General features: G+C 35.5%; 47 protein-coding genes and 2 tRNA genes (1 of these 49 cut by a window edge). 13 read left to right on the top strand and 36 right to left on the bottom strand.

Translation table 11 applies throughout. From position 1 onward, the window contains the following. The 22 genes from HND50_15300 to HND50_15195 form a co-directional block, all read right to left on the bottom strand. Positions 1–140: hypothetical protein (locus tag HND50_15300; GenBank protein ID NOG46606.1), on the bottom strand; the 140-nt coding region annotated here is incomplete at its 3' end. A gap of 132 nt (positions 141–272) precedes the next feature. After that, complete coding sequence (locus tag HND50_15295; GenBank protein ID NOG46605.1) at positions 273–1,631, bottom strand: sigma-54-dependent Fis family transcriptional regulator; 1,359 nt, start codon at positions 1,629–1,631, stop codon at positions 273–275. 112 nt (positions 1,632–1,743) lie between these two features. After that, positions 1,744–2,526 (bottom strand): DUF72 domain-containing protein, encoded by a 783-nt coding sequence (locus HND50_15290; GenBank protein NOG46604.1) that lies wholly within the window; start codon positions 2,524–2,526, stop codon positions 1,744–1,746. Positions 2,527–2,608: 82 nt separating this feature from the next. Further along, a complete protein-coding gene (locus HND50_15285) occupies positions 2,609–4,813 on the bottom strand; it encodes a transglycosylase SLT domain-containing protein (protein NOG46603.1) in 2,205 nt (734 codons plus the stop codon). Between the two features lie 233 nt (positions 4,814–5,046). After that, entirely contained in the window at positions 5,047–6,186 is a 1,140-nt protein-coding gene (locus HND50_15280; protein ID NOG46602.1) for a PLP-dependent transferase, read from the bottom strand. Between the two features lie 15 nt (positions 6,187–6,201). Beyond that, on the bottom strand, positions 6,202–6,693 hold the full coding sequence (locus HND50_15275) for a hypothetical protein (protein ID NOG46601.1): 492 nt from the start codon (positions 6,691–6,693) through the stop codon (positions 6,202–6,204). A gap of 2 nt (positions 6,694–6,695) precedes the next feature. Beyond that, positions 6,696–7,817, bottom strand: coding sequence for a DUF4388 domain-containing protein (locus HND50_15270; protein NOG46600.1), 1,122 nt, complete (start codon positions 7,815–7,817; stop codon positions 6,696–6,698). Then, positions 7,814–9,373, bottom strand: a complete 1,560-nt coding sequence (locus HND50_15265; GenBank protein NOG46599.1) for a DUF4388 domain-containing protein — start codon at positions 9,371–9,373, stop codon at positions 7,814–7,816. Before HND50_15265 ends, HND50_15270 begins: the two co-directional genes overlap by 4 nt. 81 nt (positions 9,374–9,454) lie before the next feature. Beyond that, the gene (locus HND50_15260) at positions 9,455–9,985 is read right to left on the bottom strand and encodes an RNA methyltransferase (protein NOG46598.1); all 531 of its coding nucleotides are present in this window, start codon (positions 9,983–9,985) and stop codon (positions 9,455–9,457) included. Between the two features lie 149 nt (positions 9,986–10,134). Continuing rightward, the gene (gene rlmD, locus HND50_15255; GenBank protein ID NOG46597.1) at positions 10,135–11,541 is read right to left on the bottom strand and encodes a 23S rRNA (uracil(1939)-C(5))-methyltransferase RlmD; all 1,407 of its coding nucleotides are present in this window, start codon (positions 11,539–11,541) and stop codon (positions 10,135–10,137) included. A gap of 33 nt (positions 11,542–11,574) precedes the next feature. Beyond that, entirely contained in the window at positions 11,575–12,684 is a 1,110-nt protein-coding gene (locus HND50_15250; GenBank protein ID NOG46596.1) for a hypothetical protein, read from the bottom strand. A 283-nt stretch (positions 12,685–12,967) separates the two neighbouring features. Beyond that, positions 12,968–14,479, bottom strand: a complete 1,512-nt coding sequence (locus HND50_15245) for a hypothetical protein (protein NOG46595.1) — start codon at positions 14,477–14,479, stop codon at positions 12,968–12,970. 37 nt (positions 14,480–14,516) lie between these two features. After that, a complete protein-coding gene (locus HND50_15240; protein ID NOG46594.1) occupies positions 14,517–16,037 on the bottom strand; it encodes a hypothetical protein in 1,521 nt (506 codons plus the stop codon). 110 nt (positions 16,038–16,147) lie between these two features. Then, positions 16,148–17,110 (bottom strand): hypothetical protein, encoded by a 963-nt coding sequence (locus HND50_15235; protein NOG46593.1) that lies wholly within the window; start codon positions 17,108–17,110, stop codon positions 16,148–16,150. 391 nt (positions 17,111–17,501) lie between these two features. Beyond that, positions 17,502–18,494 (bottom strand): bifunctional oligoribonuclease/PAP phosphatase NrnA, encoded by a 993-nt coding sequence (locus tag HND50_15230; protein NOG46592.1) that lies wholly within the window; start codon positions 18,492–18,494, stop codon positions 17,502–17,504. Positions 18,495–18,510: 16 nt separating this feature from the next. Beyond that, positions 18,511–19,065, bottom strand: a complete 555-nt coding sequence (locus HND50_15225) for a phosphatase PAP2 family protein (GenBank protein NOG46591.1) — start codon at positions 19,063–19,065, stop codon at positions 18,511–18,513. A gap of 75 nt (positions 19,066–19,140) precedes the next feature. Further along, a tRNA-Leu gene (locus HND50_15220) sits at positions 19,141–19,224 on the bottom strand. A gap of 8 nt (positions 19,225–19,232) precedes the next feature. Next, on the bottom strand, positions 19,233–19,604 hold the full coding sequence (gene secG / locus HND50_15215; protein NOG46590.1) for a preprotein translocase subunit SecG: 372 nt from the start codon (positions 19,602–19,604) through the stop codon (positions 19,233–19,235). A 181-nt stretch (positions 19,605–19,785) separates the two neighbouring features. Then, the gene (locus HND50_15210; protein ID NOG46589.1) at positions 19,786–20,550 is read right to left on the bottom strand and encodes a triose-phosphate isomerase; all 765 of its coding nucleotides are present in this window, start codon (positions 20,548–20,550) and stop codon (positions 19,786–19,788) included. A gap of 119 nt (positions 20,551–20,669) precedes the next feature. Further along, positions 20,670–21,866, bottom strand: coding sequence for a phosphoglycerate kinase (locus HND50_15205; GenBank protein ID NOG46588.1), 1,197 nt, complete (start codon positions 21,864–21,866; stop codon positions 20,670–20,672). A 97-nt stretch (positions 21,867–21,963) separates the two neighbouring features. Further along, positions 21,964–22,965: a type I glyceraldehyde-3-phosphate dehydrogenase gene (gene gap, locus HND50_15200; GenBank protein ID NOG46587.1), complete on the bottom strand. Its 1,002-nt coding sequence runs from the start codon at positions 22,963–22,965 to the stop codon at positions 21,964–21,966. A 218-nt stretch (positions 22,966–23,183) separates the two neighbouring features. After that, the gene (locus HND50_15195) at positions 23,184–26,429 is read right to left on the bottom strand and encodes a protease (GenBank protein NOG46586.1); all 3,246 of its coding nucleotides are present in this window, start codon (positions 26,427–26,429) and stop codon (positions 23,184–23,186) included. A 282-nt stretch (positions 26,430–26,711) separates the two neighbouring features. Here HND50_15195 and HND50_15190 point away from each other — a divergent pair, with 282 nt between their 5' ends. From HND50_15190 to HND50_15170, 5 genes are read left to right on the top strand one after another with little or no spacing between them, the layout of a single operon-like run. Then, positions 26,712–28,022 (top strand): 5'-deoxyadenosine deaminase, encoded by a 1,311-nt coding sequence (locus tag HND50_15190; GenBank protein NOG46585.1) that lies wholly within the window; start codon positions 26,712–26,714, stop codon positions 28,020–28,022. A 13-nt stretch (positions 28,023–28,035) separates the two neighbouring features. Continuing rightward, on the top strand, positions 28,036–28,959 hold the full coding sequence (locus tag HND50_15185; protein ID NOG46584.1) for a hypothetical protein: 924 nt from the start codon (positions 28,036–28,038) through the stop codon (positions 28,957–28,959). Beyond that, positions 28,956–29,528 (top strand): DUF84 family protein, encoded by a 573-nt coding sequence (locus tag HND50_15180; protein ID NOG46583.1) that lies wholly within the window; start codon positions 28,956–28,958, stop codon positions 29,526–29,528. The genes HND50_15185 and HND50_15180 overlap by 4 nt, the downstream gene beginning before the upstream one ends. 22 nt (positions 29,529–29,550) lie before the next feature. After that, positions 29,551–30,579, top strand: a complete 1,029-nt coding sequence (gene add, locus HND50_15175; protein NOG46582.1) for an adenosine deaminase — start codon at positions 29,551–29,553, stop codon at positions 30,577–30,579. Between the two features lie 50 nt (positions 30,580–30,629). Beyond that, complete coding sequence (locus HND50_15170; protein NOG46581.1) at positions 30,630–31,409, top strand: DUF1211 domain-containing protein; 780 nt, start codon at positions 30,630–30,632, stop codon at positions 31,407–31,409. Here the strand turns inward: HND50_15170 and HND50_15165 are convergent. Genes HND50_15165 through HND50_15145 form a run of 5 tightly spaced genes read right to left on the bottom strand, consistent with a single transcriptional unit; the run spans position 31,402 to position 35,413 of the window. Then, positions 31,402–31,638, bottom strand: a complete 237-nt coding sequence (locus tag HND50_15165; GenBank protein NOG46580.1) for a hypothetical protein — start codon at positions 31,636–31,638, stop codon at positions 31,402–31,404. The two genes, HND50_15170 and HND50_15165, sit on opposite strands and share 8 nt — an antisense overlap. 1 nt (position 31,639) lies before the next feature. Beyond that, entirely contained in the window at positions 31,640–33,247 is a 1,608-nt protein-coding gene (gene bshC, locus HND50_15160; GenBank protein ID NOG46579.1) for a bacillithiol biosynthesis cysteine-adding enzyme BshC, read from the bottom strand. A 21-nt stretch (positions 33,248–33,268) separates the two neighbouring features. Next, positions 33,269–33,703, bottom strand: coding sequence for a hypothetical protein (locus tag HND50_15155; GenBank protein NOG46578.1), 435 nt, complete (start codon positions 33,701–33,703; stop codon positions 33,269–33,271). A gap of 2 nt (positions 33,704–33,705) precedes the next feature. Continuing rightward, positions 33,706–34,455: a class I SAM-dependent methyltransferase gene (locus HND50_15150; protein ID NOG46577.1), complete on the bottom strand. Its 750-nt coding sequence runs from the start codon at positions 34,453–34,455 to the stop codon at positions 33,706–33,708. Continuing rightward, on the bottom strand, positions 34,433–35,413 hold the full coding sequence (locus HND50_15145) for an NAD-dependent epimerase/dehydratase family protein (GenBank protein NOG46576.1): 981 nt from the start codon (positions 35,411–35,413) through the stop codon (positions 34,433–34,435). Before HND50_15145 ends, HND50_15150 begins: the two co-directional genes overlap by 23 nt. A gap of 387 nt (positions 35,414–35,800) precedes the next feature. On the opposite strand from HND50_15145, the gene HND50_15140 reads away from it, so the two are divergent. The 5 genes from HND50_15140 to HND50_15120 all read left to right on the top strand — a co-directional run bounded on the left by HND50_15140 (position 35,801) and on the right by HND50_15120 (position 40,580). Further along, a complete protein-coding gene (locus tag HND50_15140) occupies positions 35,801–36,436 on the top strand; it encodes a phosphatase PAP2 family protein (GenBank protein ID NOG46575.1) in 636 nt (211 codons plus the stop codon). A 2-nt stretch (positions 36,437–36,438) separates the two neighbouring features. Continuing rightward, positions 36,439–37,149 (top strand): CPBP family intramembrane metalloprotease, encoded by a 711-nt coding sequence (locus HND50_15135; protein ID NOG46574.1) that lies wholly within the window; start codon positions 36,439–36,441, stop codon positions 37,147–37,149. A gap of 12 nt (positions 37,150–37,161) precedes the next feature. Further along, complete coding sequence (locus HND50_15130; protein NOG46573.1) at positions 37,162–38,154, top strand: NAD-dependent epimerase/dehydratase family protein; 993 nt, start codon at positions 37,162–37,164, stop codon at positions 38,152–38,154. A gap of 72 nt (positions 38,155–38,226) precedes the next feature. Further along, positions 38,227–39,393 carry an aminotransferase class I/II-fold pyridoxal phosphate-dependent enzyme gene (locus HND50_15125; GenBank protein ID NOG46572.1) on the top strand — a complete coding sequence of 389 codons (1,167 nt, stop codon included), beginning with the start codon at positions 38,227–38,229 and terminating at the stop codon, positions 39,391–39,393. 59 nt (positions 39,394–39,452) lie between these two features. Then, positions 39,453–40,580, top strand: a complete 1,128-nt coding sequence (locus tag HND50_15120) for a hypothetical protein (protein ID NOG46571.1) — start codon at positions 39,453–39,455, stop codon at positions 40,578–40,580. A 32-nt stretch (positions 40,581–40,612) separates the two neighbouring features. Here HND50_15120 and HND50_15115 read toward each other — a convergent pair whose 3' ends face one another. From HND50_15115 to HND50_15080, 8 genes are all read right to left on the bottom strand, one after another. Further along, on the bottom strand, positions 40,613–41,434 hold the full coding sequence (locus tag HND50_15115) for a rhomboid family intramembrane serine protease (protein NOG46570.1): 822 nt from the start codon (positions 41,432–41,434) through the stop codon (positions 40,613–40,615). 14 nt (positions 41,435–41,448) lie between these two features. Beyond that, entirely contained in the window at positions 41,449–42,879 is a 1,431-nt protein-coding gene (locus tag HND50_15110) for a proline--tRNA ligase (protein NOG46569.1), read from the bottom strand. Between the two features lie 120 nt (positions 42,880–42,999). Next, positions 43,000–43,073 (bottom strand) — tRNA-Arg (locus HND50_15105). A 55-nt stretch (positions 43,074–43,128) separates the two neighbouring features. Then, the gene (locus HND50_15100; GenBank protein ID NOG46568.1) at positions 43,129–43,554 is read right to left on the bottom strand and encodes a PIN domain-containing protein; all 426 of its coding nucleotides are present in this window, start codon (positions 43,552–43,554) and stop codon (positions 43,129–43,131) included. Next, positions 43,544–43,765, bottom strand: coding sequence for a hypothetical protein (locus tag HND50_15095; GenBank protein NOG46567.1), 222 nt, complete (start codon positions 43,763–43,765; stop codon positions 43,544–43,546). The genes HND50_15100 and HND50_15095 overlap by 11 nt, the downstream gene beginning before the upstream one ends. Positions 43,766–43,837: 72 nt before the next feature. Further along, the gene (locus HND50_15090) at positions 43,838–45,613 is read right to left on the bottom strand and encodes a BamA/TamA family outer membrane protein (protein NOG46566.1); all 1,776 of its coding nucleotides are present in this window, start codon (positions 45,611–45,613) and stop codon (positions 43,838–43,840) included. 19 nt (positions 45,614–45,632) lie between these two features. Beyond that, positions 45,633–46,388: a monofunctional biosynthetic peptidoglycan transglycosylase gene (gene mtgA / locus HND50_15085; GenBank protein NOG46565.1), complete on the bottom strand. Its 756-nt coding sequence runs from the start codon at positions 46,386–46,388 to the stop codon at positions 45,633–45,635. A gap of 1 nt (position 46,389) precedes the next feature. Beyond that, positions 46,390–47,382 carry a D-cysteine desulfhydrase family protein gene (locus HND50_15080; protein ID NOG46564.1) on the bottom strand — a complete coding sequence of 331 codons (993 nt, stop codon included), beginning with the start codon at positions 47,380–47,382 and terminating at the stop codon, positions 46,390–46,392. A 92-nt stretch (positions 47,383–47,474) separates the two neighbouring features. Here HND50_15080 and HND50_15075 point away from each other — a divergent pair, with 92 nt between their 5' ends. Continuing rightward, positions 47,475–50,000: a hypothetical protein gene (locus HND50_15075; protein NOG46563.1), complete on the top strand. Its 2,526-nt coding sequence runs from the start codon at positions 47,475–47,477 to the stop codon at positions 49,998–50,000. A 10-nt stretch (positions 50,001–50,010) separates the two neighbouring features. Here HND50_15075 and HND50_15070 read toward each other — a convergent pair whose 3' ends face one another. Next, positions 50,011–50,469, bottom strand: coding sequence for a hypothetical protein (locus HND50_15070; protein NOG46562.1), 459 nt, complete (start codon positions 50,467–50,469; stop codon positions 50,011–50,013). A gap of 153 nt (positions 50,470–50,622) precedes the next feature. Here HND50_15070 and HND50_15065 point away from each other — a divergent pair, with 153 nt between their 5' ends. Next, the gene (locus HND50_15065; protein NOG46561.1) at positions 50,623–52,140 is read left to right on the top strand and encodes a diguanylate cyclase; all 1,518 of its coding nucleotides are present in this window, start codon (positions 50,623–50,625) and stop codon (positions 52,138–52,140) included. After that, on the top strand, positions 52,137–53,029 hold the 5' portion of the coding sequence (gene bshA / locus HND50_15060) for an N-acetyl-alpha-D-glucosaminyl L-malate synthase BshA (protein NOG46560.1). The gene runs 229 nt beyond the window's last position; only the first 893 of its 1,122 coding nucleotides appear in the window; it begins with the start codon at positions 52,137–52,139; its stop codon lies beyond the right edge, outside the window. The genes HND50_15065 and bshA overlap by 4 nt, the downstream gene beginning before the upstream one ends.

Genomic DNA, 53,029 nt, shown 5'->3' with positions numbered 1-53,029 from the left:
TGTTCTAAGAAATAGTTTTTAATCTGGTTAAAGTAAGCTTCAGCCAGTATCGGTGTAAGGTTGAAATCATGAGAAATATTATTAACAATAGCGTTTTTAACAGACTTGGAATGAAGCCTTTTGGTAAGGTTTTGATCCATAATGATACCTCCTTAGATTTTGGTTTAAAATACACAAAATTCATTAAGGTATCATTTGATACTAACTATAAATAGTTTTTGGGGGAAATGATTAAGGAAGGTGAAAAAAAAGGGGCTTAATAAGCCCCTTTTTTAATTTATATTATATTTTTTCAGTTTTGACATAAACGTACTGCGATTTACCTGAAGCATTTTTGCGGTTTGAACTTTGTTATTGCTGTTCTCAGATAAAGCCTTCAGAATTAGTTTCTTTTCATAATCCTCAACAGCTTTAACGAGTCCGTTTACTGTATCATCCCCGTTGGAATAATCTGCAGTGGGCAAGATTGGAGGCAGATCTGCAGCAACAATAACCCCTGTTGAATTTTTGTTAAGCACTACCAGACGTTCAATTAAATTTTCTAATTCACGAATATTTCCCGGATAATCATAATTCTTTAAAATAAGCATCGCTTTGGGGTCAATATCGCGAATATTTTTACCATATATTTTATTAAACTTCTCAATAAAGTGATGTACCAGATATTGAATATCATCATTTCTTTCACGTAATGGTGGTACCAGGATTGGAATAACATTTAAACGATAATATAAATCATTCCTAAAAGTACCTTTTTCCATTGCTTCTTCAAGATTTTTATTTGTTGCGGCTAAAATACGTACATCAACTTTTATAGTCTCTGTACCACCAACCCGTTCAAATTCACCTTCCTGAAGTACACGCAACAATTTCAACTGCATATTCAAAGATATATCACCAATTTCATCTAAAAAGAGAGTACCGCCATGAGCGAGTTCAAATCTGCCTACCTTATCTTTAATTGCGCCGGTAAATGCGCCGCGTACATGGCCAAAAAGTTCACTTTCCAAAAGGCTTTCTGCAAGGACGCCACAATTCACTTTAACAAAAGGTCTCTTCATTCGGGAACTGTTGTAATGAATGGCATTGGCAATTAATTCTTTACCTGTTCCACTTTCTCCTCTTACTAATACTGTTGTATTTGTAGAAGCAACATCCTGAACCAGTTCAAACAATTGTTTAATTTTGTCTGCTTTGCCAATGATATTTGTGAAATCATACTTTTGTTGAAGCTTATTAAGTAAAAATTCATTTTCTTTTATTAATGAACTCAGTTGAGAGATTCGTTCTACTTTTGTGTGTAGCTCATCAAATCGGAGAGGTTTGGTAATATAATCTTTGGCTCCCATTTTCATGGCTTCTACAGCATTATCAATTGTACCATAAGCTGTAACCATTATTACCGGAATATGAGAATAATCCTTTGATATATTCTTTAGCAGCTCCATTCCATCCATACCTGGCATATTTATATCGGAAAGGATAATATCAGGTTCTTGAGTTTTAATCTTTCTAAGTGCTTCGATTCCATTAGCAGCTTTTTCCACATCATAGCCTTTACTGCTAAACACTTCGGTCATCATTTCGAGCGTTTCATGTTCATCTTCGACAACCATTATTTTGGTTTTCATCCGGCCTCCAAAAACCCTGAAATTGAATTTAAATAAAAATGAGATTTACGAGTTAGGTAAATATATGGCTTAAATTTAATTGACATAGTGGGTTAAGGCAAATCAAAGATAGCTATTTATGAATATATTGTTTAACCAATTTCTGTAAAGACTGGGCATTTGCCGGCGCATTTCCTTTGGGGTGATTATTGAAAAATATATAAGATTTATATGATTTTTTTAATATCTCACTTATCCGGATAAGCCATTCCTTTAACTGGTCTTGATTATAATTATACTCATATCGTTCACTTCCTTTACCATCCCACCATTTTTTTTCATTTCTTCCATGAAATCTTACATAACCTAAATCTGAGGTAAGCCAATCCTGTTGGGGAAGCAAACCTTTTAGATTAGGTTCATCTACATTTACATAACCAATGTTGTTTGTAAATAAAAACTCTTTTACTGCCGATTTATTCCAGCTGGCATTTCGAAACTCCACAAATAAGGGAATATTTTTAATAAAATCTTTTGTTTTTCTTAGGTACTTTCTATTTATCTCTGAATTTGGAAAAGAGTATGGAAACTGTGCTAATAACCCGGCAAGTTTTTTTTGCTCCGATAACGGTCTTAATGCCTCCACCAACAAATTTATTGATGCTTCATTTTCTTTACGCCGGTGTGTCGTTTCCTGGTGAACTTTTACTATAAATTCAAACTGGTCTTCTGTTTTAGCTGCCATTTTTTCAAAAGACGCTGCTGAAGGTATTGTATAATAAGTAACGTTAATTTCTACTACTTTGAATATTCCACTATAAAAAGAAAGCATCTCATTCTTTTTAATATTTTCCGGATAGAAATTTCCTTTCCAGTCATCGTAACTAAAACCGGAAGTACCAAACAGATAGTTCATTTTAGATATATTTTTTGTTGATGAATTTAAAGATAGGAAAGAATTTTATAAAAATATGTGAAGCAGGTTACATCTTGTAATTTTATTGTAATCCTAAAAGCAGATCACTGTTTTCTAGCTGAAAATTATTTTGAAGCAGTTTATAGGCCCAATAATTTTTCATAACTTTTCGTACATAATCTCTTGTCTGGCTGTATTCAACATTTTCTATAAATACATCTATCTGATCTGACCCCGGAAGCTTTTTCCAGCGTTTAACCCGGTGAGGCCCGGCGTTATAAGCAGCCAAAACCCATTCTTTTTTTCCTTTAAACCGTTTCGACAATTGTTTTAGATAATGCGTCCCAAGTTTAATATTCAGTTCAGGATCAAAAAGCTGGTTAATTTCCTTTAAGTCTACATTTTTAAGGTTGGCCATTTCCCTTGCCGTAGCCGGAATAAGTTGCATTAAACCATACGCATTAGCCCAGGAATGAGCATTAAAATCAAAAATACTTTCCTGCTTCATCAAGGCTAAAATCAATTCCGGTTCAATTTTGGAATTACGTGCATACTTGTGGACATATGAATCATAATAATATGGAAATCGTTCTTTTAAAATAAATGCTTTGTCAATAAAAGGTTTGTCCGAGAAGAATTTCCAGTTGATATAATCATAGGCTTTAAAAGCCTTGCTGTATGCTTTCAATTTTTTGTAAATCTCAGCCAGTGCAATCCACTCATCCTGAGATTTAGCTGAAAGCTTGATATCTTCAAGGGCTGCAAATGCATACTTTTCACCTAACACATCTTTTACTTCAAAAGCTTCTTCAAAATTTTTTATTAAACCGGTAGCAGCATAGTATGAAAGATTTTGTGAGCTATCTTCAAATTTTGACAAAATGCCTATTGTGCTGTCAAAATCTGACTTATGCATCAGATAGCTCTTCATTGTATAATAATCATCCCATAAATTCTCAGCCAATTCTTTTCTTAAACTCCGGGCAGCTAGCGAATCATTTTGCATATCCCGGCAAAGTGCGACCCAAAATTTAGCCCGATTTTTATCGACATCCGGCCATCTTTTATAGCGGATAGAATTAAAAATTGACTCTGCCTTATGCACATTTCCCAAACGAAAAGAAGTAAATCCTTCCCGGAAGTACGCCTCTCGTGCCAGTTTATTGCCAGGCCATTTTTTCCTGACAAGTTTATATAATTCCATCGCTCTTGGCAGGTTCTTCATTTCCTCGCTAATCCATGCAGCTTTCCAGGCAGCTTCAGGAGCAATTCTTCTCCTTGGAAACCGAGACGCATAATCCAAATAGGCTGTAATTGCTTTTTGTTTTTGACCTTTATATAAATGTATCCGCGCAATGTAAAGACGAATTCTTGGCTCAAGACTTTTATTATTCAAGTGTTCAAGCAAATTATTAAAACCATAAAGCGCAGTACTGTATTGTTTTTTTGCAAAATAAAGTTTAATTAAATTGAAGCGTGCCTTTTCCTTGAGATCTTTGTCATTCTCACCTTTTATGTATTCTTCAAGTAAACTTTTTAATGGTGAATAATTTTTATTTTTATAATAAACATCCGCAATTTTAAAAAAGTGCTCTTCAGAAAACTTTTCTTCTTCCTGACGGAGCCACTGCACAAACCTGAACGTTTCCGAGCTTGAAGGATATTTTCTCAAAACCTGAATAAATTCATCTTTTGCAATCGAACGTTTTTTTGAATGATACAAACATAATGATGCCTGGATTGCGCTATAGGCTATTTTATTTTTATCAACCTTCCGCTTTTTAAACAATTGATAGTATTTTCTGGCCTTGGTAAAGCGCTTGTTTTCAAAAAGGTAATCAGCCAGCGGTAAAAGAAGAGAATCTGAAAGGGCTGATTTTTTATATGTTTTGATGTACTTCTCTGCTTGAGCGGAAGCTTCCAGTCTGTTTAAATGCCAGAGATTTTTTATTTTAAAAAAGGATCTATATTGAGGTAAATAGTTTTTTGACTTTTGGTAGAGAAAATCAAAATTTTCGTTACTTTTTGCCCAATCACCATTTCTATATTGAGCATATGCAAATTTGAAGCGAGAGGAGTTCGATAAGTTTTTTGCAGATTCATCATTAAGTTCACTGAAATATTTCGTTGCTAATGAATAATCCTTTACATCATAAGCACTATCAGCATCTGCAACAACTTTTAACATTCGAGGCAAAATATACGATGAAAAGCCAGTATCATCTGCCGGATACCAACTTATCGAGAATAGAATTATTGTTATAAAGTATAAATATAACTTTTTCATAATGCCTAAACTGTTAAATATTACATTAAGATTCTCGGTTCCTTTTTCATCACATAAAATAATAATGAAATACTAAAGGGAAATCATACAACCTGGATCACATTTTGATCAAAAGTCTATTTTAATTTATGTTTTCTTAATCTAACTCTATAAAAAAATTAAAGTTGAGTGGATTTTATTTCGGGGGATTATTACAGAAATTGATCACTCCAAAATAGAATAACCAATTGTTTTTATATATTTCCCAGTGCCTGCCTTACATCTTCTATCAGATCTTCCTCGTCTTCAACACCAACAGACAAACGGATTAATCCGTCAGTTATACCAAGTTTTACACGTTCATTCTGAGGAACGGATGCATGAGTCATAATTGCAGGATGATCCACCAGGCTTTCTACACCACCAAGGCTTTCAGCCAGGGCAAATATTTTTAGTGACTCAGCAAATTTACGCGAATTTTCCAGGCTACCTAGCTCAATACTGATAATGCCACCAAAGCCGCTCATTTGTTCTTTTGCCAATTCGTGTTGTGGATGACTTTCCAGACCGGGATATATTACTTTTTCCACTTTTGGATGATCATTTAAAAAATTAGCCAGTGCAATGCTATTTTTTTCATGTTCACGCATTCTTAAAGCCAGTGTTTTTGTTGCTCTAAGAACTAAAAAACAATCCATTGGGCCAGGCACTGCACCTACTGCATTTTGGATATAATGAAGCTTATCAGACAACTCTTTATTTGCTGTTAAAACAATACCACCAACAACATCGCTGTGCCCATTTAAATATTTTGTTGTACTGTGCACGACAAGATCAATCCCAAATTCCAAAGGTTTTTGAAAGTATGGGCTCATAAATGTGTTGTCTACAACAGTTAAAATATTCTGTTTTTTACCATAATCTGCTAACTTTTTCAGGGAAGTTAAAGTTAGCATTGGGTTGGTTGGAGTTTCGACAAAAATCAGTTTTGTTTTTTCTGTGCATGCCTGTTCAATAAGTGCAAAATTTGAAGTATCTACGAAACTGAAATCTAAACCAAACTTTTTAAAGACTGTATCAAACACCCGGAAAGTTCCACCATAAACATTATCGGTACAGATTACATGATCACCTTGTTCCAACATTTCAATTATGGATGAAATTGCAGCCAAACCGGATGAAAAAGCGATCCCATATTTTCCGCTTTCAAGGACAGCAATATTTTCTTCCATGGCATGCCTTGTTGGGTTTTGTGTACGGGAATACTCAAACCCTTTATGTTTTCCAATCTCTTCCTGCACATACGTTGAGGTTTGAAATATCGGTGTCATAATTGCGCCGGTTACCGGCTCTGCTGTTTGTCCGGCATGAATCGCGTCGGTTTGAAAACCCATCGTATAGAATCCTTTCTAAATATTAACAGGCGTTACTTTTTTAATCGCCTCAACAATTGCTGTTTTCTGTACATTTTCAGAATCATTTTCAATTAAGATTAGTTCTAAACTGTTTTCTTCCACCAAAGAATCTTTCACAATATTTGTATAAAACTCAAGCGGGTCTTTTTTGACAATCAAAAAAACAGGTGTTGAATATTTATCGCAATAATTTACTATTAAATTACGCGTCGCCTCTTCCTGAAGGCCTTCCTTAGAATCAACCAGGAAAAATGAAAACGGGGCTTTGGGTATAATTTGATCGATTAGTGAAGCACTACCGGTTTCCGGGATATAATCCATAAAATAGAAATATACAATGTGAGAATCATCAGCTGCATATTCTTTAAGAACAAAATCGTGGTATTTTTTTTCATTTACATTGTTATTGGTTTCCATAAATTGATCAAAATATTGATCGAAGGCTCCAAATACGGGAATTTCTAAAACAGTTTTATCTTCCTTCAATTTTAATTCTCCAATATCCGGCCAAATTCAGCCAAAACTTCATAGCGGTCAAATAGGTGCGACTTTTTATGCGAGTTTTCTTTGATAATATTTTTTACTGTTTTTTGAGTTTTAGATGATTGTTCTTCATCTGTAACTTTTTTAGAAAATATTTTGTCAATAATTTTCTTTACACCGGATTGGTTTTTCTGTTCTTTAATTTTCAGTTGCTGTTTTTGATATTCTTCTTTTTCAATCAATGAGCCATTTTCAACCCAGTTATCAATTCCTTTTAAAAACTCCAACGAGCCTTCAGAATTTTTCTCTAAAAATCCATTTAAAGATTTTCCAAATTTAAAAAACAGTAGGCTTTTCCTATCGGCTGCACTTATTTTTTCATAATCCAGCAGTGGTGAAGCATAAAATACCACTTCTCTATCCGGCAAAGAATTTAACAACTTTTCCCTGGCAAGAATATGATTTTGGCATTCCTTAATTATCTCTTCATTTTCAAGTTTTAACTTATGCGCATGACGCGTTTTGTCCAATGAAATGGTATAAACGCCTTCACGCCATAAAGACATCGCTAAAACCGCATCCAGTGGTTTTTGTGATTTAAACTGAGCGTTTACAAGTTTACCTTTGTAAAACTGTAATTGTCCCACCCTGTTTTTACTTATCAATTCTATAATACCATTCTTTTTGCCATCCTGAAATGTTTGAATCAGGTTTATCACATTCATCAAACTTAAACTGCCACTCAATCCGCTATCTGCGTTTTCCTCGGTTGAAGAAACAAGAATTGACTCAACAATTTGCCTGAATTCTTTATTTAATTTTGGCAATTCAATCACTTCAGCAGCACCTGCCATCCAAAGCAGTTCACGCTTTTCCCAACCAATTTTGGAAATAAAACATAAAAAGGGAGTCTTTAGTTTGAATGATTTATAACGGGCAACCCAGTTATGAAGAAGAGTTAGTTTATTAACGGCAAAAAAAACAAAATCCGGTTTCTCATTTCGGAATTGCTTTTCTGCAACATCCATATCCCCGACCCATGAGAAATGAACCGGAAGATAAGATAACGCACCGGAAAACATTGAAAAAATATCTTCACTTTCACTTACAATGAACACTTCTTTCATAATTCTTCATCCTGATCAACTTCAACATCCGGCTCTTCAGGTTGCGGAGCAATATATTTTTTTAGACTAAGCAAAATTTGCTTTACATCTTCTTCCCTGGTAGGATCACTGGCAATAAAAGGAATATGCTCCGGAATATTGAGTGTAGATTTTAATTGCTCAAGATCCATTTCTTCTGTTGAATTAATTGCAAAAGGTGCCCAGAGGGTTTGTTCATTTTTAATCAATCCATGCATAACATAGCTTGTATATTCAAATACATCTGTTTTCTGTACATCAACAAGAAATGCAATTGCAGTAAATTCATCAGATATTTTCCCTACCGATTCCAGGACTGTTTCATCCATTGTCAGGCTGTAAAATGAAATATCTGTCTGGGTTAAAACTTCAACCCGGCAAACGTGTGTATTATTTCTTTTATGGATATCACTTCCATTTTGAACAATTGATTGCAGGGCGTGATAGCTGCTTTTTCCCAATGTTGAAATAATAAGTATTTTACCAGATTGTAATTTTTCCAGAGAAACATTGTGGCAAAGCTCTAATGTTTCATCATTGTCTAAAAGAGAAAAAGTCCCTAATGGAATTTCCTGGTTATCTTTTTCTTTTTTCTTTTCAATTACTGTTGCCTCAGCATCAGTTACTGAAAGAAACCCATAGTTTTTTAGTTCAATTAATTTTTGTGCCGTTTCATAGCAGGTATAAAACTGGTTTTCCAATATTACACTTAAAATTGCAGGACGGATAATTGCATCTTTAAACCCATTGTTTATTTCTATAGAACTGCTATTCAAGTCTCCCGAATATGTAACCTGAACTATGGCTTTTTGGGATCCGATTTCTTGCAGATTCTGTAAATAGCTTTTGCGTAAATCTTCCGCAATTATTAAAAGTGTTACAATACTTAAGCTGACACTAACTGTATCATTAAAGGAAGTTGTTGCATTAAAGATAAATTCACCCGTATGCCAGAAAAGCATATGTAATACAGCTTTTTCCCCAACATGCAAACCAACTTGTGCATGGGTGATATAGCCATCCCGAAAATAGACTTTGCCACTATTATTTTCAGTGACAATTTTCAAAATACCGCTTCGCTCTTCTCTGGCAAGATTGTTTATTAAGCTTTTAAGAGAAACATCTTCCAGTTGCCCGGATGATATCAGCAGGTTTTTATTTGAATCTGATACCATGTTTTTAATCGGCCAAATCAAAGCGTAATAAATTTCATCAAGCGGATGAGATGTATCAAAAACACGTTTTGCACCTAATTCGTAAAAAGCGAGACGTTTATTGGCATTATCCGGCACATTAAACATAAAAACATTTTGCCGGGAATAGTCTTTAAAAAACTTAATTACATCGAGGCGGTTTTCAGCGGTTAGTGTATTGTACTCAACAAGAAAGGCAACTTTATCTGAGTTTTCAGCATGTTGGATTATAGAACCAATGCTACCATAAATACTTACAACATGATCATCTTTTTTGAACATGCTTTCAAAGTAGTCGGTTCTGCTATCATCTGTATCTAATATTACCACAGAATATTGTGACATTATACCACCTCATAACCCGATAGAATTAATCAAAAGCAATTTAGAAGGAATGATAAAGTTAGTCAAGTCTAAGCTACAAGTTTACAAAGACTTAGAAAGGATATTATAAAGTACTATTCCATATGCAACAGAAACATTTAAGGAATGTTTTAACCCCAGCATGGGGAGTTCAATGGCATGGTCAGCCAATTGTACCAGCGAATCCGAGACACCATCTACCTCGTTACCCACAATAAAGCATAAGGGAAATTTAAACTGAACATCGCTGTAAACGGTACTATCACTGGTCTGTTCAACCACGTAGATCGTATAGCCGGCTTTTTTCAGCTCTTCAATTTTTGAAACAGAATCATCAACATAAGCCCATGGTACGGAATCGGTCGCGCCCAAAGCCGTTTTAGAAATTTCTGGTCTTGGCGGCGATGGTGTAAATCCGGATAAAAGAAGTTTTTCTATTCGCGCCCCATCACTTGAACGAAAAATACTGCCAACGTTGTGCATACTTCTGATATTGTCAATCAAGGCAATAATCGGTTTTCGCTCAAGATTTTTTAAATCATCAACCGAGGGCCTGTCCTTAAAAATTTCTTCGAATTCTAATTTCCTGCGCATAGTGTCCTAAAATCAAAATATACAATATCAAAAAACATATAAATCACAAAATGCAAAACCAAACTACCAAATTACCAAACAGTTTTGTAATGCTTTACTTTTTAATTTTGGACTTTGATAATTGCAATTTATTTATAATTTGAATTTTGTCATTTGTTATTTTTTAAACTAAGCCTGGTTACACATTCAATATGGTAGGTTTGTGGAAACATATCAACCGGTTGAATAATATCAACCGTATATTTTTCTTCCAGTAATTTTAAATCCCTGGCCATTGTTGTTGGGTTGCAAGATACGTATACTATTTTTTTTGGAGCGATTTTTAAAATTGACAGTACTACCTTTTCATGCATTCCTGCACGTGGTGGATCGGTTACAATTACATCAACTTTCTCCTGCGATGTTTCCATATTGTTGATTACATCGCCGGCAACAAAATCCACATTTTTTACATTATATTTTTCCGCATTTTCAAAAGCATTTTCCACCGAGCTTTGGGTAATTTCAAACCCTATGACATTTTTAGCTTTCTGCGCCAAAAAAAGGCTAATCGTCCCAGTTCCGGAATATAAATCCCATACAGTTTCATCCGGGTTTATGTCTGCAAAATTTATTGCAGTTTCATATAAAAGTTCGGCCTGTGCCGTATTGGTCTGGAAAAATGAATTTGCAGAAATTCTAAAAACAAAAGGCCCAATTTTATCTTCAATCCAATCTTTTCCGGCTAATAATATTTCTTCTTCCCCAACTGCAATCTGCGCTTTGCGAGAATTTATATTGTTTACAATTCCGGCAATATTTTCAAAACGATCCAATAGCTCATCAGCCAGTTCCTGTATTTTCTTGTCCTTATAAGCAGTAACAATATTAACCATTATCTCTTTGTTATAATGGCTTTGACGAATGACAAGAAAACGAAGTAAACCCTCATGGGAGCGAATTCCATAAGGTGTTAAATTATTTTCCTGCGAATATTTTGATACAAAATCAAGAATTCCAGATGCTTCATTACTTTGCAAAAGGCATTTATCAATATGTACAATTTTATCAAAAGTGCCCGGGACATGAAGCCCTAAAGCAAAATCTTTTGAAATGGATTTATTCTCCAATTCTTCAAAAGTAAGCCACTTTTTTTCAGCAAAAGAAAATTCCATTTTGTTGCGATAATGAAAAAAACTTTCTGAGGGGATAATCGGTTTTACAGTGGTTTCCTTCAAACCGGATATTCTGCTCACTGAGTCTGAAACGATTTGCGTTTTATAGGCCAACTGGTCTTTATAGATTAAATTTTGCCAGGTGCAACCACCGCAAGAATCAAAAAATTTACATTGCGGGTCAATCCTTTGATCGGATTTTTTGTTAAACGAAACAATCCTCGCCTCAGCATAACTTTTTTTTCTTTTTGTTATCCTGGCATTAACATTATCGCCCGGCAATGCACGTTTAATAAAAACAACATAGTCGTCAATTCGGGCAACACCCTGCCCGCCAAAAGCCAAAGAGGTAACATCCAATGGATATACCTGGTTTTTCTTAACCGGATACTGATTATTCATTTATAAAGGAAAGGTTTGTGGATATTTAAAATATTATGATGCTACTTTTACACCCTGCTTCTTTTTAGAGGTAAGCTTTTTTTCTTCCGCAGTTAGTTTATTTACAAAAACTTTATATTTGGATCCATCCAAATTATACTTATTGCGAAGTTCAATCCAGCAATCAATCTCTTCTTTTACAAAACGTATTGTGCCTTTATCGGCATTAAAATAACAAGGGATTTCATGATTAAATGCTTTTTTTGTTAGATCGAATGGCCGCTCAAAGCCAAGATAACGAGCAGCTGTTGATGCGTTCCAGGTAGTTTGCAAGTCTTCATTGGCCAGTTTGTACTCCCAATTGGTTTTTAGTTTTTCAACCAACCAGGTCGAATTAGTTTTATATATTTCATCCAGGTATTCCAGATAATTCAATCCCTGCTTATATGCGATTTGTGCTCTGCCAAAAAGAGCCATTGTCTGGTCATCAAATTCTTCAGATATCTGTTTGTAAATTTTGTCAGCCTTGTCAAACTCTTCAAGATTTATATAGGCTGTGGCCAATGTGTTCAAACTTTCTGCACTATGTTCAGAATCCACATAAATTTTTAATGGTGTAACTGCATCAGAAAACTGACCTAATTTGTTATAAGCACTTGCTAAATGTTTATTGACAATTACATCCTCAGGTTTAATTTTTAAAGCCTGTTTAAAGTCAGAAATTGCATTGGCCCACAAATCACCATTCATTTTATTTAGACCACGGTTTAAATGAACAAAAAACTTTATCTCATCTGTGAGCAATTCATACTCACTATCTTTATAGTAAAAATCTATGCTTCGCGATGAAATCATTCTGGACTTACCACGGCTTTTTTTATTTTGATTAAACTCTTTGCCTATCTTCATAAAAAAAGCATTAAGCTGCTTTTTTGCTTCGCCTTCATTAACCACTTTAATAGTACTGCCTTTTTCAGACTTTGCTTCTTTTATTACCTGTGATAAAATTTCATTAACCATATTTGTCGCCTTGGCTATCTTTAAATCACGGTGTTTTCTATGATATTTATCTCCAAGGCAAAAAGAAAAGTTTAGTGTAAGTTTGTTTTCTCCATAAGACCATTTTTTCAGGTATACGGATAAAAGATGTAAATGCTGTTCCATTACTACTCCAAATTAAAACAGAAAAACCTGCCTTAATATATGTTTAAAATTGTTTTATTTTTGAAACGAAAAGTTAAAATTTTGAATTGATTCTATAAATACTCTTTAAGATTTGGGGGAAATATGATATTTCTATGCAGAAATTTAATGCCCCAAATTTACCTGAACTAATGTATAAAAGCAAGGTGATAATTAGTTATTCGGCATTATTTAGATTTGTATTAATATGATACTAATACTTAAACAGTTTCCGAATGTTTCATGAAAGTGTATTTAGATGATATTAAAATGAATATGTAAGCTCAAACGTATAAAATGATGAAATTGAATCGTTAAAATCACTGTCAATATCTTTGTCATTATCATAAGAGCCGATGGCGTTTATTGAGATGTTTTCATTTATGGGCACTTGCGCAAAAAAGAGGAAGTTTAAAATATTTCTGTTTGAATAAATACTAAAGGTTACATCTTCCTGTACATTTGGATAACGGCGTAGCATATACTCAGCATTTAAGGAAATAATAATTCCTGAAACTGAAGCATAATCTAAACCTGTTGCTATGCCTTGCGAACTATAGTTTTGATCTTTTATATATTGCTCCTCAAGCAATGCAGAAGTTTTATGAGATTTTTTTTCGAAGACATACCCAAGTTTTATGCTGACATTATCATTTAAGTGCGTAATTAAAGCAGGATTTATAAATTGAAATACGTAATCCGGCTCCTGTTCAGTTTTAATATCAAATTTTTTAAAATCGACTTTATATTTTAAATCGATGCTGAAAAGAGGATTTAATTCATATTTTAAACTTGGATTAACAGAATATGTTTGCGATCTGTTTGTAAATGAACTGTCACGTAGTTCATCCTGCACTAAATAGTTAAATTCATTTATTCTGGATCGTATTGAACCACGGAATTTAAGGCGCTTAAAAAATTGGTCCTGATAACTAATCCCTGCATCATGTTCACTAAAATCATTATTTAAATATTTAATGCTTTCATTAAGATCAAAGTTATAATCAAACTGTAAGTTTTTATTAAAATTATAACTCTTAACCAGGTAAGCTGTAAAAGTGTTACGTATAAAATTGGGAATTGTCTCTGTAGACTGTTCAAACCTTTTGTACCTTACCAGGTTTTTAATACTCCAATACCAACTAGAATTTATATCAGCACTTTTAATACCCAAATCAGTAAATACTTCAAGATACCCAAGGGTTGAGTAAGAAAAATTTTTATCAAAAACTATCCCGAGTTTTGGGGTAAAAGAAAGTGAGCTATTCTTAAACTCATTTTGTAAAAACAGTTCATTTTGCAGGTTTTCCTTATCATATCTCAGATTGTTTTCCAATTGGAAAGTATGATCATCACTTAAGTACCTAAGGTCAAATCCAACAAACGGTTTACTTAATTCATCAAGTAAAACACTGTCGCTTTGTTCAAAACCCAGCTCAAATTCCTGGCGGTTGTAATCAATCCCTGTTTGCAGATTAAAAAAGAATATTTTCTTTGAATGTGAAATTTCATTTGGCTTGTTTACATTTTCTGGGGTAGTAATGCTACTTTTAGCTTCTTCTAAATAAACAATGGCAAAATCATAATCACCTTTTAGGGCGTATTCTTTGGCAGAGTCAATTAATGCATTTGTGTTTTGAGAAAAAGTTGAGTAGGATCCCAACATATCTATTTCCATTGCTAAAAGCTCGTATTCCCCTTGTTCAGTTTCCTGAGCAAAAAGTTTACCACAAATTGCAAAAAGCAAAACACAATATGTAATTAAAGGATTATTCATGAAGCCGAAATCCGTTCAATTTCCAATCCATTAAAGTTTAGTTTTTGAGCATTGTACTCAGTTGATGCTGGATGATAAAAAGAATTTCACGCGTGAAAGCCAGGTTATTGCTTTGATATTCCTGACGGGCTTTCTTGAGTAGTTCAGAGAGATAATTAACCTTTACCTTTTCCTGATCCTGCAAAGAGGGATTATTAGTCAAGCGTGTAAATATTTGCTCAATTCGTATTAAATCATCTTCAATTTTCTTAGGTGAAATTTGGGCTGTTTGAATACTCCCAATCAGTTTTTCAGTTCTGTTCAATACACGTAAGCTTAGGTTTAATAAATACGAAGCTTGTCTGTATTTTTTATTTATAAAGGCTTGTTCTGCCTGGTTGAGAAATTTTACGGCCTGGTTGTGTAAAGATTTTAAAGAGTTGGTTTCATTTTCTGCAATTCTATTTTCTTGCAGTTTTGTTAAACGTTGAATTTCCTTGATACGATTTTGCAGGTTTTCTTGGCCGGGTTGACGATCTGATGATATTTTATTGAAGGCACGCATTCCCATCCTCTGTGAAAGCTTAAGGTTTCCTGCTGCCTTTTCAAATTGCCCACGGGAAATGTTTTTGCCTGCTTCAGAATATATCTTGTCTGCGCGGTCAAGTAATTTGCTGCTTTGTCCCTGGCTTTCCAATTCATTGCGAACAGAATTCAGATACCTTCCAAGAGATTGAAAATCATCCTTTATACGGTCTTCACTGGAATTATTACTATTTTCAGACAGGTCAATTATTCGGTAAACCAGACGCTCTGCAATTTGAAGATGCGAATAAGCACCGTTTAAATTCCCATTATTATAAGCGGTTAAGGCACGTTTGATATAGTTCTGGGCATTCTGATAAAGTTCGCTTAAAACAGGATTATCACTAATCGAATTGGAGACCTGGTTCAATAAAACCAGAATATTATTTCTTTGTTCTTCAAGCTTTTTTAAATGATTTGTGTCATCCTGGTTTGAAGTTGCCAGTGAAATAGTTTTCTCTGCAAAGTAAATAGCAATTTTTAAATATTCATGGCCTTTTAAATAACTGCTTTTTCTAAATGCATTTAATGATTCCTGATGAAATGTACGTGCTTTGTTTAAAAAATAACGAATCTCATTGGTATTCTTGTTATGAACAACAGACTCTGCACGTATAATTAATCTTTCCAGTTCTGTTTTAAGATCCGCCGCAGGCTTAAATAAAAGTAAGCGAGATGCTTGATCGGCGAGGCTATTTGAGAGAATATAATGAGCCCTGGCTTCAATCAATTTTTGAGCAGGACGTGGTCTGGATAATTTAGCCCATTCCGCTAATAAATTTTGAGCAAGTAAAAATTCATCTTTTGATTTGTTTATTAATAATTGCGCACGATCATTTTGATAACGCTCTGAAAGAATAGCTATCTGTTCAATTTTCCTTTCCAGGGCACGAATATTCTGTCTTACCCTGTTTGCATCAATATCCGAAGATTGAGCAAAAAGATAATTTAAAGATATGAGCAGTATGGAAAGTGTTATTAATGAGCGTTTCATTTTTATTCTGTTTTTCTGATCGATTAAGTTTAAATCTAATTATTTTTACAATCAACTTTCTAAATTACAAAAACAGCCCGCCCGCAGGCAGGCCATTTTTCCCAATTACCCTAGAAGGGCGTTACTACGTATGGTGTTCCCCAGGTTGCTGAGCTATAAGGATAAGCAACTTCGTCATCATTAAGAATAGTGCCGTTATCAATAACATCAATTATAGCATGATGGATTCCTCTAAACTGCTGGATAGTCCATGTTCCCTGGTAAACCTGGTAACCACTGCGCTCACCCATATATTCAAACTTTTTAATTGCGCGGTGTCCTTGGCGGTTACGGCCATAATGCAACCGGACATTCTCCGTGGAGCCCGATCCTGAAGGCCATTCGATTGCATTGGCTGTTGTGTTTTCAACAATAACTTTTACAGTCACTTCTGTAAAACGTGGGAAAGTAAACATATTAAGACCATTCTGGAAGTATGCTGTCGGGTTCGTAATTACAACACTATCCTGTCCTTCTGCATAAATAATAAGTTCAACAATTGAAACCGTTGTTGGGTCAGATTTGCCATCAGCCATAGATATGCTTTCAATCTTCCAATTACGACGGTCAATCTCTGCATCATCGCGGTATTTTTTAAGATTGACTACTCGTTCAACGTTGTGTGCCAGCGGCTTTTCAAAACGATTTAGTGACCAGCTTGTATCACTTGTTTGAGCACCGGTTAGAGAGACAAATTTTCCTTTAAACTGGCGTGAGATATATGCTGTTGCAGTTGTATCAGATGTCAGAATAATTTCAACATTGCCTTCTCGTCCGCTAATTCTGCGACCAAAACGTGCACGAACACCATCTTTGGCAAAACCACCGCCAAGCCAGCTTGGATCATCTACACCATAAGAATCTTCATCACCATCACCAACTTCTTCATAAATTAAATCATCTGCATCCAATACCTGTTGGATTGCTGCCTGTTCTTCAGATTCTGATATATTGTCTGACTCTGTACCATTTTCACTGCATGAATAAATGAATAGAAAGATTAATGCGCTAAAAATTAAGTTTATGTTCTTCATGACTTTCTCCTGATCAATTTTTGCATGTTCTCATTTCCGGGCCCGTTGGATTTGGAACCTGCATTATTTAGTTAGTTGATCCGCATTAATACATACAGCGTGCCAAAATTTTGAGAAAAAGAATAAAGTCTTTATTTTCAACAACTTAAGGAAAGTGTAATTAAATTAGATTAAAATTTATTATTAGATTAGTACGCTTTGGGGCATTGTATATGTACCAGATGGTACGGAATAAATAATTGAGAAAAGAAGGGAAAGCAATAGAAGGATTATCATACATTAAAAAAACTTGAGCTAATAAATTTTGGCTATTTCAAAGTTTACAATCTTTAAATTTTCAATATTTTCCCGTTTGAAGGCATCGGGATTTCACAGAAGCGGTTCAACAATCTCAAAGTTCTTTTTCAATAATCGGGATTAGTTTTTTAATCAGCTCATCATAACTGCCTGTAAAACGGCAGCCCGAGGCGCGTTTGTGACCACCTCCATCAAGCTGGCCGGCAATTTTACTAACATCAACATACTCCTTGGAACGCAAACTTAATTTAAAAAAACCAGGCTCCCTTTCACGTACAAAAACTCCAACCTCCGTATTTCTAACAGAAACACTGTGGTTAGCCAAAACTTCAATATCACCGGGATCTACATTTTCCATATCTTTTTCAAACAGAGGAATAAGTGAAACCCTACCATCACAAAATTGAGTAATATTACTCAGCCCTATTCCAATAACTTTTAAAGAATGGGCGCTGTTATCAAAAAATAAATTATTTGTAATTTTGCCAGGCTCAACACCAAGGTCGACCATATTGGCACAGATTTCCAGATCTTTTGTACGGGTATTTGAAAAAGAAAGCCGGCCTGTATCATAAACAATACCTGTATAAATAGCCTCTGCCATATTTTTGTCAATATCAATATCGCTGGCATTAATAATTTCAAAAACCATCGATGCAACTGAAGAAGCGGATGTGTCTACCCAATCAAGCGCGCTGTAATCTGTCTCCGATGGGTGATGATCAATTTTTATATTTCCATTTTTTTTATCAACAATGCTAGCTACATCACCAATCCTTCGATCCCCAGGTGAATCAAAAATTAACGCAACATTTATTTTATTCTTATAACTCGAAAGATCCGATTCATTAAAAGAAATGATTTTTTCCCAGTTTTTTAGATATCTATATTTTTCCTCAATCTTTTGATCATGTAAAATGATTGAATAGGTTTTATTAAGCCGGTCCAGAAAAAGGCTGAAGGCCAAAACAGAAGCAATGGCATCACCATCTGCGTTAACATGTGCAGTTAAAAGATAATTATCATTTTTATTTACAAAATCCAGGATATCTGCAATTTTTTTTTCGGTTTCTAGATTAATAGCCATATTTCTCCTGTTTTCATCAAGTTAAAATAAATCTGGGATAAATAAATTTGTTATATAAATAAATCATCAACCTGGCAAGTAAGTATCCTAATAAGGCTCCGGCCAATGCGTCAAATGGATAGTGTACACCAACTGATATTCTGGAAAAGGCCACAAGCGTTGCAGTTCCATAGAACCAATATCTATATCGGCGGAAGAAATAGGAAAATATAGTTGCAAGAGCAAAAAAGTTTGAAGCATGGTTCGATGGCATAGAAGGTGATTTGCTTCTTCTAACTGTGAGATGAGTTTGTTCGATTACATTACAAGGCCGGACACGTTTAATATTTTTCTTCAAAACCCGGTAAGCAATCAAATCGGAACTTGAAACTGTCAGGATTGCCACCAGTAAAATCCATCTACCTTGTTTGCCACCCTTCCAAATCAGCCCAACCATCAGTAAAAGCCAAACCGGAACCCAGGTCCACTTATTAGTAATAAATGGCATTATTATATCAAAAACAGGGTTAGCAATTGTCACATTCAGGAAGATAAATAATGCGGTGTCAATCTGGTTAAAAAATTCAATCATGTATCAAAAACCCGATTTTTTACGTTGATATAAAAAAAAAGTCCGTTAAAAATATTTCAACGGACTAAGTTTTCGTACTGAGGGCGGGATTTGAACCCGCACGGGCATAAGCCCACTACCCCCTCAAGATAGCGTGTCTACCAGTTCCACCACCCCAGCAATTAAAACTATTCTTGTGTTTCCTGAGCTGGAATTTCCGGAATTACATCTCCACTTGGATTGGCAACAGGTAATGAAGAAGGTTGTTCATTAGCTTGTTGTTCTTCCATTTTTTTCTGGATCAGACTTTTTTGAGTATCTTCAGCTTCGCTTTTATATAATAATCCAATCCCAAGGGCTAAAACCATATATGCTGTGGCTATGTAGGTGGTAGCTTTTGTAAGAAAATCAGCAGCGCCACGTCCGCCAAACATACTTTGTCCGGCCATTCCCCCGCCAATCGCGCCGGCTAAACCCTGGCCTTTTCCAGCCTGTAAAAGGATAATTACAATCATTAAAAAACTAAGAAGTACAAATAGTGTTACAAGAAACGTATACATGAACTTTTAAACTCCATCAAATTTTATAGTTGCGTAATGTAGCAAGATTTTATAGCTACTGCAAGAAATTTCATTGAAAGACTGCACTATTGAAAGATTAAAAATTGTATAGAATCTTGGAACAGGTAGATTTCTAAGCATTTTATATCTAACAATTTTCAATCTTAAAATCTCTCAATCCTTAAAGCTTTTCCGCTGCCTGGATAATTGGTAAAAATGTTTCTGCCTTTAAGCAGGCGCCACCAACAAGTGCGCCATCTATATCTGGTTGCCCCAGTAGAATTTCTGCATTTTCTTCTTTAACACTACCACCATACTGAATGCGGATATTGGAAGATACATCGTTGCCAAACTGGCTATCCACCAGTGCGCGGATTTGAGCATGAACTTCCTGGGCTTGCTCCGGTGTTGCTGTTTTCCCTGTCCCGATAGCCCACACAGGTTCATAAGCAATAATCAAATCTGCCATTTGTTGAGCTGTTAAACCGGATAACGCACCATTAACCTGGGTTTCAATTATTTTTGCGGTGATGTCAGATTCACGTTCTTCAAGGCTTTCACCAACACAAACTATTGGCTTTAAACCTTCATCCAAAGCAGCTTTAATTTTCTTGTTTACTGTTTCATCTGTTTCGCCAAAATATTGCCGTCTTTCCGAGTGGCCGATAATCACATAGCCGGCGCCTGTACTTTTAATCATTTCCGCATTTATTTCACCTGTAAACGCACCTGATTTTTCCCAATACATGTTTTGTGCACCTAGGCCGATTTCTGAATCTTTAATTACATCATGTACGACAGTGAGCGCAGTGTAAGGCGGGCATAAAATGATGTCAGCATTTTTAATATCTGTAGAACGGATTTTTATTTGGTTTGCCAATTGCTGTGCTTCACTATTTGATTTGTGTAACTTCCAGTTTCCGGCAATTACTTTTTTACGTTTCATTTTATACTTCCTAAAATTAGTTTTATGATCTTTAAAGATTGATTCCATTTTTGGATTGTATTGACTGAGTCAATACTTGAATCGAGCAGTCGATTCACAAATAAAACACCAAGAACCATTTAAACCTCTGTTAAAGCAGCAATTCCCGGTAGTTCTTTGCCTTCAAGAAATTCCAATGAAGCACCTCCACCTGTAGAAATATGGCTTAATTTATCATCGATGCCAAACTTTGAAACAGCTGCAGCAGAATCTCCACCACCAACAATTGTTATGGCGCCTTTTTCTGTGGCTTCAACCATTGCTTGTGCTATGAGAAAAGTACCATGGGCAAAATTGGGCATTTCAAAAACACCCATTGGCCCGTTCCAGATTATTGTTTTTGCATTGGAAACGACCTGGCTAAATTTTTCAATAGTTTTTGGACCACAATCCAAACCCATCATTTTGCTGCTTAGTGAATCATAAGAAAAAATTTCACTTCTGGCATCATTATCAAAATTATCTGCAGCAAGAATGTCAACAGGGAGTAATAGTTTTGTTGTACTGGATTTTGCTTTGTCCATAATCTCTAAAGCAATTTCAAGTTTATCTTCTTCCAACAATGAGGAGCCAATCTCAAAACCTTGTGCTTTAAAAAAAGTGTAAGCCATTCCACCACCGATTATCAGTGAGTCCACTTTTCCGAGCAAGTTGTAAATTACATCAATTTTGCTGGAGATTTTTGCACCACCTAAAATTGCAACCATCGGTCTTTCCGGATTTGCAATAGCATCTCCTAAAAATTTTAATTCTTTCTCAATCAGGTAGCCTCCGGCACACTGATCAAAATATTCAGTAACCCCGTGTGTAGAAGCGTGAGCACGATGTGCCGTTCCAAACGCATCATTTACAAAAATGTCACAACCTTGTGCCAGTTGCCGGGCAAAATCAGAATCATTTTTTGTCTCTTCATTATGAAAGCGGAGATTTTCAAGAAGCAGGGCCTGGCCGGGTTTCAAATCATTTTTCATAGCCAAAACATCGCTGCCTATGCAATCTGGTGCCAATGGTACATTTGTGTCGAGTAATTCAGACAACCTTTTTGCAACAGGTAATAAGCGCATATTCTCTTTAACTTCGCCTTTTGGTCTGCCAAGGTGAGAACAGAGTATTGCAGAGCCACCGTCCGATAAAACTTTTTTTATGGTTTTAAGAGAAGATTCTATTCTACGGTCATCCGTAATCTCAAGGTTTTCATCCAATGGAACGTTAAAATCGCATCGTATTAAAACTTTTTTATCCCTGCAATCTACATTATCAATTGTCAGCTTGGCCATTCTTTTCTCCACCTATCTTTTAGTATTACAAAATCGCAAAGAGCCTTTTACAGCCCTCTGCGAATAGAAGATTATTAATCTTTAATCTAACAACAATCTACATTGTCGCCATTCTTTTCAACAAATCAACAACACGGCAAGAGTAACCCCATTCATTATCATACCAGGAAAGTATTTTTATGAAGTTGCCACCCATAACAGTTGTTGACAGCGCATCAAAAACACTTGAATGCGGATTGTCAATAATATCCGTAGAAACGATTGGGTCTTCTGTATATTCAAGAATTCCTTTCATCGGGCCGTTTGCTGCCGCTTTAACTGCAGCGTTTATTTCTTCAACTGTTGTATCTTTTTCCAATTCACAAACGAGGTCAACTAAAGAACCGTCACTAACAGGAACACGCATCGCGCCGCCATCCAGTTTTCCATTTAATTCAGTTATAACTTTACCAACCGCTTTTGCAGCCCCGGTTGTTGTTGGGATAATATTTTCGGCTGCAGCACGGGCACGGCGTAAATCGGAATGCGGTAAATCCAGAATACGCTGATCGTTTGTATAACCATGGATTGTAGTCATTAGACCACGTTTAATTCCAAATGAATCATGTAAAACCTTTGCAACAGGCGCTAGGCAGTTTGTTGTGCAAGAGGCATTTGAAACAATAAGATCGGATGCTTTTAAATCATCATCGTTTACGCCTAAAACGATGGTGTTATCAATTTGATCTTTTGCGGGGACTGTTAAAACCACTTTTTTAGCGCCGGCATTTATGTGATTCATAATTTGTGCTTTTGCGCGGAAAATACCAGTTGCTTCAACAACAACATCCACACCAATTTTTCCCCATGGCAAGTTTGCAGGATCTCTTTCTGCCAATACTTTTGCTTTGGATCCTCCTGCTACCAAAGTATCTCCTTCAAAACTAACATCGCCGGGGAAACGGCCATGGACTGAATCATATTTTAATAAGTGGGCCAAGGTTTTTGCGTCTGTCAAATCATTAATTGCCACAACCTCAACGCCTTCTGTTTCCTGGATAACCCGGAAAACCAATCTTCCAATACGGCCAAAACCGTTTATTGCTACACGAACACTCATTCTACTACTCCTTTTTAGGTATTTGATATTTGCTAAAATGTAAGCTGGTAATTTAAAATTATATCTTAATTAAATCAAAATTAAAGAGAGGTTTTCGACCACTTTTATTAGATAATAAGACGTGTAAAAATAAAAGTGATTAATTCATAAAATAAATGGATTTCCATAAAAAAAGGCTATCCATTTGGACAGCCTTTATATTTAAATTTAAAATGAAACTACCTTCTATCTGGATAAGCCGGGATAGGTTTAATTTCTTTTTTCTTTGTTTTTAGTTCATCCATAATTTCTTTAACCGCCCTGTTAAGCTGCTGGTCTTCGCCGGTAAATTCCTTGTAAGGATCATTATCAACGTAAATATCAGGCTCAACCCCAATACCTTCCATCAACCACTTTTTACCTTCAAGGTCATAACGCGAAAATTCAGGTTTCCTTAAATCGCCACCATCAACAAACGGCAATGATCCACGAATCCCTACAACGCCTCCCCATGTGCGTTTACCAACCACTTTACCCAATTTGTGTTTTTTAAACCGAAATGTAAAAATATCTCCATCAGATGCTGAAAATTCATCAGCCAAGGCAATCATCGGTCCATAAATTATACTTCCAGGATTTGGCCCCGGGCTTGTATTTCGTGCCATATTAATCATCACAGCCTCGCGACGTAGCCTTTCAATAATCATTGGAGAAACATTTCCGCCACCATTTCCACGAACATCCACAATTAAAGCTTTTTTGCGGATTTGCGGATAAAAATGTTTTACAAATTCATTTAAGCCACCTCGGCCCATATCAGGAATATGGATGTAGCCAACTTCACCGTTCGTTGCCTTATTTACTTTTTCAATATTTCCATTTACCCAATCCAGGTAGTATAAACGGGATTCATCCGCAACTGGTTTTACAGTTACCGTACGGGCCCCTTTTTCTTGTGGGTTCTTATTCACCTTAAGAATGGTTTGTTTTCCAGCTTTGTTTATTAATGTAGTATAAATGTTGTTAACACTTTTTAGATCTTTTCCATCAACGGCTATTATGAAATCACCAACAGAAACATCTACACCAACCTCTGTCAAAGGCGAACGCGACCTGTTGTTCCAATTCTCTCCATTCAAAATTTTAGTGATTTTGTAATATCCGGAGGCATCTTTTTTTATTTGTGCCCCTAATAATCCAAGTTTTATCCGTTTAGGATTAGTACGGTCACCTCCGCCAACATATGCATGTCCAACATTTAGTTCACCAACCATTTCGCCCATTATATAGGTTAAGTCATTGCGGTGATTCACGTACGCTAACAGTGGTTCATATTTTTTCTTTATTGCTAACCAGTCCACACCATGCATATTTGGAGCATAAAAAAATTCCCGCATTTGACGCCAATTCTCGTTAAAGATTTGCTTCCATTCTGTTTTTTTATCAACCAATACTTCCATTCCTGCAAGATTTAGTTTTTTATCAAGCTTAACTGGGGCACTTGGTAAATCAATTATAGCATAAGATCCATTGGCAGAGGCAAGCATTTTTTTACCATCAGCAGAAATTTCATAACCATTCACCTCACCAAGATCTTTTTCTTCCTTATCTTTAAAATTGTACATCAACAGTTTCGTTTTAGCGTCCTTGCTTCCCCTTCGTCCGTAGTAAAGTTTATCACCAACAGAAACAATGCTAAAATAATTTGAAGCTGAAACCGGGAGACCAATTACACGATTTTCTATTCCGGCAAAATCAACTTTAACAGTTACTTTTTTGTCCTTGCTATCTTTATCTTTTTTATCCCTTTTCTCTTTAGACTTAATTGCCACCTCATCACTTTCTGGCGCAAATGGTGACTTTGCAGATTTTGTTAAAGGTAATATATAAATCCGCGACATATCCTGATAGGCATGGTTCCATTCTGTATTGCTATAAATAGGATTGAAATCCCGGTTAGAAGTAAAATAAAGATACTTTCCATCTTGACTAAAAACAGGGTTTGAGGAATTATACCAGGATTCTGTCACCGGTTTGGCTTCGCCCGAACTAAGAGAATAAACATAAATCCTGTTCATTACTTCTTCTTCAGGAAATTCATAGGTAATCCATTTGCTATCCGGAGACCAGGCGTAATTGCGGATTTCCCAAGCATTTGCTTTTGTAACTTCTTTAATTTTTTTTGAATCGATATCTACATATCTCAATCTTTGCCTGCGATCACCCCATAACAATTTTTTACTGTCCGGCGACCAGTACATTTGATATTTGTAGGTTTCACCATTTTTGGTGATCTGAACAGCATTTGCACTGCCATCCTGTGCCTGAATATAAATTTCATCTTCACCACTTTTGTCAGAAATAAAAGCAATCCATTTTCCATCGGGAGACCACTTGGAATTTCTTTCATGAATTGCAGATGATTTTGTAAGATTTCGGGTCTGTCCTTCTTTTACAGGCACAGTAAACACATCTCCACGGGCACCAAACAAGGCGCGTTTTCCATCTGGAGATATCTCATAATTACTAACCGATTTACTCACATCTTTAAGTTCTTTCCGGCTACCAAGAAAATCATCTGATATAATCACTTTTATTTTACTTGATTTTTCAGATTGGGTATCAAACTTGTAAAGGTACCCACCGTTTTCATAGACAATATTGGTTTTACCCAAAGACGGAAATTTTATGTCAAACTCAGAATATTGAGTAAGCTTTTTCGTTTGTTTCGATGTCAGATCATAGCTGTATAAATTCATGCGCTTATTTTCATCACGATCGGAGAGAAAGTAAATTCTATTTCCAAGCCACATCGGGATAATATCTTGCGCTGGATTATTAGTAATATTTTCAATTTTTTTAGTTTTAAAATCAAAAATCCAAACATCATCGGCCATACCACCGCGATACTTTTTCCAGGTTCGGAATTCACGAAAAACCCTGTTATAAGCCATCTGAGAACCATCATCAGAAAAAGAGAGAAAACCACCACGGGGTACAGGGATTTGCTCTGGTAAGCCTCCTTTTGGGCTCACCAGAAATAGAGATCCATTAAAACTATTGTAAGATTTTTTTCTAGAACGGAAAGCCACCTGACTACCATCTTTTTTCCAGGCCATTACAATATTATTTGGCCCCATACGGTCAGCCACATCGTCGCGGTTTAAAGTTGCGGTAAATGTTAACCTTGTTGGCGAACCACCATTTGAAGGCATTAAAAAGACTTCTGTATTGCCATCATACTGTCCGGTAAATGCCAAATTTTTGCCATCTGGCGAAAAACGTGCAAACATTTCAAAACCATCATGATTCGTTAATTTGCGCGCTACACCGCCATTTGCATCAACTGTGTATAAATCGCCGGCATATGTAAAAACAACCTGGTTATCAAAAATGGCCGGGAAACGCAATAACCTGGCTTCATCTTGCGCTAGAGAAAATGAGCAAGTGAAAACTAAGAGAATCAATAGCTTAATAAGCTGCATGGAATACCTCCTTCAATAATAATATAGGTTTGAATTTAAAAAGAAATTGATGGTACAAAGAACCACGTTTTTATCGTAAAAAAGTTTTATTTATTAATTTCAATTTTTGAATTATATGATCTGCGTATGTATTTAAGTTACACATATTCATTATTTAATGTAAGGCTCAATTTAACTTATCATCCATTCAAATCCCTAAACATAAAAAAACCGAAAGATTAATAACTTGATCAAAAGCCAATGACGATTTATCTTTGGTAAGTTTTTATTTCGATTAAATTTATGCCATCAAAAATTCTCATAAAAAACGCACAAATTGTTACAATGAATCCCTCCTTTGATTTTTTCAAAGGCGATATCCTGGTTTCAGAAAACCGAATTGAGCAAGTGTCAAAAAATATCCCTGCACAAGGTTATGATGTTTTTGATGCTGAAGGCTACGTTGTAACACCCGGTCTAATTCAAACTCATATCCATCTTTGCCAAACCCTTTTCCGTAACCTTGCAGATGATCTATCTCTCTTGGATTGGCTCAAAGAAAAAATTTGGCCATTTGAAGCTGCCCATCAACCGGAAACGTTGAGACTAAGTGCGCAACTTGGTTTGTCAGAATTACTAAAATCCGGCACTACTACCATTCTCGATATGGGCACTGTCCAGCACCAGGATGTGATATTTGAAGAATTGGTGAAAAGCGGTATCCGCGCATTTGCCGGCAAAACAATGATGGATTATGGCAAAATTCCGGATGGCTTAAATGAAGACACGCACAATAGTATTGATGAAAGTGTCCGGCTATTAAAAAAATGGGATGGCAGCGGCAATGGGCGGATTCGTTATGCCTTTGCACCGAGATTTGCTGTTTCATGTTCGGATGAACTTTTGATTGAGACTGGACGATTGGCAAAAGAACATAATACTTTGTTTCATACACATGCATCGGAAAACCCAGATGAACTTGATATGGTAAAAAAACGGTTTGGGTTACGTAATGTAGAAGTTTTCGACAAACTTGGTTTTGCACGGGAGAACTTATGTTTGGCGCATTGTATCTGGCTTGATGAAAATGAAAAACAACTTTTAAAAGCGCAAGAAATAAAAGTGTTGCACTGCCCATCATCAAATCTGAAATTGGGTTCTGGTATTGCAGCCATTCCTGATTTTTTGAAACGTGGCATTAAAGTATCGATAGGTGCTGATGGTGCGCCCTGCAATAATAATCTGGATGTTTTTATGGAAATGCGGTTGGCGGCACTAATACAAAAACCAACAAATGGGCCACAAGCAATGCCTGCACAAGATGTATTTAAGCTGGCCACAATTAACGGTGCGGAAACACTGGGCTTAAAGGATCAGATCGGAAGTATTGAAATTGGAAAAAAAGCAGATTTAACTTTTATTAAATTAAATCAAGTTCATTCAATTCCATTCGACAATATTTACTCGAAACTCGTATATTCCACGCAAGCAAATGATGTAGAACATGTGATGATTGACGGTCAATGGATCGTAAGAGACAAAAAAGTAAAAACGATTGATGAAAACCACATTTTTACAAATATTGAAAACGCCGTAAAAATATGCACTAATTAACGTCATGGAGAAAATGATGACATACTTGAAAGTTACAGCCTTAACAATTTTACTAACACTATTTTTATCGTGTGGCGGTACTCAAAAAGAGGATATTGATTATACGCAAATCACTGATGCTGAAATGATGCAAATGGCCGATAAAAAAATGGAATCCGGCGATTATGAAAATGCCATAAAAGATTACAAAAAACTGCTACTCGATTTCCCTACATCCAACCTGCATATTGATGCCCAAATAAAGATCGCTGAAGCTTACGGCAATATGGATAAATTTGAAGACCAGATGAATCAATTGCATCGCCTTGTAAAAGAAAACATTATTCCTGAACGCATTCCTAAAATTTATGTACAACTTGGAAAATGGTGGGAACGCGCTGCCCTTTTTAATCCCGGGATTGTTACTACAGACTCTGTGGACTACAAGAATGCAATAGATTATTATGACCAGGCTTTAAAATATCCTGACAGCGATGATAACCAATCAAAATCAGAAGCTGTCTATCGTCGTGCCCTTGTTGAAGCAAAAATTGGTCTTGTGGATGAAGCAGCCGGCAGATATCGACTCGTCAGCAGTCTTTTTCCGAATTCAGATTTCAGCATTCTGTCTCAGATTAAATTAAAAGACCCCGCTAATACATCTGAATTGGCTACTACAGATTCTGCGATGACCGTTTACAGACAAGCACTTGGTTTAATAGAAGACCCTGAAGCCGAAGACCAAGAGCCCGATGAAGAGGTAGTTGAAGAAGTAACAGAAGGCGATGAAGACAGTAGTTTAGAATCGGCAATTGATATTATGGAGCAATCGGATGATCAGTCTGATGATCAGCAATCCGATGAAGAAACTACAAAAGAAGTTCAGGAAGAAGAAAAAGATCCGGGCGAAGAAGAATTGTTTACGCCTGCTGTAGAAGATTCCTCTGACAATAGATGATTATTGCCATCGGTTCAAAAAACAAGGCAAAAGAAAAGGCTTGTTATTCTGCCATAAAAAAATTAGGACAGACTTTTCCGAATAAGTTTAAATCTGAATCAAAATTTTTATCCGTAAGCGCGCCATCATCTGTTTCAAATATGCCGCTAACATTAAATGAAGTTTTAAACGGGGCCCGCAACAGGGCCTTTTTTACATATAAAACATTAATTTCCACCACCCCGGTTAACTTTGCAATCGGCATGGAAGGCGGTGTTTTTTTAACCAGCGAAATCGAGAAAAATACAAACCAGGCTATTTTGCAAAACTGGGTTTATATTTATAATGGCAAGATTGGCTTCTTTGGCTGTTCAGCAGGAATTCCGCTACCGGAAAAAATAAGCTTGCCATTATTCAATGATAAAAAGGAGCTGGCAGAAGTAATTGATAAAGCCTCCGGCAAAAAAGATGTCCATTCGAATAATGGTGCTTTTGGTATTTTGACTGAAAATTTATACACAAGAAGTCAGGCTTTTGAATCTGCCATAATTAACGCGTTTGTTCCTTTTTTTAATACAGACTATTATTAAATTTTAACTGACAGGAAAAAATATGAGTATCGATCTTAAAACAATCAAAGAAATGCCAAAAACAGATTTACACTGCCACCTTGATGGTAGTATGCGCATGGATACAATTTTAGAATTGGCACAAAAACAAAATGTAGAATTGCCGACTACAAATAAAGATGATTTAAAGAAGATTTTAATGCCCGGTTTTAATTGTAAAAGTCTGGTAGAATATTTAAAACCCTTCGATATCACCTTATCCGTTTTACAAGAGCTGGAAGCCATCGAACGTGCTTCTTTTGAACTAGCTGAAGATGCAGCTGAAGAAAATATACGTTATCTCGAAGTAAGGTACTCGCCGGTTCTTCATCAGAAAAAAGGATTGAAACTCCCAGAAATTGTTGATGCTGTTGTAAACGGAATGCAGCGCGCGGAAAGAAAGTTTGATATTAAAACAGGTGTTATAATTTGTGGGATGCGCAATATTAATCCGCAAACATCAATTGCATTGGCCGAGCTGGCAGTAGCTTACAAAAATCGCGGAGTGGTAGCTTTTGATCTTGCAGGTGCAGAGGAAAATTACCCTGCAAAACACCACAGGGAAGCTTTTTATTTAACTCTTAACAACAATATTAATTGTACTGCTCATGCCGGTGAAGCTTACGGACCGGAAAGTATCCACCAGGCAATCCATTATTGCGGAGCACACAGAATTGGCCATGGTACACGTTTAAAGGAAGATGGCGATCTGCTCAATTATGTAAACGATCACCGTATTCCATTGGAAATATGTTTATCGAGTAATGTACAAACTAAAGCCGCGGCTTCGTTTGAAGCTCACCCGTTTAAGTTTTATTTTGATTTTGGATTACGAGTTACAGTAAATACTGATAACCGATTAATTTCCGATACAACTGCTTCAAATGAATTTTATCTGGCATCTAAACATGCCAATATGGACATGGACGATTTAAAAGAAGTAATAATTTCAGGTTTTAAAAGTGCCTTTCTTTCTGTAAGGGAAACAAAAGTTTTATTGCAAAAAGTAAACAAAGAGCTTGAGAAGTTTTAAACACTTTTCCTGAAATAGATTTTGGTTATTAGCAAAAAGCGACCTCCCAAATGATTCGTGAACATTTATTTAATAAACGAGCCCCGGCCGATCCTATGTTTCGCTGGCGTGGTGGCGACATATCCAGGCTTGAAGGGCTTTCTGATGGTGTGTTTGCAGTTACCCTTACTTTGCTAGTTGTCTCCGTAAATGTACCTGTTACATTTTACGAACTTTGGTTAACAATCAAAGACCTGCCTATTTTCCTGGTCTCTTTTTTAATGCTGATGATGGCCTGGCGTTATCACTATATCTTTTTCAGACGCTATGGTCTGGAAGACTTTGTCACGTCGCTTTTGAACGGTGCATTTCTTTTTCTGATACTATTTTTCGCCTACCCTCTCAAATTTTTAGCAACCTTTTTGTGGCGAATAACCTTAAATGAAAATCCCGAGAAATTATTTATTTTGCCGGAAGGAGTTACTTGGCTTTCCAGCGGTTTTTTTCAACAAGCCGGAATGATGTATTTTTATGGGATTGGAATTATTGGTGTTTTTGGAATTTTAGCATTGCTTGTTTATAGAGCTTATAGATTGCGATCAGAATTAGAACTTGATGAACTAGAATGTTATCTGACAATCTCATCTATTCGCGCAAACTTGATAACTGTTGGGATTGCTATTCTCTCAATTTTAGTACTCTTATTTGATGGACAACCTGGGTATGCTGGTATCGTTTATTTTTTAATGGGGCCAATCCATGGATTTGCCGGATTTTATACTGGCAAGAAAGCTAATGAGATTCAAAAGAAAATGATAAAAGCGAACTTAGAAGAAACAGAATCTACTTAAAGAGGGAATTTAATTTAGCCCGTACTTTTGCCATCAGGCCGGGTTTTAACAAAGCTGCCGCAAAAAGAAAAAGTAGTAAGCCCGGAATAACCGGAATTACTAGTCCAAACAATCCAATTAATATTAATAAAAAAGCCCATCCATATTTTTTCCGGGAAAACTTTAAAATATCATCCCATAATGGGCGTGACTTTTCTTTAAAAGGTGTTGGTAAGTTATTCTTTTCCATGTTAAATCTTTACGACTAAATGATGTTGAAAGTTTTCATCGATTTCATTATAAACTGTATTAATCCATTCTTGCCCATATTTATTTTCCAAATAAACGCTGCTCAATATCCGCTCCTGAAGAACTCCACTTGGCATGAGTGAGTTAAAAATAGCCCCTAAATGTTTCTGCGTTGTTTCATCTTTTTCCCGCACACGATTTACAAGCCGGTTCTGCAGTTTCTCAATTGTTGATAAAATAGCGCCAAATGATTTCTCTGTTGGTCCGCTTAGAGTTGGGTCAATTTCCGCAACAAGATTTTTTACAGCTTCCCTGTTTTTAATTGTTAATTGCTCATAATCACTAAACGCCTTATTCACATTTGCTAGCTGGTTGCGGTTAAAATAATCTTTTAAAAATATTGTTTTATCACGGGAGATTGAATTTATAGTGACATTATACTTTTTAATAAGCCTGTCAATTTTGGGTTCAATTAAGGTAATTGAGTGTCGTGGTTGAATCTGTGGCATTATCAATCCAAGTTGGTTAAAACCACTTTTAAGCTGCCCCCAATACGCAATTTCTGCCGCGCCGGCAACATACGATACTGCCGGTAAAAGCCAGCTTTGCCATAATGGCCGCGTTAAAACTGTGGATGAAAACCAACTTGGATTCTCATCAAGCATAGTAAGCATCTGTTCGAGGGAAAACTGCTCATCTAATTCACGGACATAAAATGATTTATTTTGCCTTAGTAAGGAAAGCCTTGGTCCATCATTATGGTTCAAAAAAAGATAAGCCCGGTCATTTTGTATGTTAACCTGGTTTTTATAGCCTGCTTTAGAAAGATCATTAGATCGACGGGAAAATGCAGATACAAGTGACTCGTTTTCAATTATTACTTTTTCAAAAAAAGGCTTGCTCAGTTCTTTGATTCGCTTTGTGCCGGCATTAAAAAGCAATAATCCTTTACCACTAAAAATTATTGATAAATGATTTGAAAAGGCTTCAAGCCAGTTTTCTCCTTTTTTATAAATTTTTTCAAGGTTGACAAAAAACTCATCACTAAAATCCGTTTTTTGCAAATTCTCTTTTAAAGATTTTAGCAATTCTTCAATATCCTGGCCCAATAAACGTTTATTCATCGGAAGGCCTTTTTCTGCTTCATTTTCTTCAAGATGCAATTTTTGCAGCAACCCGGCAGAATCGAAATAATTTAAATGGTTTACTTCTTCAAAATCATGGTCTTCACCTTCCAGCCAATAAACCGGTACAAAGTTGAATCCATCTACTTCCTTGTTAAGTTTTTCAGCAAGCTTAATTGTGCTCAGGGTTTTATAAACAACATAAAGCGGTGATACCATCAATCCCATTTGCTGGCCTGTAACCACAATTAATGTTTTTTCTTTCTTTAAAAGATCTACGTTTTTCTGGATTGATGAATCATTGCTTTTTTTATTCTGGTTTCTCAGCTCCAGAACTACATCCTGCCGTTTAAAATTTTGATGTACATTTTCGCAAAGCTTTTTCCAATCCGGCGACAATGCTTCTGCATAAAAAGGACGCAAACTATCATTGCCGTTTATATAATCTTTAAAATTAGTTGATGTTTTATAGAAATCTGGGTTCATAAATAGCTTAAATCCTTAAGATTAATATTCCAATGCACCTGTATGTGAGATTAGCTTCCATTCTCCATTTGGCATTTTTGTGTAAATTTTACAAACCCTGCCTTTCCAGAGAGAGTTTTCTTTCGTTTTTTTATTCCGCCATAAGGTGTCAATATCGACAACGGCGAATGCACCATCTTCTTCTTCCGTAATTTCAATCTTTTTAATTGTACGATTGTTATGGATCAGATCATGAGTATCAAAAAGCTCCTGCCAACCTGCTGTCCACCTTTCTTTATTAAATCGCCCCATCACAAAAACCCAATCAACCGGATCATGAGCATTTGCAGTTGGCGGCCAAGGCCAAACCATATCCGGATGTATTATTGATACAAACAAATCGGGATTCTTTGTATTCCATCCTTCAGTTTCCAAATCTACAAGATATTGAATTTGCTGTTTAAGTGAGCCTTTCATATTTATTTTTTCTCCGCAAAAACGATCATCCTTTTGGAATTTTTATTATATGGCGATCCATCATAATCACCAAAAACTTTTTTGGTGATTATTCCAGCTTCGTTTAATAATGAGGTTAGCTCTTCCAATTCAAACATGCGAACAGATTCGTGAAATGTTTTCAATTTTCCATCACGTTGAATAATAATATTTTTATGAACCCGCTTGTTAGAAATCCAGCGCTCTTCTTCAACCTCAATATCACCAACAGCTCTGTTACCTCTGGCAACAAGCGTTTTCTCAACATAATTCGGATTAAAATAATCGATTACAAATAAGCCGTTTTCTTTTAAGCTGGATTGTATTTCCCTGGCAACCTGCAGATGCATGGCGTCATCTTCAAAGTAACCAAAAGAAGTGAACAGACTAAAAATAATATCAAATTTAATATTAAAGGGGAAATAGCGCATGTCGGCCCGGACAAAGGCCGGAGATTGATTGACAACTTTTTTTTTGCGTGCCTCGCTTAACAAGTGCTCCGACAAATCCAATCCAAAAACATTTTGAGTATATTTTGAAACCAGGTATGCGTGTCTTCCATTTCCGCAAGCCAAATCCAGCAGTTTGCTTTCTTTTGAGATGTTTGTATTAGAAGCGATCAGTTTTATCAATTGCTTTGCATCAGAATCATCGCGGTGCTGATAAACAACCAAATAATCTTCGCCAAACCACTCCTTGTACCAGTTGCTGTTATAACCATCCTTTTGCGACATACCATCCTAAGGTTTCTTTTATTCCTTCTTCAAGGTCAATTTTTGCTTCCCACCCAAAATCGTTTTTTGCTTGTGCAGGGCTGCAAATCCAAAAATCCTGTTTAATTTCAATTACTTTTTGGCGGCTTAAAATTTTTTGTTTTTTCGTTATTTTGGAGAAGAGTTCTGTTGCAGCGGCAACACAATTCATCAATGGCAAAGGAATATTTACACGCACTGCCCCTTTTCCAAAATAGTTTAATGTAACACGCGCAATTTCACTCCAAGAATATGGGATGGGGTTAGTCAAAAAATACTTTTTCCCATTTGCAACATCACTTTTTCCTGCTTCGATCATTCCATCGGTCAAATCGTTTACATGAACCAGGCTTAAATATTTATCACTACCTCCCAATTTGGGAATTATTCCCATTTTAGTAGTCTTGAAAAAATCCAGAAGGTCCGTTTCCCGCGGGCCATAAACGGAAGACGGAATTATTATAGTAAAAGGGATTCTATCTGTAAAGCTTTCAATATATTGCTGAGCTTTTAATTTGCTCTTGCCATAAAGTGTCAGCGGTTTTGGAAATCGGTTTTCTGTAATTGGCTCTAAAGAATTAGCAGGCCCGTAAGCTGCCTGAGAACTGACAAAAAGAAATCGCCTTAATTTAATTTTATTCTCAACAATCGTATCAATAAGTGTTTTTGTGCCAATATAATTTATACGATTGTAATCACTTGTGTTAACCACCTTTGTTGCACCGGCAAGATGGTAAACAATATCAACATCCTTTAATGCATTTTTCAAAGAAACTTTATCAAAGAGATTTCCGTAAAAAAGCTCTGCTTTCAAATCTGTAAGCCAACGAATGTTACTTGAAGAATGGACAAAACAACGGACAGTGTGTTTTTGATTTACAAGTTTTTTTGCCAATGAGCTTCCTATAAAGCCATTAGCTCCGGTAATCAGAACCTTCATTTATGACAATCTTTCAACATATTACAGACAATTCTTTACTTCTTTATTATAAGAATATTGTTAAATTTGCATTTAAATTATTAAAGAGTTTAAAAAAGTTTATTCATATTGGCAACGGTAAAACAAGAGGAAAACTTGAAACCATTTTTAAAAAACATCAGTTCGGTTGACTTAATAAATTTCATCTTTCTAACCTTTATAAGTGTTATTTATTTTATTTCCTTTAATCAAACCCCTTATAAAACAGTAATGTTTATTGCATTAATCCTGCTTTATACTTTGATTTTTTTTGCGGGGAAAGCCCGGTTTTCAGATAATCGGTTTAAGCGGGTTATGTTGTTTGTTTATCCGGTCATTTTCCTATTTTTAATATTCGAAACCTTTTTTATGATTTTACCCTACTTTAATGCCAACCGTTATGATTTATTAATGAGTGAAATTGACTTTTCAATGTTTGGCGTAAATCCCACTGTTTGGCTGGAAAGTTTCACCTTCCCCGCTTTAACAGAGATTTTATACTTGTGCTATTTTATATACTTTCCAATGCCATTTATTATATTAATCTGGCTTTACAAAAAAAATATGCTGGTTGAGTTAGAAAGCACTATCTTTGCGTTTTTCGTTTGTTATTATGGTGCCTATGTAATGTATTTTTTCATCCCTGTTATGGGGCCACGTTTCTTCCTTGCAGACATTCAAACGATCGAACTAAACGGATTGCTTTTTTCATCAGCAATTAAAAACTTAATTTTAGCATTAGAACCAAATAAACTTGATGCATTCCCCAGTTTACATGCGGCCATTGTAATGGTAACCATGCTAGCAGCCAATAAATATAACAAGAAAATTTTTAACATACTTTTACCGCTTGCTATCGCAATTATATTTTCTCTTACGTATCTTCGGTATCATTATGTTATTGATATAATCGCCGGGCTTGCATGGGCTGTTTTTAGTTGGTTTTTAGCAAAGAAAATATTTAACTATATTGGTCAAACACTAAGCCCACATTTTGGTAAATAGGTATGAAAGACTTTATCTCAGTTTTAAAGTTTGACAAAAAAGACATTGATGAATACATCCTGTTAATAAGTGCCCCAATATTATTAACAATTTATTGGTATTATGGCAATGCTGATTTTATTTCAAACTTTTTGCCCGCAAATTTGACGGATATTCAAAGTGGTTTTTTTAGCTATATTGGGCAGTTTTTTTCATTTTTCATTCTACTATTTGTTATTCCGGTTATATACATTAAATCTTTTAAAAAACGTTCTTTAAAAGATTTTGGATTACACTTTGGAAATTCCAGGTTTGGTTTAAAACTTGTCCTTTTAATTGTGCCGTTTATAATAGTACCGGTAATTTATTTAGCAGCACAGATGGGCGATATTCAAAAAGAATATCCTTTATTAAAGCTTTTACATACAAATAAAGAATGGCTATTATATTATGAGCTTGCCTATGTCATTTTATATTATTTTGCATGGGAGTTTTATTTTCGCGGTTTTTTACTATTTGGATTGTCTAAAAAATTTGGGCCCCTGAATGCAGTTTTAATCCAGACAATTTCTTCATGCTTAATTCATTTAGGGAAACCTGATGGTGAAATTTTTGGCTCGATTGTAGTTGGGGTAATTTTTGGTGCAATTGCTTTACGGACAAACTCATTTATTTACGTTTTTGTTTTACATGCAGCGATCGGCGTTTTAACGGATCTTTTTATAATTTATTAAGGGTTGTGTTTGATGGGATTAGTCCTGGTTTCCGGAGTTAATGGTTTTATAGGCAGCCATGTTGCAGAAAAACTATTACAAGAGGGCCACAAGGTACGTGGTATTGTTCGTAAATCCTCCGATCTGTCTTTGATAGAAGGCCTTAATATTGAACTTGTTCATGGAGATATAACAAATCGGGATTCTTTAAAACCTGCGATGGAAAATATTGAAATTGTTATTCATGTTGCAGGCTTGGCTTCAGATTGGGATTCTTATGAAAACTTTTATGATATAAATGTTGCTGGCACTAAAAATATGGCCACCTGTGCTGAAGAATCGAATGTAAAACGATTTGTTCATATCAGTACAACAGCAATATCCGGTTTTAAAAATAAAAGGGATATTACTGAAGAAGAGCCAATAACCAAATCTATATTTAGTTATTGCGAGACAAAACGGGAAGCTGAACTTTGGCTAAATGAGTTTAAAGCAAAACACAAAATGGAAGTAGCGATTATCCGGCCGGGCAATGTATATGGGCCAAAGGACCATACATTTATTGAGAAATACTTAGAAGCTTTAGAGCAGGGAAAAATATCTTTTATTGACAAAGGCCAGCATCTTACGTGCCCTACTTATATCACCAATCTCGTAGATGGTATTATTTTGGCTTGTTTTAAACCTGAAGCAAAAGGCGAAACTTTTAATATTACAGATGGTTTGGAAATAAACTGGAAAATTTTTACTGATAAACTTGCCGAACAACTTGGGGCAAAAAAAGTGCGATTAAGCGTGCCATTTAATCTTGCCTATGTTCTTGCATTTATCATGGAAATTATTTATTTATTTTTAAAAATAAAAAAGGCACCCCTTTTAACACGATATCGTATTTGCAACGGTGGAAAGGACTATCATTTTTCAATAGAAAAAGCCAGAAAGATTTTAGGATATAATCCTGATACAAATATTGATAAATCAATAACTGACACGGTTTATTGGTATAAAGAAAAAACAACGACCTGACCAAACTAACATTAAAATTGTACAAGAAAACGACATTTTCTCGGAGACGAAGTGGATATTTTTAAAAAATGCATGGATTATACCCGTGCTGAAGACGCGATAAATTCTGGAAATTTTCCGTATTTTATTCCAATATCCGGTAATGACGGACCTGTGGTAAAAATGGACAACCGCCAGATATTGATGATTGGATCTAATAATTATCTTGGACTTACACAAGACCCACGAGTTATAGAAGCTGCTATTTCAGCAACAAAAAAATATGGAACAAGTTGTTCCGGCTCACGCTTCTTAAATGGTACACTTGATTTACATAATGAACTCGAAGAACGAATCGCCAAAATGATGAATCGTGAATCGGCATTGGTTTTTAGTACCGGCTACCAAACAAATCTTGGCGCGATTGCAACTTTGGCCCATAAAGATGATGTTCTTATTATAGACCGTTCAGATCATTCATCAATTTATACCGGGACACGTGCAAGTTATGGTGCTACGGTGAAAAGGTATCGTCATAATGATATGGATGACCTTGAGAGAGTAATTTCTCAGGTTGATCCAAAAAAAGGTAAAATGATTATAAGTGATGGCGTTTTTAGCATGGAAGGTGATTTAGTATGCCTTGACCGTTTAGTCGCAATCGCAAAAAAATACAATGCCCGGGTTTATATTGATGAAGCGCATGGTGTTGGCGTTCTTGGAAACCATGGGCGAGGTAGTTGCGAGCATTTTGATTTGGAAGATGACGTTGATATCATCATGAGCACTTTTAGCAAATCCCTTGCATCTTTAGGTGGATTTGTGTGCGGGCCGGAAGTTGTTATCAGTTATTTAAAACACACAGCCAGCCCACTTATCTTTAGCGCCTCACCAACTCCTGCAGCTACAGCAGCAGCCTTAGCCGCTTTAGATATTATCGAAAAAGAACCGGAGCGACGAATCCGCTTAGCAGAGATTGGTGATAAAATGCGTCGGGAACTCAAGAGTCTTGGATTCGATACTGGAGAAAGCGAAATTACCCCTATTGTGCCAATTTATATTCGCGATGATGCCAAAACTTTCTATTTCTGGCGTAAACTTTTTGATGCCGGTGTTTTTGCAAATGCGGTCGTTAGTCCTGCCGTTGCACCGGACCAAGCCCTGATTCGTACAAGTTTTATGTCAACACACACCGATAAGCATTTAGATCAGTGTCTGGATATTATGCATAAAATCGGCAAGGAAATTAGCATAATATAATACAAGTAAAATCACAATTTGCTGCAAAACATAATACAGTTGATGGAGAATCCAAACTTATGTCTATAAAAGTTGTCCCCGTAAGATCCAAAATTGAAAAGAAACTTTTTATAAATTATGAATGGCAGGCAAATAAGAATACAGAAAACTGGGTTAGCCCGCTTCGGATGGAACGAAATGAACTCCTGAATACAAAAAAGAACCCCTTTTTTGCTCATGCTAAAATTGAGCTTTTTCTTGCGTATACAAAAGATAAAATAGTTGGTAGAATTGCAGCAATAACAAATGAAAATCATAACAAATTCCATAATGACAATGTGGGCTTTTGGGGCTTTTTTGAATGTGAAAACAATCAGGAAGCAGCAAATGCATTATTCGAAAATGCTGCATCGTGGCTAAAACAGGAAAACAAAGATGCGATGCTTGGCCCGATGAATCCTTCAACAAATGATGAGTGTGGAACTTTGATAGATGGATTTGAAACGAAGCCATTTTTAATGATGCGCCACAACCCTTCGTTTTATCCTAAACTAATTGAAGAATTTGGAAATAAAAAAGCTAAAGATTTATGGGCGTGGTATACAACTCCGGAAAACTCTGTTAATAATATCTCCGAAAAAATGGAACGAGTGGCTTCAAAGATAGAAAAAAAATACAAATTGACAATCCGTAATATCAGCGTTAAAAATATAAAATCAGAAATTAAATTGATCAAAGAAGTGTACAACAATGCCTGGACCCCTAATTGGGGTTTTGTACCTTTTACAGATGCAGAAATAGATCATGCAGCAGCAAATTTAAAGGATATTGCTGTTGGTGATATGATGTTTTTGGCTGAAAAAGATGGCAAGCCTATCGGGTTTTGTATTACACTGCCAAATGTTAACGAGATATTTGCCCGTATTCCAAACGGTAAACTGCTTCCAACAGGAATATTTAAACTATTGTTTGGAATAAAAAAAATTAAGTCTGTCAGAACCTTAATAATGGGTGTGAATAAGGAGTATCAATTTTTAGGACTTGGTTCTATTTTCTATATTAGATCCATCAAAAAGGCACTTGAAAAAGGATATACTTCCGCAGAAATGTCCTGGATTTTGGAAGACAATGACCTGATGAACAAGGCCATTGAATCGATTGGATCTAAAGTTTATAAGAAATATAGAATTTATCAATACGATTTTTAGACTTACAAAATTAACCGAATGAAATATAAATATTAGTGCATATTCTTCTTATCATGTTCTTCTAAATACTTGCTTGCTTCTTCCAGCATTTTTCTTTCTTCTTCAGAAAGGTTTATATAGCCTACTTTGTTAATTTTATCCAGCAGCTCATCTAACCTTTTTCGGTAAAAATCTTTTTTATCGCCGGAGCCACCACGCGTATAACTCATTTTGGATTTTGGACTACCGGAAGAAAGATTTGATACACCACTGTTGAAAAAACCTTTGACTGTATCAAACAAAAAGCGCCATCTTAAATAGAGGTAGCCAACTATAAATCCACCCAAATGAGCCGCATGTGCAATACCATCCGATGGACCTGTAATTGAAAAAAATGAAACTAATACAAAAAATACAATTAAATATTTAGCCTTAATTGGAAACAGAAAATTCAACAATATTTCCCGGTTTGGCCATTTAACCAACCAGGCTGCCATAATACCAAACATTGCACCCGATGCACCAAGTGTTGGGTTTGGAACAACTAAAGTAAAAAACAATCCGGCGCCCATACCTGTAATGAAATAATACTTTAAGAACTCCTTAGATCCCATTTCTTCTTCAAGTTGAGAACCGAATATCCAAACAGCAAACATATTCCAAAAAATATGCCCAAAGCTTCCATGGAGGAACATATATGATGCAAGCTGCCAGATCTTAAACTCAACAAAAATACCATATGCGCTCAACATAAACAGATCTTTAATTGTCTCGCCCAAAATAGATTGTTGAAGAATAAAAACTGCCGCGTTAGCCAGTAATATATTTTTTATCATTGGTGGAAGAATCCCACCCGAACCAGCAAATCTGTTCATAAAAATCCTTGATTTTAATAAGCCTTGGCAAAAATTACACGCCCGTCCGATGTTTTATCGCAGCAAATACAAGTGCCCTTTTCCTCTTTTCTGTCAAAAGGGATACAACGGATTGTGGCTTTTGTTTCAGATTTAATTTTATCTTCACATGCAGCATCACCACACCAGTGTGCGTAAACGAAGCCATCATCTTTGGCAACAATACTTTTAAGTTCGTCATAATTATCAACATTAAAAGAATTTTCTTCCCTAAATTTCCTTGCTTTTTCCAGAAGATCTGTCTGCATTTGTTCTAACTGTGTTTTTACCGTTTCAAAGACATCGTTTCTTGCAACAAATTCTTTTTTCATCAAATCACGGCGCACCATTACAACATGTTCTTTATCAACATCTTTAGGGCCAATTTCAATTCGGATTGGAATACCTTGTAACTCCCATTCCGCAAATTTAAACCCGGGTTTATACTTTTCCCGGTCATCCATGATTATGTTATATTCTTTTTTCAACTCATCATAAATGCCATCTGCAAATTCCATAACTTTTGCTTTTTCCTCATCGCTTCTAAATATTGGAATGATGACAACCGGACGTTGTGCCAATTTTGGAGGAATAACCAATCCATTATCATCGCTATGAGTCATAATCAATGCACCAATTAAGCGAGTACTTACACCCCAGGATGTGGCATAAACAAATTTGCGTGCACCATCTTTTGCCTGGAATTGTACATCAAATGCTTTAGCAAAATTTTGTCCAAGATTGTGCGAAGTTCCTGCCTGTAGTGCTTTCTTATCCTGCATCATCGCTTCAATACAATATGTATGGATAGCGCCGGCAAATTTTTCAGAATCAGATTTTTTGCCTGAAATTACAGGAATTGCTAAATACTCTTCTGCAAACTGCTTATAAACGTTGAGCATTTTTACGGTTTCTTCTTCAGCTTCTTCAGCGGTCTCATGTGCTGTATGTCCCTCTTGCCATAAAAATTCTGATGTGCGTAAAAACAGGCGTGTGCGCATTTCCCAGCGCATTACGTTGGCCCATTGATTTATTAAAATGGGTAGATCGCGATAACTCATTATCCATTTTTTGTACATACTCCAAATAATTGTTTCCGAAGTTGGCCGGATATAAAGGTTTTCTTCCAATTTAGAACCGCCGCCATGTGTAACAACAGCACATTCCGGGGCAAAACCTTCCACATGCTCTGCTTCTTTTTGCATAAAACTTTCAGGTATAAGAAGTGGAAAATAAGCATTTACATGACCCGTATCTTTAAACATCTTATCAAGATGTTTTTGAATCATTTCCCAGATGGCATATCCATTGGGCCGGATAACCATAGAACCTTTAACCGGCGAATAATCAGCCATTTTTGATTGAATTATAACATCTGTGTACCATTTAGAGTAATCATCTTTTCTGGAAGTAATGTTTTTTGCCATTTGTCTCTAGAGTCCTGTTTAAATTTCTTTCATTTTTGAGTGCGCCAAAAATAGGCAATTTTAAAGACTTTTAAAAATGAATTAAAAAAAATCCCGGCAAATACCGGGATTGAATAAATGTACGCCCGAGAGGAATCGAACCCCCAACCTTTGGAACCGGAATCCAACGCTCTATCCAATTGAGCTACGGGCGCATATATTTGAGAATATGGAATTTATCGAGATGGATTTTTAAAGTCAATTATAAGATTAAATAATAAAAGGATTCAGTATTTGCAAATCCTGAATTTTCTGTTCATGCTGTAAATCTTCTGAATATAAGATTTTGCAATTTGAGTATAATGCTGCTGTGATGATTAGCGAATCATAAAAAGAATATTTCCATCTTTCTTTTATCTCAAGCGTATTTCTGTAAAGATCGAAACTTGGATAAATCTCACAAAGAGGATCAAGTACAACTGATAAGTATTGTTGTGATTGTTCAATTGAAAATGCTGGGTTAAACCTTCTTAAAGCAACATTTAAAAATTCTTGCACAACTTGAAAACTAATGCATCCTGATTCATTCTTTAAAGAATTTGAAATAAGATTGATAGCAATTTCTTTTTTGTCGGTATTGTTTTTATCAAAAGAATAGACAATAATATTTGTATCCAGGAATGCTTTATCTTTCATTTAATTCGTCTCGAGAATAAGATCCACCAGAATCAACTTGTTCCAATTTCTTCATCAAACTGTTATATGCTGAAGAATTACTCTCGTTTTCAGCATATTTTTTAAGCCATACCCGGAACTCATTGTTCACAGTTGTTTTTCTTATCATTGCCTTCTTGCGCGCTTTCTTGATGAGTACTTCATCAGCACTTAAGGTTATGTTTTTTAGCATTTCAAAATCCTTATAACACTGTTTTCGTGTACACAATATATTTACACACTACAACATTTGCAAAAATATTTATTAAAACCTGTTTATCAAACCAAAATGTATTTTTGCCTGAGAAAAATCATCGCCTTTGCCTAACCCAAAATCCACTGCCATAATACCCAAACCAGTATTTAATCTTAAACCAATCCCATAACCGGGAAGAATTTCCTCTATTTCAGTTTGTGAATCTTTAAAATGGTAAGCACCCCAATCATTAAATAAGAAAATACGTGAGTTACGGCCAAGCAAAAATCGATATTCCAAATTCATCCAGGCTGTTAAATCTCCCCGGAACTGATTTTCCCGATAACCACGCAAAGTTTTAGCACCACCAAACCAAACAAAATCTGTTAGTTGTAAACGATTGCCCTTTACCTGGTTTCCTGTTAACTGAATCGCCAAAACCTGGTTATGAAAAAGTTCGTAAAACCATTTAAAATTTAACTTGAGCAGCTCAATTTGTTCGTTGGTTTTAATATTGTCTTCCCGCAGTAAAAAACCCGGGCCAAAATTATTTTTGAGGCCAAAAGTATAGCTGTTTCCAAGATAAATACCCTTTCGGGGATTAATAGCATAGTCTCGGGTATCGTATACCAGGCCAACTTCAAGGTTCATTTGCTCGTATCGTACAAGCCGTAAATTAACATTGGCAAAAGAATCCGGAAGAACAACCTGCCGTTGCAGCGATGAAACAATTGAGAAATTTCGGTTGTACCGCCAACGTGTTTGCACACCACCTTTCCACTCAATATAAGTGCTGTCGCGAACAGTTCGTTCCAGGCTACCACTTATATCAAACGGGTAACCCAAAAGCCAGGGCTCAGTGTATCGAAGGAAAAAATTCTCAGAGTCTCTGTCCGGTTTTTCCCAGTGCACATCAAAACTGCGTGCGGTTCCGAAAAGGTTACGAAACGAAATATCAACAAGCCCCGTAAAAAATCCTCCGGACTTTGTCTTGCTGCTTGTTTTATTTTCCGGAATAAAACCAACTACTCCATCAAAAGTAGTTGCATTGCCCTCTTCAATTTCCAATGAAAGAATATATTCGCCATTTTTACCAATCAACATTGCCGGGGTTTTAACATTTTTAAAAATACCCAAGCGCATTAATTGTTGCGGGATTTGCTCTATGGTAGATTTTGAGTATTGTCTGCCCACGCCTGTTGGTAATTCCCGCAGAATAACATTTTCCTTTGTGTAATCATTGCCGTTTAATTCAACCCGGTCAATAAAAATCCTTTTACCTTCTGAAATATGAATATTTATATCGGCGAAAAAATCATTCTCTTCTTTGCGAATATCCATATCAGTGACCCGAACTTTTGCAAAAACAAATCCTGAATCGGCTGCATAAGAAAGCATTTGCGTTAAATCATTTTCAATCGATAATTCAGAATAGGGATCAAATTCCCGAACCGTAAAAAGATTTTGATAGAGAATTGAACTTAAAGAATCACTGGCTACTTCTATTTTCCCTACCAGTACTATTTTGCCCGGCATGCCTATAACATTGACTTTTACACTTGCAGAATCACTTGAAAAAGTATAGGCGATTTTATCAATTCTTGCATAAAGATAACCTTGCTGGTTTAAATATCGCGTAATCTTATCTGCATATTGGTTAACCATGGAAGGATTAAAACGGGAATTATTACTAAGGCCGGATACATTTTCCAACTCAGAAATATTTAGTTTTTGAAAGGATTCACCAAATTCTATTAATGAAATAATTATTGGGTTAGCACTTTGCGAATAAAGAAAATTGCTAAAAAAAAATACAAATATATGAATTTTAAAAAACTTTAACATGATCAGCGTTTCTTTTTTCTTACTTCTTAAACTCTGTTATTGCGGAATTGTACTGTTCAACCGTTATATATTTGTATAGTTTCAGTTTACCTAAAATCCAGCGCGCTTTCCATTTTAACCAACGGCTATTGCCGGAAGCTTTAACTGACAAAGGTTTTGGAATTACAGCTGTAAGGCGAACAATTTGCGGCAAAGTTAAAACACTAACATCTTTTTTAAAATAATATCTTGAGGCCGCTTGAACACCAAAAACACCGGGGCCAAATTCAATGATATTTAAGTATAGATGAAAAATACGGTTTTTACTTATCTCGTTTTCCAGGCGGTAAGTTATAAACAATTCGCGGAATTTTCTGAAGAACGATTTTTCTGTTGAAAGAAAAAGATTCTTGGCCAACTGCTGGGTAATTGTGCTGCCGCCGCGTGCCAATCCGCCTTTCTCAAAATTTTTTTTAATCGATTCCTGAAGTTCAACCCAATCAATTCCCTCATGCCCATAAAAATCTGAGTCCTCGGTGATCCGGACAGCTTTTTTTAATAATTCAGGGATTTTTTGAAATCGTACCCATTTTTGACGTAAGCGGAATTTTTTACCTGCTTCCTTCGCCTGTTCTTTGCGCAGCTCCATCAATGCAGTTGTCTTTGGGTTTTCATTTTTTAGGAATGTTACTTCTGGTAAAGAAAAATAAAACCAGGATGAAAAGATTAATATAAAAAGAAGAAAACCAAAGAGGATATATTTTAACCTAAAGATTTTTTTATAGTCTAACTTCATACTATTTGAGACTCATAGTCTTTTCCAGTTCCTGCCAATATGGGAAAACTCCAAATATTCCGCCTGTATGGATAAAAATTATATCTTTGCCCGGAAACTGATTTTTGCTCATCAGATTTAGCATTGCCCCAAACGCTTTTATACCATAAACCAAATCGAAAACAAGCCCTTCTTCTTTCACCATTTTTAATGCGAGTTTTTCCTCGGCACCACTAAGTTGTCCATAACCTTCACCGACATAACCATCAACAATATTTATTTCTGATTCAGTCCAACTCAGATCCAAGTCATATCTTTTTTTCATTTTTTCAAGCACCTTGTCAACCTTATTCCTAAAATGAGGTGCATTGTCACAAACATTTACAGAAACAATATTGATATCGGACTTTGTTAATTTTTTCCCCGCTAATAGACCAGCATGTGTTCCACCGCTTCCGGTTGCGACAACAATCGTATCACATTTTAATAGTTGCTTTTCAATTTGATCCAATATTTCAAAGAAACATTTTGCATAACCCCAGGAACCAACTTCATTGGATCCCCCTTCCGGAATCACATAAGATTTTTCATTTCCCTCACCGGCAAGTTTTTCCATGTAACTATCAACATTCTGATATTCATCTTCCGTAATAAAAATGATTTCAGCCCCGCTCATTTTTAACAAAAGATAATTTCCGGTAACAAAACCCGGAGCAGTGCCCTTTAATACAAGAGTTGTTTTTAAACCAATTTTGTTTGCCGCAAAAACTGCTGCCCGGCAATGATTGGATTGATAGCTTCCACATGTAATTATTCTTTGTGCACCAGCTTCTACCGCGTCTTTTAATAAAAAATCCAGCTTTCTGATTTTATTTCCGCTAAGCTCCACACCTGTAAAATCATCCCGTTTTATCATTAGGTTATAAAAGGAATTGTTCTGTTTGATTTTTAATGGTACAATTGGTGTGGGCAAATTGCTAAAATTGAAATGCTCAGGCAGATTTGGTTTTTTCATAAATTCACTATTTTTAAATAATTATATAAAATAATTTCATTTTTTGTTCGATAACTGATTATCTAAATTAAAAGGGTAGAATAAAATAAACAGTGACAAAAAATCCAGTAGAAACAAAAAATATTGTTGGTATCAATATCAACATTCCACAAACTGCGGATTTTGAAAATTACAAACAACTATTTTCTTTTTTCCAGCTTTTAAATATTCATCACTATTTTATTAAACTAAACCCTGCCTCCTTTAAACCTTTTTCAGATTTTATAAAAAAGCTGCAACCACGGGCATATTTGTATTACGCCCATACACCAATCTTAAATAATATTATTTTAAAAGATTTATATAAATCCCAGCAAATTTTTCAACCTCAGTTATTTTGCAGAAAAAATTATTTCAAACAGCATAATTCCTGGGGTTACCCTATTTTTCATTTTACTGATGATAAGCCGGAGGTTTACTCATATCCTGCAAATGTAAAAACAATCTCTCAAAAACTTAAATCTCCAGAAGATATTGTTGCCTTGATTTTGTTAAGACCGGATAATGAATCTTATAATGTGAAAAATTTATTGCAGCAAATGGATAAGCAACAGGGTCTGATAAAAATAAAAGTCAAGCCCGGTTTTCGTTATGAGCTTGTTGTTATTCGAAAACTTTTTCTTTATTTGGAAAATGGACTTCAGTACAAAATAAATATACACGATGATTTTTTATTGAAATCCCAGTTTCAAATATCAGGTGACCAAATTGACACTCAAATTTTTGATGGTGCTTTTCTGGATGCGGATGACTTTTTTTCTTTAAATGGATTTGTTACATCAGGGCCAGAGATTACGAGGAATTACAGCCGAATATCCGGAAAAAAGTTTAAACCGGACCTGGCTATATTTTGGCATAAATATGGAAATAATAGTGATGTGCAAAATATCAATATTTCAAGAATGGTTAATACGTATGTCGATGGCATCTTATTACCAAAGTTAAATTATGTTCACCAAAATACTCGTTTAAAAGCATCTATAGAAAACCCATATTTTATAAACAACCTGGCAACATTAAAAACCACTTTCCAAATCGATGCGGATCATTTTATTTATAATGAAGCATATAGATTGAAAACGATAATCAATCTTAAACGCATTTTGAGCTACAAAAATGCACACGATGAAAAGCAGCTACAAATCATTTTTGGTGACATTTTTAATATCAGCCATAATTTTTCGACAAAGAAACATTGTCTTGATTTACTCTTAAGTCTGGGTGTAAACCGGGTCTTTTTTAACTATGACACATCCATTATAGACAATGACTTCATTTCTCATAACATACTTAGCGATGTACAAACACAAAACATCTACAATGTGTGGATAAATTATATCAACAGGCTTTCGGCAAATATTCAGGAAGGGAAACAGGTAGCAAAAATATTATTACTTTACCCATCTATGGATTTTGAAAACAGCTCTTTTTATGAAACGATTAAACAACTTGAAAAAGCGCCTTTTGAATATGATATATTAGATTTCCAGACCTTTATAAATGACGAGAAATGTAACACGGACGGTTCAAAAATTTCTTTATTTGACAAAACTTATCACACATTGATTTTATCGTCTGTATCAAAAATTCCAATAAAAGCACTAAAAAAAATTGAATCTTTTACAGAAGCCGGGGGCACAACAATTGCCTTGAAATGCTTACCATCTCTAATTGAAAAACAGGAAAACCAATCAAAACTTAAAAAGCTTTTACATCAAATATGGATAGAAGAATCCGATCTAAAATCAACAAGTTGCAAAACAAATTTAAAGGGTGGCAAGGGAATTTTCCAGGAAGACCCTTCTCAAATATTGCCAATACTTGAAGAGCATGTCAAAGCAAAAACACCCATTTATACAAATCATGAAAACGTAAAACTATACATCCGTGATACCGGCAATGTTTATACAGTTTTTGTGATAAACACAATTAACAAACCTCTGGAGAATATAATTCTCACCACCTTTACCGAAGGTGCCGTATTCCAGGTTTCGCTGGATGACGGACTTTTATATCCATTTAAAAATGTTACCTTTAATCAAAAATCAACAACAATCAATCTCAGTTTAGGCCCAACTGAATCAATTCTGTTACGCATAAATAGCGATGTTTCGTCGCAACCGCTTGTTAAGCAACAAAAAGAAAACGGTATCCCTACAAGCGAATTGATTGAAATTGATTCTGAAGATTGGGTTATCAATTGTGGTGACCAAAATGAAACCGGCAGCCTGGGCGACCGAAGTGTACATTTGCCGTATGACTGGCATCCGGTGATTTATGAAAAAAGCATTACATTGGAAAAGGGACAATTACAAAATAAAAGTGTTTTACTTCAGCTTGGAAGTTTGCAAGATTGGTGTACTTTGTATATTAATAATAAAAAAATTGGAAGCCGCTTAGTAACTCCATGGGATTTTGAAATTACAAATTTTCTGCTTCACGGTAGCAACTCTTTAAAAATAGAAATTGGCCATCGATTGTCAAATTATTTGGCAGCCAATATAGATAAAAAAGAAAACATTTCACCTGTTGAGAAATACGGTTTATTTGGTCCGGTCAACCTGAAGATTGAATATTAATAGAATTTAATTAATCTAGCGCGCCTTCCTTTATCCATTGTTCTATACCTGCCAATTCACCACTTGTCAATGGCTCCCTTCCATAAGTTAATGGCGGCATCCTTTCTACACCTAAATAGTGATTTTCGGTTAGTAATAAATATAAGGCTGAGAATCTGGGGCTTTGTGGATCAATTTCCTGGCGCACAAGAACAAATCCAGTTAATCCCGGTGGATTTGAGGAATAAATTTCATGATTTATAAAATTTTCTTTTGTTTGATAAAAAAGAAAGTTGTTATCGTTTTCCACATTATGACACCCGGAACCAAAACCACATTTTGCATCTATCAGAGGTAAAACATGATCATAATAACTTATGTTTTTATCAGGAAATGAATACTCTTTCTGGTACGGAACGACGCCGTTATCACTACAAAAAAATAAAAAGCCAAAAAAAACAATAAATATTGCAGAAATGATTTTCTTCACAGCAAAATCCTAATAATTAATTTATATAAAGTAAATTAAAGCACAGACGAAAATACACCTGTCCTTGTTAATTAAGCAAGATTTCATTTTGTTTCTATTATAAAGTTAATTAATTTTAATATTTCTAAACCATTGATTTAGCTGTGATTACCTATGAATAAAGATAACACGAAAAAGAAAGTCCTTATTGTTGAAGATCATAAAGATATGCTTGTTGTACTTCGCAAATATCTGGAAGATCAAAATTTTGATGTAATTGAAGCTGAAACCGGCGAAAGCGGGATTGAAAAATTTGAAACGGATAAGCCTGATCTAATTCTTTTAGATATAATGTTACCTGGTATTTCCGGCTTGGATGTTATATCAAAAATCAAGAATGGTCAATCACAAGAAAAATATGTTCCAATAATTATCATTACAGCAAAAAACGATATAAGCGATATTGTTAAAGGGTTAGGCTCAGGTGCTGATGATTACATTGTAAAGCCTTTTCATTTTGATGAATTAATTGCACGAGTGGAATCAGCACTTCGTTTAAAAAAACTAAATGAACTACTCATTAATCAAACTCTAAGCCTGGAAAATGCCAATAAAAAAATCAATGGCCTTAATAGCGAACTGCTGGACAAAAATAAAGAATTACGAAAAAATATTTACGGACTTCATTCCCTGTTCGAAGTTTCAATGGACTTAAGTTCTATACTAGAGCTTGAAGGTTTAATTAACTCTACACTATTAACAATAATCGGACAATACTCAATAAAAAGCGCCATGTTTATGATGGCCAACTCCCATGTAAATAATCAACTGGAAATAATTGATTCAAAAGGTTTTGATAATGAACTAAAAGGTGTGTCTGTTCATAATGAAGATACGCTCGTCAATTATTTTATTGAGCACCCAATGCCAATTTTGCTTGAAGATTTAAAAAGTAAAATTAATACATCCCATTCATTTGATAAATTAGAACAAATTGGTATTGGCTTGGTCGCCCCGGTTGTAATTAAACGACAAGTTTCCGGTTTAATTTGTTTTGGACCACGGCTTAAAGAAGAAGAATTTGAAGATCGTGAAATTCAACAGATAACCATTCTGACAAATATTATTTCAATCGCGGTTAACAATGCATCACTTTATAAAGATGTGGAACAGCTATCTTATACTGATGGAATGACAGAACTCCATAATTACCGATATTTTGAGCTTCGTCTCAAAGAAGAAATTATCCGGCATAAACGTACAAAAGCAGGGCTTTCATTATTGATATTGGATGTAGACTATTTTAAAAATTTTAATGATACCCTTGGTCATCAGGCTGGCGATAATGTTTTGAGAAAACTTGGGAAGCTGCTAAAAGAAACGGCAAGGGAAAATGATATAGTTGCGCGATACGGCGGTGAGGAATTTGCAGTAATTTTACCAACTGTAGATCAGGAAGGTGCTGTTATACTTGCAGAGCGTATTCGGGAAAATGTAGAAAAAGCTGAGTTTGATGGCGAGCATGTACAGCCAAACGGCAAAATTACGGTTAGTATTGGTGAGGCATCGTTGGTTGATACCAGCAATTTTGAAGAGTTAATTCGTAAAGCAGACCTGGCTTTATATTCAGCAAAAGAATCCGGAAGAAACCGGGTTCAGACATACACATCTGGGATGAACGGAAATAAATGAAAATAGGAATAACATGTTATCCAACCTATGGCGGAAGCGGTGTAGTAGCAACAGAGCTGGGGATGAAACTGGCAACTTTAGGCCACAAGGTTCATTTTATTTCTTATGCCCTGCCATACAGATTAAGTAATTTTACAACCAATGTTTTTTTTCATGAAGTAGATGTCCTGCAATACCCATTATTTGAATATCCACCATACTCACTCTCCTTAGCCCATAAAATGGCAGATGTAATCGAACATGAAGGTTTGGATATTTTGCACGTACATTATGCTATTCCCCATGCAACAAGTGCACATTTGGCCAAAGAAATAATCGATAAAAAAGATTTTAAATTTGTCACTACTTTGCACGGAACAGACATTACTTTAATCGGATCTGATCCATCATATTTAAAAATTGTGAAGTTTTCAATTGAAAAGAGTGACGGCGTTACAGCAGTTTCCAAGTATTTGGCAGATAAAACTTATGATACATTCAATGTAAAAAATGATATTGAAGTAATACCAAATTTTGTACCTGACAAATTTTTAGAAGTTGATATTTCAGCTAAAGAAAAATCTTGTTTCCGCCAGGGCGATGAAATTATCCTGACCCACATTTCTAATTTCCGGCCTTTAAAACGTATTACAGACCTTGTTTACGTTATGGAAAAGCTTATAAAGAAAAACAATGTGCGACTTTATATGGTTGGAGATGGTGTTGACCGGGCAAAAATGGAACAGCTTTGCAGGGATTTAGACCTTTGTAATCATATAACTTTTCTTGGAAAACAGGAAAACGTTGAAGACGTGTTAAATGCAACGGATGTTTTTTTGCTGCCAAGTGCTGAGGAAAGTTTTGGATTAGCTGTTTTAGAAGCACTGGCTTGTGGAGTACCTTGCGTAAC

It is taken from the genome of Calditrichota bacterium, from assembly GCA_013112635.1.
GTDB lineage: Bacteria > Calditrichota > Calditrichia > Calditrichales > J004 > JABFGF01.
This window is presented reverse-complemented; position numbering and strand designations above follow the sequence as displayed.

Excerpts from the sequence above, each read along its gene's own strand:
- HND50_15295 (NOG46605.1), bottom strand. The coding sequence starts at position 1,631 with ATGAAAACCAAAATAATGGTTGTCGAAGATGAACATGAAACGCTCGAA.
- HND50_15290 (NOG46604.1), bottom strand. The coding sequence starts at position 2,526 with ATGAACTATCTGTTTGGTACTTCCGGTTTTAGTTACGATGACTGGAAA.
- HND50_15285 (NOG46603.1), bottom strand. The coding sequence starts at position 4,813 with ATGAAAAAGTTATATTTATACTTTATAACAATAATTCTATTCTCGATA.
- HND50_15280 (NOG46602.1), bottom strand. The coding sequence starts at position 6,186 with ATGGGTTTTCAAACCGACGCGATTCATGCCGGACAAACAGCAGAGCCG.
- HND50_15270 (NOG46600.1), bottom strand. The coding sequence starts at position 7,817 with ATGAAAGAAGTGTTCATTGTAAGTGAAAGTGAAGATATTTTTTCAATG.
- HND50_15265 (NOG46599.1), bottom strand. The coding sequence starts at position 9,373 with ATGTCACAATATTCTGTGGTAATATTAGATACAGATGATAGCAGAACC.
- HND50_15260 (NOG46598.1), bottom strand. The coding sequence starts at position 9,985 with ATGCGCAGGAAATTAGAATTCGAAGAAATTTTTAAGGACAGGCCCTCG.
- rlmD (NOG46597.1), bottom strand. The coding sequence starts at position 11,541 with ATGAATAATCAGTATCCGGTTAAGAAAAACCAGGTATATCCATTGGAT.
- HND50_15250 (NOG46596.1), bottom strand. The coding sequence starts at position 12,684 with ATGGAACAGCATTTACATCTTTTATCCGTATACCTGAAAAAATGGTCT.
- HND50_15245 (NOG46595.1), bottom strand. The coding sequence starts at position 14,479 with ATGAATAATCCTTTAATTACATATTGTGTTTTGCTTTTTGCAATTTGT.
- HND50_15240 (NOG46594.1), bottom strand. The coding sequence starts at position 16,037 with ATGAAACGCTCATTAATAACACTTTCCATACTGCTCATATCTTTAAAT.
- HND50_15235 (NOG46593.1), bottom strand. The coding sequence starts at position 17,110 with ATGAAGAACATAAACTTAATTTTTAGCGCATTAATCTTTCTATTCATT.
- HND50_15230 (NOG46592.1), bottom strand. The coding sequence starts at position 18,494 with ATGGCTATTAATCTAGAAACCGAAAAAAAAATTGCAGATATCCTGGAT.
- HND50_15225 (NOG46591.1), bottom strand. The coding sequence starts at position 19,065 with ATGATTGAATTTTTTAACCAGATTGACACCGCATTATTTATCTTCCTG.
- secG (NOG46590.1), bottom strand. The coding sequence starts at position 19,604 with ATGTATACGTTTCTTGTAACACTATTTGTACTTCTTAGTTTTTTAATG.
- HND50_15210 (NOG46589.1), bottom strand. The coding sequence starts at position 20,550 with ATGAAACGTAAAAAAGTAATTGCCGGAAACTGGAAGTTACACAAATCA.
- HND50_15205 (NOG46588.1), bottom strand. The coding sequence starts at position 21,866 with ATGGCCAAGCTGACAATTGATAATGTAGATTGCAGGGATAAAAAAGTT.
- gap (NOG46587.1), bottom strand. The coding sequence starts at position 22,965 with ATGAGTGTTCGTGTAGCAATAAACGGTTTTGGCCGTATTGGAAGATTG.
- HND50_15195 (NOG46586.1), bottom strand. The coding sequence starts at position 26,429 with ATGCAGCTTATTAAGCTATTGATTCTCTTAGTTTTCACTTGCTCATTT.
- HND50_15190 (NOG46585.1), top strand. The coding sequence starts at position 26,712 with ATGCCATCAAAAATTCTCATAAAAAACGCACAAATTGTTACAATGAAT.
- HND50_15185 (NOG46584.1), top strand. The coding sequence starts at position 28,036 with ATGATGACATACTTGAAAGTTACAGCCTTAACAATTTTACTAACACTA.
- HND50_15180 (NOG46583.1), top strand. The coding sequence starts at position 28,956 with ATGATTATTGCCATCGGTTCAAAAAACAAGGCAAAAGAAAAGGCTTGT.
- add (NOG46582.1), top strand. The coding sequence starts at position 29,551 with ATGAGTATCGATCTTAAAACAATCAAAGAAATGCCAAAAACAGATTTA.
- HND50_15170 (NOG46581.1), top strand. The coding sequence starts at position 30,630 with ATGATTCGTGAACATTTATTTAATAAACGAGCCCCGGCCGATCCTATG.
- HND50_15165 (NOG46580.1), bottom strand. The coding sequence starts at position 31,638 with ATGGAAAAGAATAACTTACCAACACCTTTTAAAGAAAAGTCACGCCCA.
- bshC (NOG46579.1), bottom strand. The coding sequence starts at position 33,247 with ATGAACCCAGATTTCTATAAAACATCAACTAATTTTAAAGATTATATA.
- HND50_15155 (NOG46578.1), bottom strand. The coding sequence starts at position 33,703 with ATGAAAGGCTCACTTAAACAGCAAATTCAATATCTTGTAGATTTGGAA.
- HND50_15150 (NOG46577.1), bottom strand. The coding sequence starts at position 34,455 with ATGTCGCAAAAGGATGGTTATAACAGCAACTGGTACAAGGAGTGGTTT.
- HND50_15145 (NOG46576.1), bottom strand. The coding sequence starts at position 35,413 with ATGAAGGTTCTGATTACCGGAGCTAATGGCTTTATAGGAAGCTCATTG.
- HND50_15140 (NOG46575.1), top strand. The coding sequence starts at position 35,801 with ATGATTTTACCCTACTTTAATGCCAACCGTTATGATTTATTAATGAGT.
- HND50_15135 (NOG46574.1), top strand. The coding sequence starts at position 36,439 with ATGAAAGACTTTATCTCAGTTTTAAAGTTTGACAAAAAAGACATTGAT.
- HND50_15130 (NOG46573.1), top strand. The coding sequence starts at position 37,162 with ATGGGATTAGTCCTGGTTTCCGGAGTTAATGGTTTTATAGGCAGCCAT.
- HND50_15125 (NOG46572.1), top strand. The coding sequence starts at position 38,227 with ATGGATTATACCCGTGCTGAAGACGCGATAAATTCTGGAAATTTTCCG.
- HND50_15120 (NOG46571.1), top strand. The coding sequence starts at position 39,453 with ATGTCTATAAAAGTTGTCCCCGTAAGATCCAAAATTGAAAAGAAACTT.
- HND50_15115 (NOG46570.1), bottom strand. The coding sequence starts at position 41,434 with ATGAACAGATTTGCTGGTTCGGGTGGGATTCTTCCACCAATGATAAAA.
- HND50_15110 (NOG46569.1), bottom strand. The coding sequence starts at position 42,879 with ATGGCAAAAAACATTACTTCCAGAAAAGATGATTACTCTAAATGGTAC.
- HND50_15100 (NOG46568.1), bottom strand. The coding sequence starts at position 43,554 with ATGAAAGATAAAGCATTCCTGGATACAAATATTATTGTCTATTCTTTT.
- HND50_15095 (NOG46567.1), bottom strand. The coding sequence starts at position 43,765 with ATGCTAAAAAACATAACCTTAAGTGCTGATGAAGTACTCATCAAGAAA.
- HND50_15090 (NOG46566.1), bottom strand. The coding sequence starts at position 45,613 with ATGTTAAAGTTTTTTAAAATTCATATATTTGTATTTTTTTTTAGCAAT.
- mtgA (NOG46565.1), bottom strand. The coding sequence starts at position 46,388 with ATGAAGTTAGACTATAAAAAAATCTTTAGGTTAAAATATATCCTCTTT.
- HND50_15080 (NOG46564.1), bottom strand. The coding sequence starts at position 47,382 with ATGAAAAAACCAAATCTGCCTGAGCATTTCAATTTTAGCAATTTGCCC.
- HND50_15065 (NOG46561.1), top strand. The coding sequence starts at position 50,623 with ATGAATAAAGATAACACGAAAAAGAAAGTCCTTATTGTTGAAGATCAT.